Annotated in this window: 49 protein-coding genes and 1 pseudogene (1 of these 50 cut by a window edge); 17 read left to right on the top strand and 33 right to left on the bottom strand. The window is 64.6% G+C overall.

What is annotated here, in order from left to right:
- A protein-coding gene (locus RFM52_RS02665) for a glycosyltransferase family 2 protein (protein WP_320294295.1) crosses the window boundary here: on the bottom strand, window positions 1–486 show its 5' end (the start). The gene continues 525 nt to the left of window position 1, outside the view; 486 of the gene's 1,011 nt are visible here — the first part of the coding sequence; the start codon lies at window positions 484–486; its stop codon lies beyond the left edge, outside the window.
- Between the two features lie 22 nt (window positions 487–508).
- A complete protein-coding gene (locus RFM52_RS02660; protein WP_320294294.1) occupies window positions 509–1,756 on the bottom strand; it encodes a nucleotidyltransferase family protein in 1,248 nt (415 codons plus the stop codon).
- 500 nt (window positions 1,757–2,256) lie between these two features.
- Between RFM52_RS02660 and RFM52_RS02655 the strand changes: the two genes are divergently transcribed.
- The 6 genes from RFM52_RS02655 to RFM52_RS02630 all read left to right on the top strand — a co-directional run bounded on the left by RFM52_RS02655 (window position 2,257) and on the right by RFM52_RS02630 (window position 8,065).
- Entirely contained in the window at window positions 2,257–2,409 is a 153-nt protein-coding gene (locus RFM52_RS02655) for a lasso peptide (protein ID WP_320294293.1), read from the top strand.
- A 158-nt stretch (window positions 2,410–2,567) separates the two neighbouring features.
- A complete protein-coding gene (locus RFM52_RS02650; RefSeq protein WP_320294292.1) occupies window positions 2,568–2,867 on the top strand; it encodes a PqqD family protein in 300 nt (99 codons plus the stop codon).
- Window positions 2,868–2,892: 25 nt separating this feature from the next.
- A complete protein-coding gene (locus tag RFM52_RS02645; protein WP_320294291.1) occupies window positions 2,893–3,267 on the top strand; it encodes a lasso peptide biosynthesis B2 protein in 375 nt (124 codons plus the stop codon).
- A 3-nt stretch (window positions 3,268–3,270) separates the two neighbouring features.
- Window positions 3,271–5,184: a lasso peptide isopeptide bond-forming cyclase gene (locus RFM52_RS02640; RefSeq protein WP_320294290.1), complete on the top strand. Its 1,914-nt coding sequence runs from the start codon at window positions 3,271–3,273 to the stop codon at window positions 5,182–5,184.
- On the top strand, window positions 5,181–6,161 hold the full coding sequence (locus RFM52_RS02635) for a serine kinase (protein WP_320294289.1): 981 nt from the start codon (window positions 5,181–5,183) through the stop codon (window positions 6,159–6,161). The genes RFM52_RS02640 and RFM52_RS02635 overlap by 4 nt, the downstream gene beginning before the upstream one ends.
- Before the next feature lie 8 nt (window positions 6,162–6,169).
- On the top strand, window positions 6,170–8,065 hold the full coding sequence (locus RFM52_RS02630; RefSeq protein WP_320294288.1) for an ABC transporter ATP-binding protein: 1,896 nt from the start codon (window positions 6,170–6,172) through the stop codon (window positions 8,063–8,065).
- Here the strand turns inward: RFM52_RS02630 and RFM52_RS02625 are convergent.
- Window positions 8,039–8,311, bottom strand: coding sequence for an exopolysaccharide production repressor protein (locus RFM52_RS02625; RefSeq protein WP_320294287.1), 273 nt, complete (start codon window positions 8,309–8,311; stop codon window positions 8,039–8,041). The genes RFM52_RS02630 and RFM52_RS02625 overlap by 27 nt on opposite strands.
- Before the next feature lie 607 nt (window positions 8,312–8,918).
- Here RFM52_RS02625 and RFM52_RS02620 point away from each other — a divergent pair.
- The 4 genes from RFM52_RS02620 to RFM52_RS02605 all read left to right on the top strand — a co-directional run bounded on the left by RFM52_RS02620 (window position 8,919) and on the right by RFM52_RS02605 (window position 13,481).
- On the top strand, window positions 8,919–9,596 hold the full coding sequence (locus tag RFM52_RS02620) for a sugar transferase (RefSeq protein ID WP_320294286.1): 678 nt from the start codon (window positions 8,919–8,921) through the stop codon (window positions 9,594–9,596).
- A 188-nt stretch (window positions 9,597–9,784) separates the two neighbouring features.
- Entirely contained in the window at window positions 9,785–10,963 is a 1,179-nt protein-coding gene (locus RFM52_RS02615; RefSeq protein WP_320294285.1) for a polysaccharide biosynthesis/export family protein, read from the top strand.
- A gap of 117 nt (window positions 10,964–11,080) precedes the next feature.
- Window positions 11,081–12,172, top strand: coding sequence for an acyltransferase family protein (locus RFM52_RS02610; protein WP_320294284.1), 1,092 nt, complete (start codon window positions 11,081–11,083; stop codon window positions 12,170–12,172).
- Window positions 12,173–12,197: 25 nt separating this feature from the next.
- Window positions 12,198–13,481, top strand: a complete 1,284-nt coding sequence (locus RFM52_RS02605; RefSeq protein WP_320294283.1) for an O-antigen ligase family protein — start codon at window positions 12,198–12,200, stop codon at window positions 13,479–13,481.
- Here the strand turns inward: RFM52_RS02605 and RFM52_RS02600 are convergent, their stop codons facing one another.
- The 8 genes from RFM52_RS02600 to RFM52_RS02565 all read right to left on the bottom strand — a co-directional run bounded on the left by RFM52_RS02600 (window position 13,482) and on the right by RFM52_RS02565 (window position 24,308).
- Entirely contained in the window at window positions 13,482–15,578 is a 2,097-nt protein-coding gene (locus RFM52_RS02600) for an ABC transporter permease (protein WP_320294282.1), read from the bottom strand.
- A complete protein-coding gene (locus tag RFM52_RS02595) occupies window positions 15,575–16,636 on the bottom strand; it encodes a quaternary amine ABC transporter ATP-binding protein (RefSeq protein WP_320294281.1) in 1,062 nt (353 codons plus the stop codon). Before RFM52_RS02595 ends, RFM52_RS02600 begins: the two co-directional genes overlap by 4 nt.
- An 88-nt stretch (window positions 16,637–16,724) precedes the next feature.
- The gene (locus RFM52_RS02590; protein ID WP_320294280.1) at window positions 16,725–17,663 is read right to left on the bottom strand and encodes an ABC transporter substrate-binding protein; all 939 of its coding nucleotides are present in this window, start codon (window positions 17,661–17,663) and stop codon (window positions 16,725–16,727) included.
- Window positions 17,664–17,738: 75 nt separating this feature from the next.
- On the bottom strand, window positions 17,739–18,566 hold the full coding sequence (locus tag RFM52_RS02585) for an SDR family NAD(P)-dependent oxidoreductase (protein ID WP_320294279.1): 828 nt from the start codon (window positions 18,564–18,566) through the stop codon (window positions 17,739–17,741).
- Window positions 18,567–18,584: 18 nt separating this feature from the next.
- The gene (locus RFM52_RS02580) at window positions 18,585–19,355 is read right to left on the bottom strand and encodes a glucose 1-dehydrogenase (protein WP_320294278.1); all 771 of its coding nucleotides are present in this window, start codon (window positions 19,353–19,355) and stop codon (window positions 18,585–18,587) included.
- A 49-nt stretch (window positions 19,356–19,404) separates the two neighbouring features.
- Window positions 19,405–19,920 carry an acetone carboxylase subunit gamma gene (locus tag RFM52_RS02575; protein ID WP_320294277.1) on the bottom strand — a complete coding sequence of 172 codons (516 nt, stop codon included), beginning with the start codon at window positions 19,918–19,920 and terminating at the stop codon, window positions 19,405–19,407.
- A gap of 6 nt (window positions 19,921–19,926) precedes the next feature.
- A complete protein-coding gene (locus RFM52_RS02570; RefSeq protein WP_320294276.1) occupies window positions 19,927–22,122 on the bottom strand; it encodes a hydantoinase B/oxoprolinase family protein in 2,196 nt (731 codons plus the stop codon).
- A gap of 14 nt (window positions 22,123–22,136) precedes the next feature.
- Entirely contained in the window at window positions 22,137–24,308 is a 2,172-nt protein-coding gene (locus RFM52_RS02565; RefSeq protein ID WP_320294275.1) for a hydantoinase/oxoprolinase family protein, read from the bottom strand.
- Window positions 24,309–24,388: 80 nt separating this feature from the next.
- Between RFM52_RS02565 and RFM52_RS02560 the strand changes: the two genes are divergently transcribed.
- The 4 genes from RFM52_RS02560 to RFM52_RS02545 all read left to right on the top strand — a co-directional run bounded on the left by RFM52_RS02560 (window position 24,389) and on the right by RFM52_RS02545 (window position 29,675).
- Window positions 24,389–25,168, top strand: a complete 780-nt coding sequence (locus RFM52_RS02560; protein ID WP_320294274.1) for a helix-turn-helix domain-containing protein — start codon at window positions 24,389–24,391, stop codon at window positions 25,166–25,168.
- 157 nt (window positions 25,169–25,325) lie between these two features.
- Window positions 25,326–25,976, top strand: coding sequence for a bifunctional DNA primase/polymerase (locus RFM52_RS02555; protein WP_320294273.1), 651 nt, complete (start codon window positions 25,326–25,328; stop codon window positions 25,974–25,976).
- Window positions 25,967–28,087: a glycosyltransferase gene (locus RFM52_RS02550; RefSeq protein ID WP_320294272.1), complete on the top strand. Its 2,121-nt coding sequence runs from the start codon at window positions 25,967–25,969 to the stop codon at window positions 28,085–28,087. The genes RFM52_RS02555 and RFM52_RS02550 overlap by 10 nt, the downstream gene beginning before the upstream one ends.
- A gap of 22 nt (window positions 28,088–28,109) precedes the next feature.
- Window positions 28,110–29,675, top strand: coding sequence for a glycosyltransferase (locus tag RFM52_RS02545; RefSeq protein ID WP_320294271.1), 1,566 nt, complete (start codon window positions 28,110–28,112; stop codon window positions 29,673–29,675).
- Between the two features lie 173 nt (window positions 29,676–29,848).
- Here the strand turns inward: RFM52_RS02545 and RFM52_RS02540 are convergent.
- From RFM52_RS02540 to RFM52_RS02500, 9 genes and pseudogenes are all read right to left on the bottom strand, one after another.
- Window positions 29,849–30,840: pseudogene (locus RFM52_RS02540) on the bottom strand (glycosyltransferase family 10 fucosyltransferase).
- A 78-nt stretch (window positions 30,841–30,918) separates the two neighbouring features.
- Complete coding sequence (locus RFM52_RS02535; RefSeq protein WP_320294269.1) at window positions 30,919–31,494, bottom strand: DUF1349 domain-containing protein; 576 nt, start codon at window positions 31,492–31,494, stop codon at window positions 30,919–30,921.
- A gap of 20 nt (window positions 31,495–31,514) precedes the next feature.
- The gene (locus RFM52_RS02530) at window positions 31,515–32,954 is read right to left on the bottom strand and encodes an aldehyde dehydrogenase family protein (RefSeq protein WP_320294268.1); all 1,440 of its coding nucleotides are present in this window, start codon (window positions 32,952–32,954) and stop codon (window positions 31,515–31,517) included.
- A 120-nt stretch (window positions 32,955–33,074) separates the two neighbouring features.
- Window positions 33,075–33,560, bottom strand: coding sequence for a hypothetical protein (locus RFM52_RS02525; RefSeq protein WP_320294267.1), 486 nt, complete (start codon window positions 33,558–33,560; stop codon window positions 33,075–33,077).
- A gap of 52 nt (window positions 33,561–33,612) precedes the next feature.
- Window positions 33,613–34,500 (bottom strand): ABC transporter permease, encoded by an 888-nt coding sequence (locus RFM52_RS02520; RefSeq protein ID WP_320294266.1) that lies wholly within the window; start codon window positions 34,498–34,500, stop codon window positions 33,613–33,615.
- Window positions 34,497–35,456: an ABC transporter permease gene (locus tag RFM52_RS02515; RefSeq protein WP_320294265.1), complete on the bottom strand. Its 960-nt coding sequence runs from the start codon at window positions 35,454–35,456 to the stop codon at window positions 34,497–34,499. Before RFM52_RS02515 ends, RFM52_RS02520 begins: the two co-directional genes overlap by 4 nt.
- Window positions 35,457–35,487: 31 nt before the next feature.
- A complete protein-coding gene (locus tag RFM52_RS02510) occupies window positions 35,488–37,131 on the bottom strand; it encodes an ABC transporter substrate-binding protein (protein ID WP_320294264.1) in 1,644 nt (547 codons plus the stop codon).
- A gap of 52 nt (window positions 37,132–37,183) precedes the next feature.
- The gene (locus RFM52_RS02505; protein ID WP_320294263.1) at window positions 37,184–37,957 is read right to left on the bottom strand and encodes a DUF427 domain-containing protein; all 774 of its coding nucleotides are present in this window, start codon (window positions 37,955–37,957) and stop codon (window positions 37,184–37,186) included.
- Window positions 37,958–37,969: 12 nt separating this feature from the next.
- Entirely contained in the window at window positions 37,970–39,328 is a 1,359-nt protein-coding gene (locus RFM52_RS02500; RefSeq protein WP_320294262.1) for an LLM class flavin-dependent oxidoreductase, read from the bottom strand.
- 191 nt (window positions 39,329–39,519) lie between these two features.
- On the opposite strand from RFM52_RS02500, the gene RFM52_RS02495 reads away from it, so the two are divergent.
- Window positions 39,520–41,334 carry an ABC transporter ATP-binding protein gene (locus RFM52_RS02495; protein WP_320294261.1) on the top strand — a complete coding sequence of 605 codons (1,815 nt, stop codon included), beginning with the start codon at window positions 39,520–39,522 and terminating at the stop codon, window positions 41,332–41,334.
- On the opposite strand, the gene RFM52_RS02490 is transcribed toward RFM52_RS02495, so the two are convergent.
- From RFM52_RS02490 to RFM52_RS02460, 7 genes are all read right to left on the bottom strand, one after another.
- Entirely contained in the window at window positions 41,331–42,398 is a 1,068-nt protein-coding gene (locus RFM52_RS02490; RefSeq protein ID WP_320294260.1) for an ABC transporter ATP-binding protein, read from the bottom strand. The two genes, RFM52_RS02495 and RFM52_RS02490, sit on opposite strands and share 4 nt — an antisense overlap.
- A 3-nt stretch (window positions 42,399–42,401) precedes the next feature.
- Window positions 42,402–43,250, bottom strand: a complete 849-nt coding sequence (locus RFM52_RS02485; RefSeq protein ID WP_320294259.1) for a carbohydrate ABC transporter permease — start codon at window positions 43,248–43,250, stop codon at window positions 42,402–42,404.
- Window positions 43,250–44,173: a carbohydrate ABC transporter permease gene (locus RFM52_RS02480; RefSeq protein WP_320294258.1), complete on the bottom strand. Its 924-nt coding sequence runs from the start codon at window positions 44,171–44,173 to the stop codon at window positions 43,250–43,252. Before RFM52_RS02480 ends, RFM52_RS02485 begins: the two co-directional genes overlap by 1 nt.
- Window positions 44,174–44,413: 240 nt before the next feature.
- Window positions 44,414–45,691 (bottom strand): ABC transporter substrate-binding protein, encoded by a 1,278-nt coding sequence (locus RFM52_RS02475; protein ID WP_320294257.1) that lies wholly within the window; start codon window positions 45,689–45,691, stop codon window positions 44,414–44,416.
- A 26-nt stretch (window positions 45,692–45,717) separates the two neighbouring features.
- A complete protein-coding gene (locus RFM52_RS02470) occupies window positions 45,718–46,920 on the bottom strand; it encodes a PLP-dependent transferase (RefSeq protein ID WP_320294256.1) in 1,203 nt (400 codons plus the stop codon).
- Window positions 46,917–47,648, bottom strand: coding sequence for a FadR/GntR family transcriptional regulator (locus RFM52_RS02465; protein ID WP_320294255.1), 732 nt, complete (start codon window positions 47,646–47,648; stop codon window positions 46,917–46,919). Before RFM52_RS02465 ends, RFM52_RS02470 begins: the two co-directional genes overlap by 4 nt.
- Before the next feature lie 122 nt (window positions 47,649–47,770).
- Window positions 47,771–48,478: a DJ-1/PfpI family protein gene (locus tag RFM52_RS02460; RefSeq protein WP_320294254.1), complete on the bottom strand. Its 708-nt coding sequence runs from the start codon at window positions 48,476–48,478 to the stop codon at window positions 47,771–47,773.
- Window positions 48,479–48,564: 86 nt separating this feature from the next.
- Between RFM52_RS02460 and RFM52_RS02455 the strand changes: the two genes are divergently transcribed.
- Window positions 48,565–49,512 carry a GlxA family transcriptional regulator gene (locus tag RFM52_RS02455; protein WP_320294253.1) on the top strand — a complete coding sequence of 316 codons (948 nt, stop codon included), beginning with the start codon at window positions 48,565–48,567 and terminating at the stop codon, window positions 49,510–49,512.
- 165 nt (window positions 49,513–49,677) lie between these two features.
- Here the strand turns inward: RFM52_RS02455 and RFM52_RS02450 are convergent, their stop codons facing one another.
- The 6 genes from RFM52_RS02450 to RFM52_RS02425 all read right to left on the bottom strand — a co-directional run bounded on the left by RFM52_RS02450 (window position 49,678) and on the right by RFM52_RS02425 (window position 55,973).
- A complete protein-coding gene (locus RFM52_RS02450) occupies window positions 49,678–49,830 on the bottom strand; it encodes a hypothetical protein (protein ID WP_320294252.1) in 153 nt (50 codons plus the stop codon).
- 11 nt (window positions 49,831–49,841) lie between these two features.
- Window positions 49,842–51,554 carry an L-arabinonate dehydratase gene (gene araD / locus RFM52_RS02445; protein WP_320294251.1) on the bottom strand — a complete coding sequence of 571 codons (1,713 nt, stop codon included), beginning with the start codon at window positions 51,552–51,554 and terminating at the stop codon, window positions 49,842–49,844.
- A gap of 19 nt (window positions 51,555–51,573) precedes the next feature.
- A complete protein-coding gene (locus RFM52_RS02440; protein WP_320294250.1) occupies window positions 51,574–52,353 on the bottom strand; it encodes an SDR family oxidoreductase in 780 nt (259 codons plus the stop codon).
- 70 nt (window positions 52,354–52,423) lie between these two features.
- A complete protein-coding gene (araH, locus tag RFM52_RS02435; RefSeq protein ID WP_201412980.1) occupies window positions 52,424–53,374 on the bottom strand; it encodes an L-arabinose ABC transporter permease AraH in 951 nt (316 codons plus the stop codon).
- Window positions 53,375–53,385: 11 nt separating this feature from the next.
- Complete coding sequence (gene araG, locus RFM52_RS02430; protein WP_320294249.1) at window positions 53,386–54,897, bottom strand: L-arabinose ABC transporter ATP-binding protein AraG; 1,512 nt, start codon at window positions 54,895–54,897, stop codon at window positions 53,386–53,388.
- An 83-nt stretch (window positions 54,898–54,980) separates the two neighbouring features.
- The gene (locus tag RFM52_RS02425; protein WP_320294248.1) at window positions 54,981–55,973 is read right to left on the bottom strand and encodes an arabinose ABC transporter substrate-binding protein; all 993 of its coding nucleotides are present in this window, start codon (window positions 55,971–55,973) and stop codon (window positions 54,981–54,983) included.
- 267 nt (window positions 55,974–56,240) lie between these two features.
- Between RFM52_RS02425 and RFM52_RS02420 the strand changes: the two genes are divergently transcribed.
- Window positions 56,241–56,930, top strand: coding sequence for a FadR/GntR family transcriptional regulator (locus RFM52_RS02420; protein WP_320294468.1), 690 nt, complete (start codon window positions 56,241–56,243; stop codon window positions 56,928–56,930).
- Window positions 56,931–56,943 lie beyond the last annotated feature (13 nt).

Below are 56,943 nucleotides of genomic sequence, written 5' to 3'. Positions count from 1 at the left end.
CTCGCCGCGCAGGACGCGGCGGCGCGAGATGTTGCCGTCGATGAAGCGCTCGAAATCGAGAAATTCCGGATCGGCCGCGAAAGGCGGCGCGGCGACCTTGGCAAAGTCTGTCGCGGCATCGTCGCGGATCAGCATGATGTTGTCGGCGGCGAAATCCCAGTCGGCGCTGGTGAAAAGCCGGCGAAAGCGCCCTTCGAGGAAGAAATCGTCGGCGTCGAGAATGCTGATGAAAGGCGATCTGGAGGCCTGGATAGCGGCATTGCGCGCGGCGGAAGGACCGCGATTGACGTCGAAGCGGATGACGACAAGCCGGCCGCTGCCGTCGTCGGCGGCCAGAGCGACGTCGCGGGTGTCGTCGGTGGAAGCGTCGTCGACCACGACGACTTCGGCGACTTCCCTTTCGCGCAGCGCCGAAGCGATTGCCGCGGGGATCGTGCGCGCCGCATTGCGGGCGGCGATGATGACGCAGACCCCCGGGGTCGTCATGGGTGTCGTCACGGGCATGGGCTCACCTTTCGCCTGCATGATTGGCCGCCCCACGCACGATTTTGATCATTTCGCTCCGCGCCGGCTCGATCGTGGCCGGGCGCTCGAAGATGCGCCGGCTGAGGTCGGCGGAGGCCGCCCAGCCGGCTTCGGCCAGATAACGGACCGGCTCGCGGCCGCAGAGCTCCCACAGCACATGGCGGCGCTGCGGCCAGCGCAGCGACGCGAGCCAGGGCGCGACCACCATGTGGAAGAGATCGGCGTTGTCGATGCGCGCCAGAATGCGGGTGGCGCGATCCGAAAGCATCGTGCCGGCGGCGCCGAGCAGCACGTCGCCGGCGCGCAATCCCAAGAGCAGCGTGTCCGCCAGGCCCTGCTCGGCGGCGTGGTCGAGCACCGTCTGCTGCTCGGCTTCGCTCAGGCGGCTGGCACTGGCCCTGACATCGCAGACATAGCCGGCGCAGGGTTCGCGATTGAAAAAGGCCTTGGCGACGCTGATCGCGGACAAAAGCAAGGTATCGGCCGCAGAGATGATCGGCATGGCGGCGCCGGCCACCATGACCTCGCGCTTGCGGCGAAGGAAGCCGTCGGTGTCGCGGGGGCTGGGCGAGCCCGGCTGCTGCAGCCGGTGGTGGAGGTCGACGGTCGAGGCCCTCGCGCCGTCTTCGCGAACCATGTGCTGCTCGCCAAGGAAACGTACCCACCAGACCGAGCGCGACTTGCCGGCAACCTCATAGCCAATTGCGCGCAACGCATCGCGCGCCCTGGTGAAACCGGCCGGCGAAACCAGTATGTCGACATCGCCGGATGGCTTCATGAAGTGGTCGCCATAGAGCAGATGCTGCTGCAGCGGCCCCTTGAGGAAGACGAAATCGACCCGGCTCTCGCGCAGCACGCGATCGATGGCCATCGAATCGCCGATGCAGGCGGCATTCATCGACATGGTGCGCCGGCGGTAGGTGTCGAGCCAGGCAGGCAATTCTGGAGGCACAGCACCAATGGGCGCACTCTTAAGCGCCTTGAGAAGAAACACGGCGACCTTGTTCAGCCTGGCGATGTCGGCGACATTGGCTGCTGAGATTGTTGGGGCTCCTGAGATTGTCGGGGCTGCCGGGATCGCCGAGATCGTCGGAGCGGGCGTATCGGCCTGGATGTCGATGGCGTTGACGCCGGGCGCGAAAAACAGCCTCAGGCAAGCCTGCACATAGGCCACTTCATCGGCGCAGCCGGCGGCACGCAGCCTTTCATAGGAGCCATCCTGCACCGCCATGCCCGATGTCGTTCTCCGCAAAATGCCACCCGGGCGGTTTATACCGCACCTGCGAAGAAAAGCACCGAAAAAATTGACGAGGCCGCTCAGGATCGGGCTGGGGTCAGCTTACAGCTGCAACCCCAGCGTTTAAAACCGCCGCCCGCTCAATCACTTTTGAAGACGCTCCCGTGGCCCTCCCGCGAGTCGGAAAAATGGCGATTTTTCGCAGCAATTTCTTCGCATCCGCGAAAGGCATTTCCCATCCAAAAAATTATCATAGATAAATCAAATGCTTATTTAAACGGCAAAGACCAGCGGTTGAATTCGCGGATCGTTGAGGTTTACGATGAGGGCATCCACGGCTTGATCACCAAGGAAGGCGAGCGCAACCGAGAATTGATCAATGCTTGGTAAATCAAGCTTGACTCATGGATGTTGCCATGCAGCAATTGCGCTGCAGCATAGTAATATGCTGGCGGTATTCTGCAGCCGCTTCCAGTCCTTAATTGGAGAGTACAATGGAACAGAATGTTGAAAAGCATGAGTATGAAACCCCCAGCTTGACGGTTCACGGTTCGATTGAAACCATCACGCAGGGCGGTGCGGGCACGACGGCTACTGACGTCGCTTTCCCGGCACACACGCCGACCGGCGAGCTTACTTTCTCTTAAAGCTTACAGGCATCCCGGGCGTCTAAGTTGGGGCTCCGGATGCTCTCCAACAGGTGGGCCGGGGGGCTTTTTGTCCCCCGGCTTCCTGCCGAGGATCGCAGGCAACCGATCTCCGGCGGAAGCTCACTGGCGCGGCGGGCCAGCAACGAGGTTTTAGGATGCACTGGAACCCTTCGGACCATGACCGCGTGGTCGCGACCAACGAGGCGGTGGCTTGCGAATTCGGCGCCGGACTGGCGCTGCTCCACCTCAAATCCAATGTCTATTACAGCCTGAACGGCGTCGGCGCCTTCATCTGGGAACAGATCCAGGAGCCGCGATCGATTGCCGATATCCGCGCCGCCGTGCTTGCGCGCTACAATGTCGATGCCGAACGCTGCAAGGCCGATGTCGAGGGCTTGCTCAGGGGGTTGAGCGAAGCAGGGCTTGCGAGGCTCCACAGTGAGGAACTGGTCTAGGCTCCGCTCGCTGAGCGGCCAGGAAATGCTGTTTCTGGCACACTGCCTGACCGTCGTGAGCGCGGTGCGGCTTGCGCTGACGCTGTCCTCCTATAACCGTGTCCGCAGCCTGGTGACGCGACTGGATGCCAGACGCGACGCCAGCATCGCCGACCTGCGGCGTGTCGCATGGGGTGTTGCCGCCGCGGCGCGGCTCGTGCCGGGCGCCAGCTGCCTCACCCAGGCGCTGGCTGGACAATATCTGCTCGCCCGCCAGGGCAGCGCATCGAAAATCAGCATCGGCATCGAAAAAGGGACGGGCAACGAGCTCAAGGCGCACGCCTGGCTGATGAGCGGCAACCACATCGTACTCGGCGGCTCGATCAAAGGGTTTGCCCATCTGGTCGACCATGGGTCGTGAGCGATGAGCGGCGTCGCTGGAATCGTGCTCAGTGACAACGGCCGGCCCGCCGCGACCGGCGATATCCAAGAGATGCTTTCGCGCATGCGCCACCGCGCCCGCGACGGCAGTTCATGGTGGGCGGACGGCAGCGTGGCGCTTGGCCACGCCTGGCTCGACACGACCGGCGAGGGCGGCCCCGGCCCGTTAACGACGGCCGGCGGCAAGCTTGCCGTCACAGCCGATTGCCGGCTGGACAACCGCGATGAATTGCTGGCGCGGCTCGGCCTGCGCGACCGCTCGGTCGCCGACGCGATGCTGATGATGCGCGCCTATCTCAAATGGGGCGAAGCCTGTCCGACCTATCTGCAGGGCGATTTTGCCTTCGCGATATGGGACGGCGAGCGGCGGGCGCTGTTTTGCGCGCGCGACCATTTTGGCGTCAAACCATTCTACTACCATTCGAGCGACAAGCGCTTTGCGTTCGCCTCGGAAATCAGCCCCATTCTCGCCCTCGACGGCGTCGGCAGGCGCATCAGCGAGCATCAGATTTCGGGCTTCCTCGCCGGATTGCCTGACGATCCGCAGGCCACGCCCTACAGCGAAATCTTTCGCCTGCCGGCGCGTCACAGCCTGACCGTGACGGGCGACCACGTGGTGCTACGCCGTTACTGGCAGATCGAGCCCTCGCAACGGCCGCTGCGCTCTGATGCGGCGGAGGAATTCCGGCATCTCTTTTCGCAATCGGTGCAAAACCGGATGCGCGGCACGCCTGCTGTCGGCGCGATGCTGAGCGGCGGCCTCGATTCCTCCTCGATCGCCTGCGTCGCCGGCCTGCGCAATGCGGCGGAGCGAAAGCCCAGGCTCAAGACCTTCTCGCTGGTCTTCGAGAAAGGCTCGTCGATGGACGAAAAGCCCTTCATCGACGCGGTGCTCGATCAGCGCCCGGTCGATGGCACGCTGATTGCGGTAGGCAACTACGCCCCGTTCGCCGAATTCGAGCGCATCCTGGAGGAGCAGGAAGGCACGTTCCTGGCCCCCGGCCTGTCGCTGAGCCGCAACATCTACCGCACAGCAGGCGCCAAAGGCGTAAGAGTGCTTCTCGACGGCCATGGCGGCGACGAGGTCGTGTCGCAAGGCCATGGGTATCTGCACGAGCTCGCCAATGCCGGCAAATGGCTCGATCTGTGGCGCGAACTGCACGGCGCCGCCAATACCTATGGCGATGGCATGCTGGGCCTTTATTTCAAATTCCTGGCCATCTATGGACCGGCCTGGCGGATCGTCAGACTGAGACGTGAGATGAACCGCGTGCTCGCCCGGCTGCAGCGCAAGCCGCGCCAAGCGCCACGCGCGGCCTGGGGAGGCCTGGTCAACCCGGAGCTTGCCAGGCGCACCGACCTTCCCGAGCGCTTCCGTCGCGCCGGCCACATGCCCCCAAGTGTCCGCGCCAGCGAGGCGCTGACGCATCGCTGGCTGCTGTCGAACGGGCTGGTGCCGCACGCTTTCGAGGTTCTCGACAAGGCCGCTGCCAATTTCGGCGTCGAGCCGCGCTATCCGTTCTGGGACAAGCCGCTCGTCGAATTCTGCCTTTCGCTTCCCGGCAAAGAAAAGCTGCAAAACGGTTTTGGCCGCCATGTGCTGCGCCAGGCCATGCAAGACATCTTGCCGCCGACGGTACAGTGGCGGCGCGACAAGATCGATTTCACCGCCAACCTGGTCAAGGGCATGCTCGGCAACCACCGCGAGCTTCTGGACAGGCTGCTGATATCGGACAGCGAGCGGATCGCACCCTATGTCAACCTGCCGGAAGTGAACGCGGTCTATGAGCGCATGCTGCGCCAGCCCGAGCAGGCGACGCTGCCCGACGTCCAGCATGTCTGGCGCTCGGTGTCGCTGTCGCTGTGGCTGCGGCAAGTTCAAGGAAGCCCGGCATGAATCTCCCGATCGTTTCCCTTGCACGGCCGGAGCCGGCCACCGAGACGACGGCGCCGGGCGGACGCGCCCGCCAATTCTACAGAGCCTACGGGTTGCTCGTCAGCTCGGACGTGGCATTGCCGGAGCTGGAGCCGGCAGCGCCGGCGATACCGGACCTGGAGATCGCGGTCGGGCCGGTCGACTTTCCCGACGGTGCATCGCAGGGCGCCACGGCCTTTCGGCTCGGGACGACGCGCCAATATCTTTCCTGGCAGGCGGTCGGCACCTTCATGATCAGCGGCGCCAACCGGATCGATGTCGATCCGGCGCCGGGGGTCGACGACCCGCTGCTCGCCTTTCCGCTGCTCGGGCCGGTGATGGCACTGGCCTTGCATCGGCGCGGGCTGTTCGTGCTGCATGCCAGCGCCATTGCCGTCGGCGGCAAGAGCGTGATCTTCATGGGCGACAAGGGCGCCGGCAAGTCGACGACGGCGGGCGCGATGATCCGCGCCGGCCACCGCCTGCTCACCGACGACGTCGTGGCGCTGGATTTGTCCGACCCGGAACGGCCAATGATCCTTCCCGGATTTCCGCAGCTCAAGCTCGCCGCGGACGCGGCCGGCGCCATTCGCCTCAAGCAGGCGCAAATACGCCCGCAGGTCCATCCGCAGATCGACAAGGCGCAGCATCGGCTGCATGACGGATTTGCCGCCGATGCGGTGCCGGTATCGCGCGTCTATGTGCTCGAGCGCGGCGTGCGGGCGGCGATCTCGCCGCTGACCGGCGCCGCCGCGCTGCCGGCGATCATCAAATTCTCCTATGTCACGCGGTTCGGCCGGCAGGCGCTGCCCGGCAATCTTGCCGCCGCGCATCTCAGCCAATGCGCACAGGTCGCCGGACGGGTCGGCGTCAGCCGCCTCGAAGTGCCGGCCGGGCTCGCCCGGATCGACGAAGCAGTCGCCGCGATCGAAACCGACCTGGCGTCCGGGACAAGGTAAGCCAGGGCATGGGCTGGTCCTCGAAGTTTCGCCTGTCGCTTTTCCGGGACATCGCCGGTTTCGGCGCCATGATGGCGCATGTCGGCGGACGGCGCACGGCGACGGCGCTTGCCTTCCTGATCCTGGGCAGCCTCACCGAAGGCATCTCGATCCTGCTGCTCGTGCCGCTGCTGCGGCTGATCGGCAAGCCTGACCAGGACTACGCGGTGCGAGTGCCGGAGGCCTTGCACTGGCTGGTGCCCGGCGGAACGCTGTCGCTCGCGACCGTGCTCTGCCTGCTCGTCGCGCTGGTCGCGCTGCAAGCGACGTTCAACCGCTTCAAGTCGGTTTACATGGCGCGGCTGCTCTACGACTTCGTCAACCGCTTGCGCATGAACCTGTTCGAGAGCGTCGGCAAGGCCCGCTGGGGCGTTTTCACCCGCATCCGCAGCTCCGATCTCGACCATGCGCTCAACGGCGATGTCGACCGGGTGCAGGTGGCGGCCTTCTCGCTGCTGATGCTGACCCAGGCGACGCTGCTGCTGGCCGGCTATCTCGTGGTTTCGCTGTTCATTTCGCCGGTGATGACGTCCTTCGCCATCCTTGTCGGCCTGGTGCTGCTGGTTGCGCTGCAGCCGTTCCGGGCGCGCGCCAGCGCCTATGGCCGCACGCTGACCGGCAATCGCCAAGACCAGTACCGGACCGTCTCCGAGTTCCTCGGCGGCATCAAGGTCGCCAAGAGCCTGAATGTCGAGGCAAGCTACTTTGCCGAGCTCGGCGCGACGTTGGACAGGATGAAGACCGACAACATCGCCTTTGTCCGCAACAGCTCGCTCGGCACCGCCCTGTTCCAGGTGACGAGCGTGATCGGGCTCAGCCTCTTCATCTACATCGCTTTGGTCCGCTTCCACCTGTCGCTGGCCGAGATCGTCGTGCTGCTTCTGGTCTTCATGCGGGTCGCGCCGCGCTTCATGGACATGCAGCTTCAGACCCAGCAGGTGCTGATCAACCTGCCGGCCTACGCTTCGATGAAAAGCCTCCAGGCCCGCTTCGATGCCGAGCGCGAGCCGGACGGGAGCATGGCCGAGCAAGGGGTAAAACTGTCGCTCGAGACCGGCCTCAACATCCGCGATGTGGCGTTCGCCTATGGCGAGGGCGACGGCAAGCCGGTGGTCAGCGATATCACCTTCGGCCTGCCCGCCGGCAAGGTGACGGCGCTGATCGGCCCTTCCGGTTCCGGCAAGAGCACGATCGCCGACATGCTGCTTGGCCTGCTCGAACCGACCGAAGGACGCATCCTGGCCGACGGCGTGGAGATCACGGCGCAGAATCGCCGGGCCTGGCGCGATCAGGTCGCCTATGTGCCGCAGGACGTGTTCCTGCTGCACGACACGATCGCCGCCAATCTGCGCCTTGCCGCACCTCAAGCCAGCGACGACGAGCTATGGGAGGCGTTGCGCAACGCCCATGCGGCCGATTTCGTGGAGCGCCTGGCATTGCGGCTCGATACGGTGGTGGGCGACCGCGGCGTCCGGCTTTCCGGCGGCGAGCGGCAGCGCATCGCCTTGGCGCGGGCGCTGCTGCGCAAGCCCTCGCTGCTCATCCTCGACGAGGCGACGAGCGCGCTCGACTGGCAGAACCAGTCGCTGATCGCCCAATCGATCGAGGCGCTGCGCGGCCGAATGACGATTTTGACCATCGCGCACCGGCCATCGATGATCGCCTTCGCCGACTGGGTCGTGGCCATCGAGAATGGACGCATCGTAGAGGTCGGACAATACCGGCGGCTGAAGGCAAAAGCCGGCAGCCGCCTTGCCAGGATGCTGTCCGGCGAGCAGGCCGAGCGCGAAGGCGCGCCATCGGTCGAGACGGGGCTGGTCCCGGCGCCGGCCGAACGTTCAGTGGAGGCTGCGTCTGGCGCTTAGCTCTTCGCCGTCGGCGACCTTGTTCAGGATCGTGCCGCGGTCGGCCTCGCGGGCCTTGTCGGCCGATGTCGGCGTGGTCCCGCCAACCATGGCAAAGACCAGAAGGAAATAGCCGGCCTGGATAATCACGGCGCAAACGACGGCGCGAAGGAGGATGGTTCCCAGCGAAGCGCCATCGAAATAGGACCAACCGATGACGATCGCGAGCGCGAAGATCATGCCTATAATGAATTTTGGCAGAGACATGTTCGCCGGCCTCTCAACCGAGACGAGCATGCAGAAGCTGCGACTTACCCACCCGCGTAACTCCCCGTTGCGCCAAAGAGCTTTTTCTGGCTGCCCTATACGGCCGGTTGCTTCCGGCCTTCCTTACCCATGCAGACTATGACAGGAACAATTTGCGACTCTATTAAGGCAGATCGGCCGGAGCAAGGCCGTGCAGATATGGTTTCCAACGATTTTACGAGATCGACTCTGCCATGCTGCGTCGCACACTCTGGCTCCGGCAGCGATTCGATGAGCGATCTGCCGCTTCAGTAAAACCCGCCACTTTAATTAGTATTTTACCTGAATAACTTACCCTGGCGAGTGCTTCCATGGGCCTGCAACCGCGTTTCTTCTGCAGCAAAGAATGCACTGTCCAAAAATCGCCCAAAAGGCGGACTACATTTTCCTGGTTTGCTCTCACCTTGTCATAAACATGCCACAAAGGTGAAAATTTGGGCAAGGCAGGTTTATTATTTAATCAATTCATGACATGAACATTTCAGCGCGATGGGAAATTGTGTGTTGCGCTGCAGCATTTTTTTGATATCTTGCCGTAAACCATCCGTTCAACGTATGGAGCTTCTGCATGAGGGACGTCGCCAAGTCGGCTAATGCGGGTTTTGCGCAGGTCGGCGTTGATTTTCCACCCCCCATCGGCGGTCTGCTCAAACGCAGTTTCGATATCGTCGGTTCCCTGGCTGGGCTGGTCCTGCTCAGCCCGCTTTTCCTTATGGTCGCGCTGCTGGTCAAGCTTTCGGACAATGGTCCGATCTTCTATGGCCACAAGCGTATCGGCCGTGGAGGCAGGATCTTCTCCTGCCTCAAATTCCGCACCATGGTGCCTGATGGCGAGCGCGTGCTCAACGCTTATCTGGCGGCCAATCCGGAAGCCAACGCCGAGTGGATCGCGACGCGCAAGTTGAAGAACGATCCGCGCGTCACTCGCGTCGGCCAGGTGCTTCGCAAGCTCAGCCTCGACGAGTTGCCGCAGATCCTCAACATCCTGCAGGGCGACATGAGCCTTGTCGGTCCGCGCCCGGTCGTGCGCGATGAGTTGGAGATCTATGGCAGTGCCGCGGTCTATTACCTGAAGTCGCGCCCGGGTCTCACCGGGCTGTGGCAGGTGAGCGGCCGCAACGACGTGTCCTACGACACGCGCGTCGCCTTCGATCGCCACTATGTCGAGAACTGGTCGATGTTCCAGGACATCCGAATCATCTTCAAGACCGTTCCTGCCGTGTGGATGTCGCGCGGCAGCTATTGACCGACGGACCTGCCTCGCCCAACGCGGGGCAGGTATCCGGCAGTGATCTCATCGGGCGGATGGGGCCAAAGCGAATCGGAAACGTTCATTTGAAAAAAGACCCCTTCGGACTGTCTTACGCCGTCAGTCTCATACCCAGGACGACCGCCCGCCTCGCGGGCGCGTTGCTTGTTGCGGGATCGCTGGCCATGCCGCAGCTTGCAGCCGCCGGCGATTATCAGCTCGGCCCACTGGACAAGCTCAATATCCGTGTTGCCGAATGGCAGACCGTCGACGGCACGTTCCGCGACTGGGCGGCCATCAATGGCGAGTATTCGGTCGGCCCGGCAGGGACGCTGTCGGTGCCGTTCGTCGGCGACATGCAGGCTGCCGGCAAGACGACGGCGGAAGTCGCCTCGGCGATCGGGCTCGCCCTGCAGCGTAAGCTGGCGCTGCCGGACAAGCCGGAAGCGTCGGTCGAGATGGCGCAGTTCCGGCCGTTCTACATTTCGGGCGAAGTCCAGAACCCCGGCCAGTTTCCCTTCGTGCCCGATCTGACCGTGCTCAAGGCAATCAGCATCGCCGGCGGTATCCGGCGCAATGCCGACTATGGTCCGCAGATCGAAAAGGATCTGATCACCGCCAAGGGCAGCTATGAAATCTATGACGACCAGCGCTTGCGGCTGATGGTCAAGCGAGCCCGCATCGACGCCGACCTCGCCGGGAAAACGACTTTCGAGGTGCCTCAGGAAATTCAGGGCGATTCCAGATTGCCGACCATCGTCGCCGACGAAACTGCGATCCTGGTCTCCGACCAGAAGTCGCTCAAGCTGAAGCTCGATGCGCTCGATGATTTGAAGGGTGTTCTGCAGTCGGAAATCGAATCGCTGCAGAAGAAGATCGCCAACCAGCAGAAGCAGGTCGATCTGGCGACGCAGCAGGCCGACAGCATAGGTCCGCTGGCACAGAAGGGCCTGGTTGCCAATGCGCGTCTGCTTTCCTCGCAGCAGACGGTCACCGACCTGCAAGGCAAGATCCTGGACTATGAGACGGCTATCCTCACAGCCAAGCAGTCGATCAGCAAGGCAGAGCAAGATGCCATCGATGCCCGCAACACATTGGGTTCGAGCCTCACCGCCGATCGGCAGCAAACGGAGGCGAACCTGAATGAGGCAGCCTTGAGGGTCGGTATGCAGAAGGGTCTGATCGCACAGGCATCGGATCCGGCAACGACTGCCGCCCTCACCGGCAGTCAAGAACCGGCCCTGCTCTATTCACTGGTGCGGGTTGCCGACGGCAAGACGAGCGAGATCGAAGCCAAGGAAGACACGCCTGTCCTGCCGGGCGACGTGATCAAGGTGAAGCTGGCGCCGACGGCCAGCCAGTAGCGTCGCCGGCCCGGCTTGCTCGACTCGAGCCGAGGGACGGAGACGGGAGGGACAAGTCAGGCTCGTTCGCGTCACGGCGCGGGCGGGCGATCTGTTTGGACCGCTTGAAGGCATAACATGCAGCCCGCAGCCCCGCGTCACGTGTATCTGAACCTCGACGCCATCCGCGGCGTGGCGGCGATCAGCGTCATGCTCTACCACTTCTCGCCGTTCCTGGCAGACGGCAAGGTGCTGCCGTCGAGCTATCTGGCGGTCGATCTGTTCTTCCTGCTCAGCGGTTTCGTCATCGCGCATGCCTATGACCGCAAGATCGAGAACGGCATGGGCTTCGGCACTTTCGTTGCGATCCGCCTGATACGCCTCTATCCGCTCTACCTTGCCGGAACGCTGCTCGGTTTCTTCTATCTGCTGGTCAAGAACAGGTTGATGCCGGCCGAGTACATGCCGCTGTCCGAGATCGGCATGCAACTGACCACGGGCATGCTCTTCATCCCGCTGGTCAGCGATACCTACCATACGATCTTTCCGCTCAACCCCGCTTCGTGGTCGCTGTTCTTCGAGCTCATCGTCAACATCGCCTATGTCGCGGTCTTCGTGCTTTTGTCACGGCGCGTGCTGACGGGGATCGTCGCCGTCAGCCTCGTCTTGCTCGTCGTCGCCTCGATCCTCGCCGGCACGCTGGACTTCGGCATGACCGGCAACACGATCCTCAGCGGGCTGCCGCGCGTCACCTTCTCGTTCTTCCTCGGCGTGCTGCTCTGCCGATCGATGGTGCGCTGGCAAGGCAGCCTCGGCTTCCTGCAACGCGGCCTGTGGGTCGAAGGCGCGATCCTGCTGACGCTTGCCGTCTTCGCCATCGCACCTAGCGGCGGCGCGCGCGTCGCCTACGACCTCGCCGCCATCGTCATCGTCTTCCCGATGATGGTGATGACCGGCGCGGTGGCGCCGACCGCGCCAATTCTGTCGGGCTTCTATGGCTGGCTCGGGCGGATTTCCTACCCAATCTACATCATCCACACGCCGATGCTGATGATCATCGCCGGGGCTGGCAAGGCCTTCTCGATCGATCCTTTCGCGCATCATCCCTGGTTCGGCCTCGTGATGGCGGCCTCGGTCATCGTCATCGCCGACATCGCCACGCGCGTCTATGACGAGCCTGTCCGACGCTTCCTGCAGCGGCAGATGCAGCGCGCCCGGGCCGTGGCTTAAGAAGGGTCAACGGGCAAAATCCGTTATGAAGATTCCTAAATCCATTCTGATCGATCCCGACCGCAACGAGAGCTACGGCGCCTTCGCCGTCGCGGTTTCCATGGTCGCTTTCGCCTATTCGCCCAATTTCGGCCAGATCCTGATCCTCGCTTACTACGCCGTCTGGCTGCCGCTGCTCTTCGTCGACTACCGGCGCTTCACCTGGAGACTTTCCACCGCCTGGCTGCCCATACTGCTTGCGGCCTATGTCTGCTTCTCGGTGTTCTGGTCCCAGGCGGCGGGCATCAGCGCGCGCGCGGCGGTGCAATATTCCTCGCATATCGTCTGCGCCTATGTCGCGGCGCGCACCATCAGCGTGCGCACGCTGATGGTGGGCTCGCTGATCGGTATCTTCGTCGTTCTGCTCTATTCGCTGAGAGTCGGCGCTTACGCGCTCGACATCATGGACGGCACGGTCAATTTCGTCGGCGCCTTTGGTTCCAAGAACCAGGTCGGCTTCTTCTCCTCGCTCGGCATCTTCTTCTGCCTTGCGTTCCTGGTCTTCTACCGGCGCAACTGGCTGGGCTTCGTCTGGACCGCGCCGATCATGCTTTTGTCGGTCTATATGCTGGCAATCGCCCATTCGGCGACGTCGGTGGCCTCGCTCCCGGCCGTGATCGGCATCGTGTCGCTGCTTACCATGACCAAGGTGCTATCGCTGCGCTATCGCCGCGTGCTGTTCATCATAGGCGCCGGCGCGCTGGTGATGGCTGTCGTGGCGGCCCTCAACCTGGGCCTGCTGGATCTCGTGCTCGGCCTCTTCGGCAAGGATTCGACGCTCACCGGCCGCACCTATCTCTGGGAGCAGGGCTGGGAGGCGGCGCAGCAGCATCCGCTGCTCGGTTACGGCTATGCCGCCTACTGGGTGCAGGGCTTTGCCGATCCGGAGCGGCTGTGGGCGGAGTTCTACATCTCGACCCGCTCCGGCTTCCATTTCCACAACACCTATGTCGAGACGCTGGTTGAGATCGGCTTCATCGGCGTCACCTTGCTGGCACTGGTCATCCTGCGCGCTTTCTACGGCCATGTCTCGAAAGTGGTGTTCGGGGAGTGGAGCGCCGATTCGGTGGTGCTTGCCGGCGCGATCGGGCTGATGCTGATCCGCTCGTTCTTCGAGGTCGAGATGCTCGGCCCCTACTTCATGGCGTCCTTCATCGTCTATTACGGCCTGTTCAGGCTAACCCCGTTGCCGGCTTACCGGCGCCGCCGGGTAGCCATTCCCGCCGAGGACGAGAGGCATGCCGGTGGCCGCATGCCGGCCCCTATCTGATCAGTGGGAAGCAACGGCCGAACGCGCGACCGCTGCCTGGATCAGCCGGTCGGCCAGGATCGCCAGGAAGGCGATCGACAGGCCGGCAATCAGGCCCATGCCGGCATCGGCCTTGCCGAGCGCGACATAGACCGCCTGGCCGAGATCGCGCGTGCCGACAAGGGCGGCGATGGCCAGCATCGACAGCGCGGCCATGATGGTCTGGTTGAGGCCGAGCATGACGACCGGCAGAGCGAGCGGCAGCTTGGCCTGCAACAAGGTCTGCATCGGCTTGGCGCCCATCTGTTCGACCGCCTCGACGACGTCGGCGCGAACATGCCGCAATCCGTGCTCGACATAGCGGATCGGCGGCACGATGGCGTAGAGCATGATGGCGATCAGCGCAGTGAACTCGCCGACCTTGAAGAACATCAGCGCCGGAATGAGGAAGACGAATTGCGGCATGGTCTGCAGCGCGTCGCAGATCGGCTTCAGGATGCGCGAGACGCGGTCGCTATGCGCCGCCCATGTGCCGAGCGCGCCGCCGACCAGGAGGCAAAGCAGGACCGCCAGCGTGCAGAGATAGAGCGACTGCACCAGTTGCGGCCATAGGCCGTTGACGAGGATCAGCCCGAAGCCTGCCACCGCGAAGAGCCCAAGCCGCCGCCCGCCCACCTGGGCTGCGAGCAAGGCGACCGCAAGGATGAAGACAGGCCAGGGCAGATCGAGAAAGCCGGTGTAGAGAACGAGGCCGGCCGCGAGCACGGCGACCGCCGCCCGCCAACCGAAGCGGCGCGCAGCCAGCCCGGCCAAGGCCAGCACCACAACAACATAGATTGCCAGCGCCGATGGCGGCAGCGAGAAGCCCCACATGGCCGGCGTCGCCGAGCCCGAAATGCCGACGCGCATCGGTAAAAGCAGGCAATAGAGCACGGAATTGCGCACACCGTTGAAGAACCAGGCATAGTCGCGCACAAGCCCCAGCAGCCATTGGTTGACGGCGCCCATCTGCATGCGCAGCCCGGTTTCCGGCAGTAGCGTCGCATCGGGCGCGGCCAGCCGGATGACGACGGCGAGGGCCAGCGCGATTACCAGAGACAGGGCCAGCCGGCGTGGCGTCATCCATCGCATGGCGCGCGTCGGCCCGGTCTCCGGCGCCTTGGCGAAACCGATGGTCAGGCGGTCGATGAGGATGGCGAGCAGGGCGATGACGAGGCCGGAGAGGATGCTCTGGCCGAACTCGGCCTTGCGCATGGAGGACAGGACCTCCCAGCCGATATCCTCGAAGCCGCCGATGATGGCGGCGACGATCACCATCGACAGCGCCGCCATCGTCGTCTGGTTGAAGCCGACGAGAAGCTGCGGCAGCGCCGTCGGCACCTCGACCTGCCAGAATTGCTGGCGGCGCGTGCAGCCGCTCATCAGGCCGGCCTCGCTGATCGCCGCCGGCACGCGGTCGAGCCCGAGCATGGTGTTGCGCACCATCGGCGGCGTCGCGTAGATCGCCGAGGCGATCAGCCCGACCACCGGACCGAAGCCGAACAGAAGCAAGAGCGGGATAAGATAGGCGAAGGCCGGCACCGTCTGCATCAGGTCGAGCGCTCCGAGCAGCACCGGACGCCAGCGCGGGCGAGCGTAGCCGAGAACGCCAAGCAGGAAGCCGAGCACGGTCGAGATCGGCACGGCCAGCAGCACCAGCGCCAGCGTGTTCATGCTTTGCGGCCAATAGCCGGCCAGCAGGATATAGGCGAGCGTGGCGAGCGCGAAGATCGCCAGCCGCTCGCCGCTCGACTTCAGCGCCAGGGCGGCGACTGCCAGCATCACCGCCGGCCAGGGCAGCCAGGCGAACACCAGCCGCGCGCCGCGCATCGGCGCATCGAGCAGGGCGGACAGCGCGCGGAACCCGGGCTGGATGACGGCGACCACCACGTCGGTCACGGCGTTGATGTACGTGGCCAGCGGCAGCGTCCATTCCTTGGGGAAATTGACCAGCCAGGGAAGCTCGGTTTTCAGCAGCAGGCAAAGCACCGTCAGCACCGCCAGGCCGCACCAGGGAACAAGGGTCGGCGCGATGGCGAACCTTTGCGGGGATGGCGCGATCGCGGCCGGCGCCGTCATGGGCGCGTGCGCCTCGCCTGCTCGCGCTCCAGCACGGCGAGCACCGCGCCGGCGCTGAGCACCGCCGGCGGGCTGCCGCCGGCGCCCGGCACAGCGAACGCCGCCACGCCGGAGGCGAGCTGCGGGATAAGCGCCTCGAGACTGGTGTCGGCGGCGACGCTCCGTTCGGGCAGCGCCGCGCCATTGGCGGGCGTGGCGATGTCACCGGCCGTGATGACGTGCAGCAGCGGCATGTCCTCGGTGAACTGCGCGACATAGTCGTCGGCCGGGTTGAGCACAATGTCGGCCGGGCGGCCGATCTGCACGATCTTGCCGTCCCGCATGATCGCCAGCCGATCGGCCAGGCGGAAGGCCTCGGCGATATCGTGGGTGATGAAGATGATGGTCTTCTTCAGCATGCGCTGCAGGCGCAGGAACTCATCCTGCATCTGCTTGCGGATCAGCGGATCGAGCGCCGAGAACGGCTCGTCGAGGAACCAGAGCTCCGGCCCCACCGCGAGCGAGCGGGCGATGCCGACGCGCTGCTGCTGGCCGCCGGAAAGCTGGTGCGGGAAGGACGCCTCGCGGCCTTCGAGCCCGACCAGCGCGATCATCTCGCGGGCGCGGGCTTCGCGCTCCTTCGCCGGCTTGCCCTGGATCTTCAGCGGGAAGGCGACGTTGCCCAACACGCTCAGATGCGGCAGCAGGCCGAAATTCTGGAACACCATGCCCATGGCGTGGCGGCGCAGTTCAATGAGCTCCTTGCCGCTGGCGGCGAGCAGGTTCCTGCCGTCGAGCAGGATCTCGCCGGCACTCGGCTCGACCAGGCGCGACAGGCAGCGCACCAGGGTCGACTTGCCGGATCCGGACAGGCCCATGATGACGAAGATCTCGCCGGTCGCCACCTCGAAGCTGGCATCGACCACGGCCGGCAGATGCGCTTCCGCGCGCAGGCGTTCGGCCAGCGCGTCGGGATCGATCACATAGCCGCGCGAGTCGAAGTAATAGCCGGGACGCCGGCCATAGACTTTCCAGACATTGCGGCAGGCAAGCTTTACCGGGCGCGCGGCGGCGTTCATCGGCAACCGCCCGTGCCCTGCCCGGCCCCGCGCGTCGCGGGAGCCGGACCCTGGTGGCCTTCAGCCCTTGTCAGGCACATCGGCGGAATTATCCCTTGGCGCCGTCGACCCAAGGTTTCCACACCGCCTCGTTCTTGTCGATCCATTCCTTGACGACGGCGTCGAGATCCTTGCCCTGCTTGTCGACCGCCAGCATCAGCTTCTGCTGCTCGGTCGCATCCATCTTGAAGGCCTTGAGGAAGGCATAGGCCGCCGGCCATTTGGCGCCGAAGCCCGACCAGACGATCTTGTCGACGTCAGGCGGCGTGATGCAGTGGTCGTTGGTCTGCTGCTTGCAGGGCGGCATCGTCACCCAGCCGACATCATTCTCGGCCAGCGCGTAATGCGGACCCCAGAACATCATGATCAGCGGTGTCTTGGCGGCTTCCGCTGCTTCCAGCTCGGCGACCAGCGCGCCTTCGGAGCCGGACGGCACGGCGGTATAGGGCATGTTGTTGTCGGCAAGGATGGTCGCTGCGCGCGAGCCCCAGTCGGACGGGTAATCGAGGAAGCGGCCGTTGGGCGCGGTCTCGGGCGTTGCCAGCGCCTGCACGCATTCAGGCTTGTTCAGCGCAGTCCAATCCGGCAGGCCGGGGCAGACCTTCTCCATGAATTTTGGATAGATCCAGCCTTCCTGTGTCTTCAGATCGAGCTTGCCGATGTCCTCGATCTGCTTGGCCGCCAGCACCTTCGGATAGATGTCGCCGACATTGTTGAGCCAGATCTCGACCGAGGCGCTGAGCGAGCCGTCGGCCAATCCTGAGAATTGCGGAAAATTGCCGGCGGTGACGTATTCGACCTTGTAGCCGAGCTTTTGCAGCAGTTGCCCGGCGATGTGGGTGGAGACATGCGCGCCGGTCCATTCCAGCATGGCGAGCTTGATCGGCTCGTCCTTGGCGCCGAGATCGGCGCTTTGCCCAGCCGTCGTTGCGGCAAGCATCAGCGCGAGGCCAATTCCGGCCCCTTGCAAGGCACTTTTCGTTTTCATGTCAGTTCCCCTGTTGTTGATGGCCTTTCTTCCAAGCCGGTCTCCTCCCACGAGACCGGTCACCCCCAACCGACGCTACCACAAGGCGCCGCCGGTGATCTGGATATTCTCCATGGTGATCCCCTTGGCGAGGTCCGAGCAGAGGAAAACGGCGAGCGCCGCGATCTCCTCCGGCTGCATCATGCGACCCTGGGGATTGCCTTTCCTGAATTCGTCCATCAGTTCCTCGGCGCTGCGGCCCTTGCCTTCGCGCTCGACGACCTGCGCCACATTGCGCCGCATCAGCTCGGTCTCGACCCAGGTCGGGCTGATCATGACGCAGGTGACGCCATGCGGCGCACCTTCCAGCGCCACGCAGCGGGTGAGGCCGAGCAGGCCGGCCTTGGAGGCGCAATAGGCTGGGTTGTCCTTCCAGCCGACCGAGGCCGCCGTCGAGCCGATGTTGACGATGCGGCCCCAGCCGCGCCCGATCATGCCGGGCAGCACGGCGCGCGTGGTGCGGAACGCGCCGGTGAGGTTGGTGTCGACGATCTTGTCCCACAACTCGTCGGAATGGCCGCAGACCGGCTGCTCAGCCGTGGTGCCGGCGGCGTTGACCAGGATGTCTGCCTGGCCGACAGCCGCCTGGGCTTCCGCGAAGAACAGGTTGGTGAGCGCGCTGTCGCGGACGTCGAGATGGGCGGCATGCACCTTGGTGCCGTGGGCGGCCAGCGCCGACCTCACGCGCTCGATCTCGTCGGCGCCGGGATAATAGGCGGCATCGGCCCTGCCCGGCTGCGGTGTCGCCACATAGGAGCCGACGGCAACGTTGGCGCCTGCCTTGGCGAGCGCCGTGGCGATGGCAAAACCCATGCCCGAGAATCCGCCGGTGACGATGGCGCTGCGGCCGGTGAGGTTGGTCATCGCAAGCGGTCTCCATATTCACACTGCAAGATAGCCTCCGTCGACGACCATTTCGGAGCCGGTGACGAATTTGGATTCGTCCGAGGCGAGGTAGAGGACCATGTAGGCGATGTCGTTCGGCTCACCGAGGAAGCCGATCGGATGGCGCGACAGCGCCTTGGCTTTCTCCTGCTCGAGCTTTCCCAGATCGCGCAAATAGTTCTCGGTCTGCGGCGTCCAGATATAGCCCGGGTGGATGGAGTTGCAGCGGATGCCGTAGCGCCGTTCGGCGCAATGGACGGCGACCGCCTTGGTCAAGGTGCGGACGCCACCCTTGGAGGCGCAGTAGGCGGCAAGCTCCGCCTCGCCGATGATGCCGTCGATGGAGGAGAGGTTGATGATCGATCCGCCGCCGGATTTCTTCATCAGCTTGATGCCTTCCTGGCAGCCAAGGAAGACGCCGTCGAGATTGACCGCCATGGTGCGCCGCCATTCGGCCAAGGAGGTGTCTTCTATCGTCTTGGCAATCGCGATGCCGGCATTGTTGACCAGCACGTCGAGCCGCCCGAAGCGCTGCTCGACCGCCGCCATGACCGACGGCCAGTCCTCGGGCTTCGATACGTCATGGCGCAGCGCCAATGCCTCGCCGCCGGCCTTGACGATCTCCGCCGCCGTATTGCCCGCGAGGCCTTCATCGATGTCGCTGACGACCAGCCTGGCGCCTTCCGCCGCCAGCAGAAGCGAAGACGCCCGTCCGAGGCCGAGACCGGCCCCGGTAACGAGCGCCACCTTGCCTGCGACGCGACCCATCAGCGGCATCAACCTCCTCTGTTGACGCAATTCCGGACGGAAAACCGTTTCACACTTTTCCTGGAATTGCTCTGTTCTGCTCCAGCGGCTTGCCCAGCCAATCGCGATAAAACCCTTCGAGATCGGGCTCGAAGTCATGCACGATCGGGTAGCCTGGCGCGGCCGCCTCGACCTCGTGAAGCGTGCCGCATTCAGGGCAGATGAATTCGCGGATTTCCATCCAGTCCGGATCCGGCAGATCGCTGTTGGGATAAATCTCGCGCAGCGATTCCTCGCTGTCGCGCACGATGATCGAGGCCTTCAGCTTCCAGTTCTTGCGGTAGTCGCCGAAGGAATGGCCGCATTCGCATTTCGTCACCCGCTCGTCGCCGCTCTGGCAGATGAAGAGATGGTCGCCGACGGGGAGCAGGATCGGGTCCTTCCAGCCGACGCGGTCCTGCAGCACCGCGACATATTTGAAGAAACGGTCGTCGTCCTTGTAGGCGCTCATGATGCGGCGCGTCTGCGGCCAGGGCAGCGTGCCGGCAACCAGATCGGCGATGACTTCCTTGCTGTATGAGGTCATGGTCCCTTACTCCACGCCGAAGGTCGATTTGGCATCGACATCCCAAAAGGTCGAAAAGTCCTTGGTGAAGCGCGGCGAGAGCTTGATCGCGCTGGCGTACATCTTCTTCACCTCGGGCGCGAAACCGGCCGCCTTCACCCGTTCGCGCTCCTTGGCGATCCATTCCGAAACCGGCCTTGCGCGGGCCAGGCGCTTTGCCCGCATCTCGGCGCGATGGCGTTTGGTGGCTTCGAGATTGGCGACCGGAAAGCCTTCCTCGTCTTCGTCGAGCACGATGCCGAAGATGCCTTCAGCCGCTTGCCTGGTGAGGAAGCCGTTCTCGACGTCCCAGGCGGTTTTCACCGGGTCGCGCTCCAGCACGTCGCCGTAACCGCCGCCGCCATTATAGGAATGGCTGAAGACGTCGCCCGTCTTGTGCGGCGCGGTGATATAGGGCCCTTCCATTGTCACGTGCTCGCCTTCGAGGCGCATTTCCAGCTCCGAGCGGTACGGATTGGTGCCGGTGTGGTGCGCCAGCGGCGCGCCGTTCTCGGCCAGCTCGAAGATGTTCGAGTTGCGCACCGCGCGATGCTTCTGGCAGGTCGGCGCCGGATAGCCGCCGCACAGGCCGCCATTGTCGAAGACGCGCGACGAGTGCTCGGACGTAACCAGCCGCAGATGATCGGTCTTGCTCACGAGCCAGGTCGACAGGAAGGAGCAGCCGCCGCGATATTTGCCGGCGCCGCCGGAATTGGGAACGATGGACCGGCCTATATAGAGCATCGGCATGTTCTGTTCCCAGATCTCGATATTGCCCATGTCGGATTCCGGGTTCCAGCCGACATAGGCGGTGTCCAGCCCGTCCTTGATGGCCAGCGCGCCGGAGCCGGCGGCGGCGCATTCGAAATGCGCCATGCCGAACGGCGTGCCATATTGGCTGGTGCCGCCCATCTCGATCATCGGGCTGTTGACCTGGCCGACAAAGGCCTCCTCGACGAAGCCACGGGCGATGAAGGAGCGCGACAGGAGCCGCTGGAACACGCCATAGGCCGGCAGCAGCAGCGCCCAGGAGGTGGCGGTCGCCACCATTTCGTTGTCCGGGTTGGTCCAGGTGCCGTGCGGCAGTTTCAGCTCGGTCGCCATCCAGGCGCCGTCATTGACCAGGCCTTCGAAGTTCATGTGCTGGGTCAGCGTCACGAACATGCCGCCATCCATGCCGGCCGGCGTGCAGTTCATCGAATGATAGCCCCAGGGCTGCGTGCCCTCGAAGTCCATCTTGATCTTGCCGTCGCTGGTGATCTCCATCTCGATCGGGATGTTGTAGAGCCAGTCGGGATCGCCGAGCGGCTGGTAGCCCGGCTTGCCGGCGGTGACGTGGCCGTAGAAGGTGTGGCCGCGATAGATGCCGGGTACGGTGAGCTGGCGGGTGCGCGCGAGCTGGGCGCGGCGGCCCTCCTCGATGAATTCCTTCGACACCTGCATCCAGTAGTCGAGGCCGATCTCGTCGATCAGCGCCTTGACGCTTTCGCGCATGTCGATGCAGGAGGCGACCTTGGCCTTCTCGTCCAGCACCCAGTAGATCGGCATGCGCAGATTGCGCTCGCAGCGGATAACGTAGTCGCGCCGCAACTCGTCATTCTGGCCGACCTTTTCGGCGCAGACGAACAGGCCTTCGGTGAAGCGCTCCTGGGCGAGCGCCACGTCGCCGCCGGGCGTGATACCACCGGCTTCGAGCTCGTGGCAGACGGCACCAGCCCAGCCGACAAGCTTGCCGGAATGGAAGATCGGCACGACGTCCATCACGTCCGGCACCTGCACGGTGCCGATGAAGGCGTCGTTGTTGGCGAAGATGTCGCCGTCATTGATCTTCGGGTTCTCTTCGTAGCCGTTGCGGATCATCCATTTGATGAAGCGGCTCATCGTGTGCACATGCACCATGATGCCGTTGGAGAGCGCGATCGCGTCGCCCTCCGGCGTGTAGATGGCGACGACCATCTCGCCGACCTCGCGCACGCCGGGCGAGGCGGAAATGCGCCGGGCCATCTCGCGGGCCGAGACGCAATAGGCGCGCAGCTTGGTGTGCAGCGTCTCGAACTTCAGCGGATCCTGGTTGCGCAGATGGAGCTCGGTGATGCCGTCATAGCAGCCGGTCGCTTCCATCAGCCGTTCGGATTCGAGCAGCCGTTCGCGGATGCGCAGCGCAGAGGCGGGTTTGTCCAGCATGGCGTTCGCCCTTCTCAAGCGTGGGTGTAGTGCAGCAGCGTCCATTCATCGACATGGACGCGGTCCTGCGGGTGGACGACGAGCGTCGTCGCCGGATGTTCGATGATGGCCGGACCGATCACCTCGTGGCCGGGCTGCAGCAAATCCATCTCGTAAAGATTGGCCTTGTGCCAGCGGCCGCCGATATAGGCCTCGCGGACGCCCTTGTGGGCCGACGCGGGGTCGGACTTGCCGAGCAGCCGCTTGACCAGCATCGGCTTGACCTTGTCGGCGGTGGCGATCAGCCCCAGCTCGGTGATCGAGAAGCCGGCCTCGCCGTAGCGCGACACGCGGTGGTTGACCTTGGCGTAGACCGCCTCGAATTCGGCGATGACCTTGCGCATATCGTCGGCTGATTTGATCGCTGACAGCGGCGCCACCACCTCGACGTCCTCGAGCTGGCCGGTGTAGCGCATCATCAGGAACGGCACGGTCTTGATCTTATCCAGCGCATGGCCGTCGGCGACCATCTCGTCGACCGCGGCCCTGGTGAGATCGTCCCAGACATTGGTGACCTTCTTGCCGAACGCGACCAGCTCGTCATCGCTGGCGCGTGCGCCGATATCGATCTGCGTCGAGACCGAATGTCGGCGCATGAAGTCGGCGGTGGTGCAGCCGAACGCCGAGAAGGCGGCGGCGAACTGGAAGGTGATGATGTCCTTGAAGCCGATGCCCCTCGAGCAGCCGGCGAGATGCAGCGGGCCGGAGCCGCCATAGGAGAGCAGCGTGAATTCGGACGGGTGGATGCCTTGTCCGGAGATGACGCGGCGCAGCGCGTTGTTGGCGTCGGCCTCCAGCATGTCGATCATGCCCTCGGCGGCTTCCTCGACACCGACGCCGATCACTCGGGCGCATTTCTCCTCGAAGGCCTTGCGCGCCTTCTCGACTTGCAGCACGACCTTGCCGCCGAGGAAGTAGTGCGGATTCAACCTGCCGAGGATGGCGTCGCAATCGGCGATGGTCGGTTCGGTGCCGCCCTTGGCGAAGCAGATCGGGCCGGGGTCGGAACCGGCGCTTTCGGGCCCGAGCGAAACTTTCCTGGTCAGCGGGTCGACCTTCAGGATCATGCCGGCGCCGGCGCCGATCGTGTCCAGATGCAGCGTCGGCACGTTGAGCTTGAAGCGGTCCATCAACGGCTCGTTCTCGATCCGCGTCTGGCCGCGCGTGATGACGCCCATGTCGAAGGACGTGCCGCCCATATCCGAGCAGATCAGCGAGTCGTTGCCGATCAGCTTGCCGACATAGGCCGCGCCGAGGATGCCGCCGATCGGGCCGGAGATCATCGTCTCGTGCAGGCGCGGATGGTTGATGGAGGTCAGGCCGCCGAAGGAGAGCAGCGTCTGCACGCCATATTTGAAGCCGTATTTCTTCGAGACGTCCTCGATGCCCTTCAACTGCTTGCGGCCGCGCGAGGTGGCGTAGGCCTCGATCAGCACCGAATTCAGCCGCGACTGCTCGCGGATGACCGGGCGCACCTCGTGGCTGGTGTAGACGAGGATGTCGGCGCCGGCAGCGGCGATCTCCTCGCGGCAGATCTCGGCGATGCGCTTCTCATGCGCCGGATTGACGTGCGAGAAGACGGTCATGATGCAGATCGCCTCGACCTTGTCGGCGATCAGCTTCTTCGCCGCGGCATGCACCTCGTGCTCGTAGAGCGGCAGGATGATGTCGCCGAATTGATCGATGCGCTCCGTGACGCCATGCGTGCGGCGGCGCGGCACCAGCGGATCGGGATGGTGGTGGGTGACCGCATGCAGGCGGTCGGCATAGGAATAGTCCGCCCAGGCCTGCAGGCCGCGGCCCATCAGGATCATGTCCTCGAGGCCCTTGGTGGTGATCAGCCCGAGCTTGCGGCCGGTGCGCGACAGAAGCGTGTTGAGCATGCCGGTGCCGGAATAGAGCACCACGTTGACGCCCGAGAACAGGTCCTGCAGCGAGATGCCCCAGGCCTCGGCCGCGTCCTCGGCCGAAGCGAGGAAGCCTTCCGCCTCGTTCTTCGGCGTGGTCGCCGACTTGCCGATCTTGAAGTGGCCGTCCTGATCGACAAGGATCGTGTCGGTCATGGTGCCGCCGGCGTCGATGCCGATGACGATGGGGTTGGTGGTGATCTGGTCCACGTGTCGCCTTCCCTTATCGAGAACGACCATAGGCTAGATTCCCGGAGCCGGATCGCGCCATATGCCTAAAGACACAATGACCGCGCGACGCGGTTCGCCGAGAAAAGGGCATGCGCATGGGCAATATCTGGGCGCCGCTGGCCAAGGCGATCGCCGCCACCGGCACCGACCGGCATGTCGACTGCCTGATCGACCTGATCGGCGCCGACATCGCGCACGACCTGGTAACGGTGACGCGCTACTCAGCGACCAGGACGCCCGAATTCGTCAAGCACCGGCGCTTTTCGGACGAGATGGTGCGGCGCTACCTCGACAATTACTACGTCTTCGATCCCTTCTATGCGTCGTGGCGGCGCCAGCGCCGGCTCGGCATCGTGCCGCTGAAAGGGTTGGCCGACGAGGAGGCCAAGCGCGGCCAGTATATAGCCGGCTTCCTGGCGCAGTCGGAGATATGCGACGAGGTCGGCATCCTGCTCGCCGACGGCGGCGACTGGTGCCTCGGCATCTTCCTCGACCGCTCGACCGTGTCGTTCAAGGACAGCGAGATCGCGCTGCTCAGCGAGCGGCTGCCGGTGTTCGAGGCGCTGCATGCGCTGGACATCAAGGCGCGCGGCTCAGATTTTTCGCGCACCTCGGCACCGAGCGGTCCCGGCGCGTCGCCGCAGCAGAAACCGAGCATTCCGGAAAGCCTGTGGCCGGAGCTATCGCTGCGCGAGCGTGAACTGGTACAACTGATCCTCGCCGGACACCCGACCGCCAACATCGCCGAGCGGCTCGGCATCACCGTCGGCACGGTGAAGAACCACCGTCGCCGCATCTATGAGAAACTCGACATCACCACCGAGCGCGAATTGTTCCTGCAGTTTTTCCAGCACCGGTTGGACACGTGACCGGCAGCGGTGTTTTGGCAATGCGATCGGGGCCCGTATTCCGCCGGCAGAGGTCGCAGTAACGTGATGAAGAACCAAGGGGTTGCCCATCCGGTGCTTGACGAGGACGGCGCCGGCAAAAAAGATCGAGCAAGGAATTTCGTGGGGGTACTGGCGAATGCAGCCCGGAGAGCTGACCGAATACGCCATAAGCCTGCTCGAGCGCGGCTATATATGCCTGCCGCTTCGTGCGGGCGGCAAGCATCTTGACCTTGCAGCGATGGAGTACGACCCGCTGCACCTGAGGACGTTGCGCAAGGATCTGAAGGAACTGGCCTTCACCTCTGTCGCCTTCCAACTGGCGCAGAAGCCGCCAGGCAGCGGCGACATCGCGCGCTGGTTCCGCGACTTTGCCGGCAATATCGGCATATTGGGAGGATTTTCCAACCTGATGATCCTCGATTTCGATGACGCCGCCGGCTACCGTGCCTGGCTGGCCGATCACAAGACGATCGCGAACGCTACGCCGACAGCAAAGTCGCCAAGCGGGTTTCACGTCTATCTGAGGACACGCGAGCCGATGGTCTCCTCCAGCCTCCACTTCGGCTTGCGCCGCGTCGGCCATGTCAAGGCGCTCGGCGGCTATGTGGTGGGTTCTCCCTCCGTGCTCGGGGACGGTTCCTCCTACAGCTGGATCAAAAGCCAGTCACCCTTCGACATCGAGCCGCAAGTGGTCGATGATCTTGGCAGTCTTTCGCTGCGCCCGGTGTCGATGCTCAAACATCACTATAACCGCGTGCTGAAGCGTGGCTTCTTCGAATGGCAATGAGCCACATGGCGGCCGACATAACCGTCGTCATCCCGGCAAGGAATGCGGCTGCCACGCTGGACACCGTGCTCGGCAGCCTGGTTGCCGACCGTCCGGTCATCCGCGAGATCCTGGTGATCGACGACGGCTCGGACGACCGGACGGCTGCCGTGGCTAAGGAGAGCGCGCAAAGCCGCGGCTTGCCGCTTGATGTGGTGAGCGTGCGCCTGGGCAGCGCGGGCGCCGCGCGCAATGTCGGAATCGAGCGGGCAAGCGGCACATCCATCTTCTTTCTCGATGCCGACGACGAGGTGATGCCCGGCAGCCTGTCGCTGCTGGGTTCGGCGCTCGCTGGCCAGCCTCGCGCCGGCCTTGCTGTCGGGGCCAGCATACGGCGCGCGAAGGGCCGGCCGGACAAGCTCAAGACGCCGCATGGCTATGGCCCCGACAGGCAGCAGAACACGCGCCGATACCTGCGCAACGAACTATGGCCGATCGCCATGGGAAGCGCGCTGGTTGCCGGCTGGGCTACAGCCGGCATTCGCTTTCCCGAGACGATCGGCCTCGACGAGGACACCTGCTACTGGGCGTCGTTGCTGGCGCGCGCCGATATTGTCGCGATCGAGACGCCGGTGCTCCTCTACCACCATGACGAGGCCCGGATGGCGCGGCGCTTCATCACGGCGCCGCGCAAGACCTTTCTGGCCATAGCGCGCGAGCTCAACGGCCTTGCGGCCGCCGGCGTCGAGCAGGGGCCTCTGCAATGGCGAAAGGCCTGGATAGCGCAGCGCATCGCGCGCCAGCTCATCAAGCACAGGATGTTCGCCGACGCGGCCGGCATGATGCGCGCGGTCAAGGCGCATCGGGAACTTGGCCGGAGCTGGAAGGCGGCACAATACCTGGCCAGGATCCGGTTCGGGCGGCTGGCAGGCAACAGGCCGGATATATCTGTCGATCCGGCGGCGCCCCGACGCACGCTGATCGTCAGCTTCGACCCTGCCTATCCGCCTGTCTCCGGCGCCGATCTCAGGACCTTCGGCAATGCCGGCGCGGCGGCCGAGTTCGGGCCCGTCCGCCTTGCCTCGGTAAAGCCGGCCGGCTCGATGCAGCCACCCGACCGCGACATCCGCGTGGTGTCGCTGGCCACGGAAGCCGACAAGCGATCGCATTCGCTCGGCTGGCGACGCCTCAAAGGAGAAAACCGCATTCCACGTCCGGCGCTCGCTCGCCTCAAGGCCCTGGTGCGCGAGTTCCGTCCGGACACGATCGTCGTCGAGAGCATTCCACTGTTCAAGCTGCTGCACCCTTTGCGGCCGCTGACCAGGCAGCTCGTTCTCGACATGCACAATGTCGAGTCTGATCTCGCCGCCCAAGCGCCCGGCAATGCCCCGTCGGCCGTGTCGCCCGACATAAGGCGGTTGGAGCGGAGAGCGGTGGCCATCGTCGACCGTATCTGGGTGTGTTCGAAGCGGGACCGCGAGCGGCTCAACGCTATTGTGGCGCACAGAACACCGATCGATATCGTACCGAACGGCATCCCGCGCGCCCAAGGGTCGTTTGGGACGCTGCCGCCACCGCCCGGCACATCCGACGGATTTCCGGTGATCCTCTTTGTCGGCCATCTCGGCTACAGTCCCAACATCGATGCCGCTGAGCGCCTGGCCAGCATCATCCTGCCGCGGGTCCGGCAGGCGTTGCCAGGCGCGCGGCTCGTCCTTGCCGGCCGTTCGCCCGATCCAGCCGTCCGGACCCTGTCAGAACCCGACGGAGTCGTCCTGATCGAAAACCCCGACGATGTCGCCCCCCTGCTATCGGCAGCGCATCTTTGCATCGTTCCGCTCAGGACGGGGGGCGGTACGCGCATCAAGATCCTGGAAGCGATGGCCGCGGGTGTTCCGGTGATCGCGACGCCGCTCGCGGCGGAAGGGCTCGACCTCACCGGAGGCGAGGACCTGCTCCTGTCCGACACGGACGAAGAACTTGCCGACCTGACGGTCGCGCTCTGTTTTGACCCTGCCCGCATGGCCCGGCTGCGCTCCCGGGCCCATGATACCGCTTGGTCTCGTTTCGGACCCCGGGCAATCCGCGACGCCGTTCGCCATGGCTTGGGACTGGACGGCGCCAGCCGATGAACCGCTGCACAACGAGCCTTCGATGATCCCCAAGATCCTGCACCAGACCTGGAAGACCGACGAAATCCCCGCCCGGTTCCGGGCCTATGTCGAGAGCTGGAAGCGGCACCATCCGGACTGGACGATGATGTTCTGGAACGACCGGCGGCTGCTCGAGTTCGTCGCCCAGCATTATCCCGACTTCCTGCCGACCTTTTGCAGTTACGAACGCGGCGTGCTGAGAGCGGATGCCGGACGGTATATGCTTCTGCACCATTTCGGCGGCGTCTACGCCGATATCGACTGCGAATGCGTGGCCTCGTTCGATCCGCTGGCCGGCGAAGACCGGATCGTGGTCTGCAAGGAACCGGACACGCATGCACGGGTGCAAGCCGATTTCCGCCGGCTGCCCTATCTTCTGTTCAACGGCACCATGGCCAGCCCGCCTGGCCATCCCTTCTGGCTTCATCTCCTGTCCTTCCTGCCGGGGCTGACTCACGCCAAGGAAGCCATCGACGCGACAGGCCCCTGCGTGATGACTTCGGCCCAGCTCAGCTATGGCGATCAATCCGCCTTCGCCATCCACCCTTCGGCGTTGTTCGCACCGGTGGACTCGGCCGGACGCAATGGCGACAACGGGACGCCGACCCTTTCCATCCACCATTGGGCCGGCACATGGTGGACACGCGCCTCGGCCCCGGGGTGGCGAGACAAGATCCGCACGCAGGTCTACCGGTCCTGGCACCACCTCACGCGCGGCGCCTATCTGAGCGAAGCAGCCGCCAGGCAGGGCGTGAGCCCAGCGGCCATCGCGGCGCCGATCCCGTCAGGCCGCAACGTCGCCATTCTGGTGCCGCTGCGCGACGCGGCGGATCATATCCAGCCTTTCCTCGATGCCGTCGGCGCGCTCGACTACCCGAAGGACAGGATCAAGCTGGTCTTCTGCGAGGGTGACAGCCTGGACGCAAGCTGGGAGCGATTGCAGCGGGCCGTGGCACCGCTGGCCGGCGTCTATCGCGACGTGGTCCTGCTGCAGAGACAGACCGGCGTACAGCTCGACCGAACGAAGCGCGCCAGGCGACGCTTGCAGCGCGTGAGGCGCGGCGCCATCGCGAAGGTGCGCAACCACCTGATCGACCACGGCCTTGGCCCGGTCGACGATTGGGCGTTGTGGATAGACATCGACGTGTGGCGGTTTCCCTGCGACATCTTGAGCCGGCTTATCGAAAGCGGCCATCGCATCGTGGTTCCCAACTGCGTCAAGATCGCCGGCGGTGACAGTTTCGACCTCAACAGCTTCGTCAGCGTGCGCAAAGAAAAGGACTATCGCTACTATCGCCAGATACGCGGCGGCATCCATCAACCGCCGATACACTCCTACAACCGCCTGCATCTCAGCGACGTCAGGCATCTCGACAGCATCGGGCTCGACGGCGTCGGCGGCACCATGCTTCTCGTCGACGCGGCCCTGCATCGCGGCGGGCTTCGCTTCCCGGAGATTCCCTATCGCGATTTGATCGAGACGGAGGGGTTCGGCGTTTTGGCCAACGATCTGGGAATCAGACCAATCGGGCTGCCCAGGCTGGAGATAGAGCACGTGCCGTGGTGATTAGTGCGTTTCACCGTTTCACGGAAACGGCGAAACGCACTATCTCCTTGTTTTTATGCAATTCCGGACGGAAGGCTACGGCGAAGCCGCCGAGCCTAACCGATCACACTTTTCCTGGAATTGCTCTAGCGCCACGGGTGGCTGCGCGGTGGCCGGGTCAACCGACGGCGCGATCAGCCGGCGCGAAATTTTCCACGCCAACGCGACAGGCGCGCCGATAGGAACGCTGCATGCCCGAATGGGCTGTGAGGCCGGCCCGACGGCGGGGCGGTCCGTGCCGCAAGACGTTCGTGGACGAGTGCGGCCAGACGGACTTTCGGCGGCATGGCAGCCCGCTCCAACTGTACTCTCAGGCGCTCCGGCAGCGGTTTCGTCCGCCAGGCGAAATAAGCCTGATATGCTTGAGGCGTCTCGATCAGATGACGGAGATAGGCGGCGAGCTCCGCCGGCGAGCCGAAGGATGCAGCATCGATATAGCAGCCGTCGGAACGAAAACTGCGGCATTGGGCGCGCCGAGATAAACGGGCACCGTGCCGGCGGCGAGCGGATCGAACATCTTCTCGGTGACGTAATCGGGCGCGATCGAATTCTCCAGCGCCAGGCAGAAAGGATACCGGCCTATGGTTTCGAGCTTCGTCTGCGGACCGAGATCGGGGCCTGCGATTTGACGGTTGGGTTGATATCGGCCGTAACAATCGACAGCGATATGCTGTGACAGTTCGGCGATGAATTTGTCGCGACCGCTCTTGTTGAAGCTCGACGACTGGAAATGCACCGCCGGCGCGCGCTCGACCTTGGGCGGTATGGGCTTATGTCGCACGACGTCCCACCAGCCCGCCCCCGGCAGATAAGGCGACCAGACGTCCGACCCGGTTTCATAGGTCATGACGATGTCGAAGTGGCGCATGAAAGCCGGATCGGCCAAGACGGGATAATTGACGATGCTCTCCATCGACCAGGCGACCCATAGCTGGCCGGGGTATTTGCGGGCATCGGCGATCTCTTCGAAATTCGGCACGTGAAAGATGACGGCTACCGCTTCCGCCAGCCGGCTGCGGTCGTTCGTCCACTCGACGGGAAAATCGCATCGAGGAATGGCGTCGAGGTCGACGGCCTTTTTGAACCAGCGCGTCCAGAAGAGGATGAGCGGACGATTCGGCGGCATCAGGCCCTGTGGATCAAGCGATGCGCTGTCTTTACGCCCTCGCTTGCAGCCGCGAAAGGATGGCCGCCGTTGCGACGGTCAGTCATGGAGGTCCCTTGAAATCGCCGGCCCTATGATGAAGTCGGAAAATGTCGCTTCAAACCCTTCGCGCTGCGGCGAGCAGCACATCATGCCGACATCGACCGATTTCGAGATCGGGAAGTAGGCCAGCCGCACCGGCTTCCACTGGCCATCCGAAGCATCCAGATATTGGATGCGGATCGCCTCGGCGTGGCGGGTCAGGCGGATCCTGACGCCATCCTTGCCGGCGGCGATGGCAACCAGCGACCAGTCGGAGGTGTCGTTGGTGACGACGACGGAGAAGTAGGCGAGCCCGTCGGTGTATTCGATGCCAGCCTTGATCCAGTGCGTTTCGCTGAGCCGCAGCATCAGCCCGGCCTGATCGTAGAGCACCTTGTAGTCGCCCTTGACGGTGACTTCGGCGCTGAAATCGCCCTCGACGGGGCGGTAGAGGAAATGGCCGTTGTCGCGCCAGAAACCATAGAAGGTCTCGCGCCAGAAGTCGGTATCTTTTCCTGTTCGAACGGTAAGCGTGCCGTCGCCGACCGTATGGTGCGGCGGCGGGTTGAGCCATGTCATGCCGGCCACGCTCATCGATTTCCTCCCAGGCTGGATTAGCCGGCGAATGTATAGGCCGTCTTCACCGTGGTGTAGAACTCCATGGCGTAGCGGCCCTGCTCGCGCGGGCCGTAGCTCGAGCCCTTGCGGCCGCCGAACGGTACATGGAAGTCGACGCCCGCCGTCGGCAGGTTGACCATGACCATGCCGGCTTCGGAATTGCGCTTGAAATGCGTCGCGTGCTTCAGGCTGGTCGTGCAGATGCCGGAGGTGAGGCCGAACGGCGTGTCGTTGGCGACGCTGAGCGCCTCGTCATAGTCCTTGACGCGGATGACGTTGGCGACCGGGCCGAAAATCTCCTCGCGCGAAATGCGCATGGCATTGGTCGAACCGGTAAACAGCGTCGGCTGCAGATAGAAACCCGGCGTCTTGCGATCGAGCCGCTCGCCACCAAAGGCAATCGTTGCGCCTTCCCTGACACCGATGGCGATGTAGTCTTCATCCTGCTTCAGCTGGGTTGCGTCGACGACGGGACCGATCTGGGTCTGCGCATCGAGCGCGTCGCCGATGACGAGCTTGTCCAGCCGCTCCTTCATGGCGTCGACGAAACGGTCGTGGATGCCGTCGGTGACGATCAGGCGCGAGGACGCCGTGCAGCGCTGACCGGTCGAGAAATAGGCGCCGTTGACGGCGCAATCGACGGCGACGGCCAGATCGGCGTCGTCGAGCACGACGAACGGGTTCTTGCCGCCCATTTCCAGCTGGAACTTGCGCATGTGCTCGACGCTTGCGGCGGCGACGCGCTTGCCCGTGCCGACTGAGCCGGTGAAGGAGATGGCGTTGACGTCGGGGCTGTCGAGCATCGCCTGGCCAACCACGGAACCCTTGCCCATGACGAGGTTGAGCACGCCCTTGGGCAGGCCGGCGCGGTGCAGGATATCGACGATGGTCCAGGCGCTTTCAGGCACCAGTTCGGCCGGCTTGAAGACGATCGTGTTGCCATAGGTGAGCGCCGGCGCGATCTTCCAGGCGGGAATGGCGATCGGGAAGTTCCACGGCGTGATGATGCCGACGACGCCGACACCCTCGCGGGTCATCTCGACGCCGACTCCCGGGCGCACGCTCGGCACCGTCTCGCCCGACAGGCGCAGCGTCTCGCCGGCGAAGAAATCGAAGATCTGCGCCGCCCGGATGGTCTCGCCGATGCCCTCGGCCAGCGTCTTGCCTTCCTCGCGGGCAAGCGAGCGGCCGATCTCGTCCTTGCGCGCCATGATCTCGTCCGACGTCTTCTTCAGCACGGCGTGGCGGGCCAGCGGGCCGGAGCGCGACCAGGCCGGAAAGGCCGCCTTGGCGGCGGCGATGGCCTGCTTGGCTTGCTCGGGCCCGGCCGACGCATATTCGCCGACGACGTCGTCGGTGTTCGAGGGGTTGATGTTGCGCGAGCCGGGCTCGCCGAGCCACTCGCCGTCGATCAGGTTCTTACGCAGCACGGTCATCTTGCTTTTCCTTGGGTTTTGGGAGCGACAGCCATCGGCCGGGTCAATTGTCAGACAAATGATATAGTCATTGCCCGGGAGGAGGTCTACCCGCCATCTTAAACCTAGAGCCGGCTCGCGTCAGGTCGAGAACGACCAGAACAGGCAGGCGAGCGTGACCGCGCCGAAGACGACGAAGAACAGGCTTCTGAGCAGGACGTTGCGTCGAAGCTCGTTCATGAAAAGATGCGCCGCCACGATCGCCGCGACGAACAGGAAGCGCCAGTTGAAAAGCGCCCAAAGCACCTCATGCTGGCCGAAGGCCCATCTGGCGAGCAGCGAGCCGACGATCGTCGCGAAGAGCACGATCGTCGCCCAGAAGATCGCGTCGGCGGCATGGGTCAGGACCACGCCGGCGGCGCGGATCGGCAGGATCATCATCAGCATGGCGCCGAAGAAATAGATGGCGGCGATCGCCAGGAACGAGCCGGCATCGGCAATGCCGTCGAGGCGCTTCACGCCGAAGGCGCCGTAGGGATAGCCATGCCTCGCCACCGCCAGGGAAAGCGCCATCAGCAAGGCGCTGAAAAGAGTGACCAGTGCGAATGTGCCGAGGGCCTTGCTCATGTCGTTTCCTGTCGAGACGAATCAACAGGAGTCTAGCAATCAAAAGCCGCAATCACCTCTCGATATTCTCGAAGGCACCTACCCCTTGCGCAATCAGATTCGTCGCCATGACCAGCGAGACGATTGCGCCTGAGTTGAAGACAACGACCCACCATTTGCCGCCGGTGAGGAAACCATAGCCGTCTGCAACGGCCAGGCCCCAGTCGGCCGAAGGCGGCTGGATGCCGAGGCCGAGAAAGCTCAGCGTGGCGATGGAGAAGAAGGCATAGCCCAGCCGCGTGACGAGCTCGATCAGGATCGTTTCCCTGATGTTGGGCAGTATCTCCAGAACCATGATGGCAAGTGAGTTCTCGCCGCCGAGGCGGGCGGCGCTGACATATTCGCGTTCCTTCTGCTCGCGCACCGCGGCGCGCACGGTCCTGGCCACCAGCGGCGCATAGGCAATGGCGATCACCAGGATGACGGTGAGGTTCGAGGGCCCCAGCGCCACCAGCGTCATGGTGACGAGGACGATGAAGGGAAAGGCCATCAGCGTGTCGAGCAGCCGCGCGCCGATCGCGTCGACCAGGCCATCGAAATAGCCGAGCGCCAGGCCGATGATGGTGCCGGCGGCAACGCCGCCCAATGTCGCGAGCGGCGCGACCAGCAGGATGTCGCGCGACCCGACGATGATGCGGGACAGCACATCGCGACCGAGATGATCGGTGCCGAACCAGTGCGCGGCGTCCGGCGGCGTCAGCGTGGCGAGGAAATCCTCGGCATAGGGATCATAGGGAACCAGCCGGTCGCCGAACAAAGCGCAGGCGACCCAGAAGGCGAGGATGAGCGATCCGATAATGACGGATGGAGGAAGGCCGCGAACGGCGCGGCCCAGCCTGCCGGCGCTCCGCAGGAAACCGGGTGCGCGCGAAGGTGCCGGGAATTCCAAAAGGTCCATCATAGCGACGCCCGCCGCCGCTGCCGCGGGTCGAGCAGCGCTTGAACGAGATCGCCCGCCGCGGCTGACAGGACGAAGATCGTCGCCATGACAAGCACGCCTGCTTCCAGCATCGGGAAATCGCGCGACTTGGCGGCGTTCAAAACGAGATTGCCGAGGCCCTGGATGCCGAACAGCGCCTCGATCACCACCAGCCCGCCGAGCATGTAGCCGCTCTGCGTCGCCAGCACCGCGATCGTCGGCGTCAGCGCGTTGGGCAGCACGTGGCGGAGAATGACCTGCCGGCGATCGAGCCCTTTGAGGGTGGCGGTGCGCGTATAGTCGGCGGCCAGCGCCTCGATGACGCCGGCCCGCGTCATGCGCGCCAGATAGCCGGCAAGGTTGAGCACCAGCGGCAGCGCCGGCAGGATCAGGTAGTAGCTGCTCGTCCAGAAGCCGGCGCCATCGGGGGCAGCACCGGTGATCGGCAGCCAGTTCAGCCACAGGCCGAAGACCAGCAGCAGGAGCAGCCCCGATACGAAATCCGGGACGATGCCGAAGGAGACGCCGGCGAGCACGATCAGCCGGTCGACAAGCCGACCCCGGTTGAGGCCGGCGACGATGCCCGCGCCGACGCCGAGCGGCACAAGAAACAAAAGGATGATGCCGGCAAGCGCCGCCGAACGGCCGAGACTTGCCAGCACGAAGGGCGCGACCGGCGCGCGCATCGACAGCGACGTGCCGAAGTCGCCGGTGAGCGCCGCGCTGAACCATCGCCAGTATTGAACGAGCACGGGCTGGTCGGCGCCGAGCTCTCTGTTCAGCGCCGCGACGGCCTGCGCGTCGGCGAAGGGACCCAGCATGACGCGTGCGACATCGCCGGGCAGGACCTGCCCGGCGAGGAAGACCAGCGCGCTGACCAGCCACAGGGTGAGCAGCAGCGAGACCCCGCGCGCCGACAAGGCGCGGCCGGTCAGCATCCGGCGTCCCACGCGGCTTGGCGTTTGCGCATCATGCCTGGACGAAGGAAACGCGGTCGAGCAGAAGATGCGAGATCGCCGTGAAGCGCACCCCCTCGACCTTGTTGCTGGTTATGCGGCTGTATTGCGAGAAGTAGCTGATGATCTCCGGGGTCTCGTCGAGCAGCAGGGTCTGGATCTTGCCGGCTACGACGCGCTGCGCCTGAAGGTCGCGGGCCTTGCCGTAGTCGACCAGCAAGGCGTCATAGTCCGCATTCTTGAAATGCGCGGCGTTCCACGCGCCGTCGCTCTTCAGCGTCGCGTTGAGGAAGATGTCGGGCGTGCCGCGATGCCCGAAATCGGTGATGCCGAGATTGGAATCCAGCCAGGGCGAGCTGCCGAAGGTCGCCGAGCCGTAATAGGCATCCTGCGGGAGGACGTTGAGCTTGATGTCGATGCCGGCCTTCCTGGCGAAGTTCTGGATGATGACGGCGTAGTCGGGGATGTCATAGGCGCGTTCGGTGGTCAGCGTCACCTCGAAGCCGTTGGGCACGCCGGCTTCGGCGAGTAGACGCTTCGCCTCGGCAATGTCCTGCTTTCGCTGCGGCACCGACAGATCGGCCGAAGGGAAGATCGGCGCGAACGGCGTGTCGTTGCCGGCGATGGCGCGCCCCTTGAGCAGGCCCTTCACGATGGCCTCGCGGTCGAGGGTGAGCGCCAATGCGCGGCGGACGCGCTTGTCGGTGAACGGCGCCTGGTCGGTCCTGAGATGCACGGCATCATGCGAGCTTGCCTGGACGCTCAGCAGCTTGAAGTTGGCATTGCCCTCGATCGCCAGCTCGAGGCGCGTGGTGCTCGGGATGACATCGAGCTGGCCGGCCTGCAGCGCCACGACCTGCGCCTGCTCGTCGTCGAAGAACTTTATTTCGACCCGGTCGGGCAGCGCCTTGTCGCCCCAGTAATCGGGATTGCGCACGAAGCTGGCGCCCTGCTTGGGGCGGAAGGATTCGAGCTTGAACGGGCCGGTGCCGTTGAAGTTCTTCTCGAAATCGCCGGCATAGTCGGACGGCAGGATCACGGCGTTGTAGACGTCGGAGGAGACATAGAACGGGAAATTCGAGTTCGACTGGTCGAGATCGAAGGCTACCGTCTCGTCGTCGACGATCTTGGCGCCGCCCTTGGACAGGACGCCCCTATAGGCCGACAGGGCCGACGAGCCGCTGTTCGGATCGACCAGACGCTCGAAGCTCGCCACGACGTCCTTGGCGGTCACGGTGCGGCCGTCATGGAATTTCACGCCGGGCCGCAGCTTGAACGTCCAGCGCTTGGCCGTCTCGTCGGCTTCCCAGGACAAAGCGAGCTTTGGCTGCAGCCCGTCCTTGGGATCGTCGAGGATCAGGTATTCCCCGACCTGGCTGAGCACGCCGATGCTGGCCGGATCGGTGACCGTGACCGGATCGATCGCCTTGGTCGGCTGGCCGAGGCCGACGCGGACGGTGCCGCCGGCGGCAGCGGCGCGCGCCGTGCCGGAAAAGCCCAAGCCTTGCGAGGCGGCGAAGCCGGTCAGGCCGATCAGTGCGGCGTATTTCAGGAGATCGCGGCGTTTCAGGTAGCCGGCGGCGTATTCGTCGACGGCGACGTTCCAGATGTCGCCGGAGAGATTGCGAAGGGCGTCGATTTCGTTGCGCTTGGTCATTTTTGCCTCTGTGAAAATTGTGGTTTGAAATGAGGTGGAGACGACGGGCCGGTCAGACCGGCTGGCCGTCGAGATGGATGCGGTCGACTGCTTGCGGATAGAAGGCGATCAGCCCCTTGATCTTCGGCATCTCGGCGATCGGATCGCGGTAGCTCCAGGCGATGTCCTCGCGCAGAGAGCCGTCCTTGAGCACGACGGACCAATAGGAGGCGATGCCCTTGTAGGGACATCGGGTCCTCGTCAGCGAAGCTCTCAGCCGGTCGAGCCGGACATCCTCCGCCGGCAGATAGAAACGTGTCGGCAGGTGCGTTTCGAACAGCAGCACGGGGCGGCGGCTGTCGGCGATCAATTCGCCGTCGAACCAGATCGCGACATGGCTGGAGCTCTGCAGCACGTCGATGCGCGCATAGGGGTCGCGGGCATGGACGAAGACCTCTTCGTCCTCCTCGAACCACTGGTCGACGAGGTTCCAGGTGAAGGCGATGCGGCCGGCGAGCGGCGCGAGGTTCTCGTCGGGCGGCGCCGTGAACGACCAGGCGGCATCGGCGGCGCGCCTGTCGCCGGCTTCGATATCCCAGTATTTTGTCTCGCCGCCGACCGGGTGCTGCTGGCCCTGCTTCGACGGTTTCAGCACCGACTGGTCGACCGCCGCCAGCGGGAAGAAATAGATCGGCAGGAAATGATTGGAGCGCAGCACCAGCACGTTGCGGCTGTCGGCGATGACGCGCCCGCCGAATTTGACGCGGATGCGCTTGGGACTGTGCAGGACGTTGATCAGTTGCGGCGCGGTCGCTTCGCGCGGCTGGAGTCTTGGCGCGGCGGTCATGACGGCTCTCCTTCAGGATACGGCGCGCGCGTTGGCGCGCTGTTCGGCGAAGCGGTTGGCGGGACGGGCAAGGCCGAAGCGGTCGCGCAGCGTTCCGGGCGCGTATTCGGTCGGGAAGACGCCGCGGCGCTGCAGCTCCGGCACGACCTGCTCGGCGAAGTTGACCCAGTCCTCCGGCAGCAGCGGGAACATCAGGTTGAAGCCGTCGGCGGCGCCCGCCTCGAACCAGTCCTGCAGCTGGTCGGCGATCTGCTTTGGCGTGCCGGCGACGGTCGGCACCGAGCCGCTGTTGGCGAGTTTGCGGGCGATTTCGCGCAGGGTCAGGTTCTGCGTCGCCCACTGCCTGACCCGGTTGAGCGAGGTTCGCCCGCCATTGAAGGTGCTTTCGTCGGGAAGCTGCGGCAGCGGGCCGTCCGGCGGATAGGCCGAGAGGTCGATACCGCTCCAGCTCGACAGGAGATCGATGCCGACGCGGTCGGGGAGCAGCGTCTGCAGGTAGTCCTGCCTGTCGCGCGCCTCGGCCTCGGAGGCGGCGACGATCGGCAGGATGCCCGGCAGGATCTTGAAACTCTCCGGCCGCCGGCCGTGACGCGCCAACCGCTCGTTGATGTCCTCACGATATCTGATGCCGTCTTCCCTGGTGCTGTAGATGGCGAAATGCGCATCGGCATGGGCGGTGGCGAAATTCTTGCCGTCCTCGGACGAGCCTGCCTGCACGATCAGCGGATGGCCCTGCGGCGGCCGCGACACGTTGAGCGGCCCGCGCACCTTGAAATGCGCGCCGCGATGGTCGAGCACATGGACCTTGTCCGGGTCGGCGAAATAACCGGTTTGCTTGTCGAACAGCAGGGCTTCGTCTTCCCAGCTGTCCCACAATCCCTTGACGATATCGAGGAATTCGGCCGCGCGCTGATAGCGGAAGGCGTGCTCGATATTGCCGTCGCGGCCGAAATTGCGCGCCTCCTCGTCCATGGCCGAGGTGACGACATTCCAGGACGCCCTGCCCCCACTGATATGGTCGAGCGAGGCGAACAGGCGCGCCACATTGTAGGGCTCGCTGTAGGAGCTCGACGCGGTGGTGATGAGGCCGATATGCTTCGTCACGGCAGCCAACGCCGACAAAAGCGTCAGCGGCTCGAGGCGGGCATTGGCGTAATGCGCGACGCCGCTCTTCACCGAATCCCAGATCGACACGTGGTCGGCGACGAAGATCGTGTCGATCCTGGCGCGCTCGGCAGCCTGGACCAGCTCGCGATAGTAATCGAAGCCAAGCACTTCGTGGCCGGGCGCGCGCGGGTGCCGCCACGACATGCGATGGTCGCCCTGCGGGTTGAAGAAGAATGCGCTTAAGATCAACTGGTTTCGCGCCATGCCGGCCTCCTTGCAGATCCGCGAGAGACCGGGGCGCCGCATCCGTCGGCGCTGTCGAAATCTCTCGATCAGGTGAAAGGCTAGATTGCGCTTGCCGTTAATTCGAGTAATTTTATAGAGATAATGTACTAAATGAGTGGAAGCGATTGCCCTTGATTAGGGCACCAACAGAAAGCGATTTCGAGGTCTCAATGTCCCCTTCGGTGCTGAACGTGGAGAAACTTTCCATCGCCTATGGCGGGAAAAGAGGATGGCAATCCGCCGTCAATGGCGTTTCGCTAAGCGTGGGCCAGGGCGAAGCACTGGGGCTGGTCGGCGAGTCAGGTTCGGGCAAGAGCTCGGTGGCTTTGGCCATATTGCGCTACCTGCCGGGCAATGCGCGTGTGGCGGCCTCGGCGCTGGAGTTCCAGGGCAGGGAAATCCGCGGGCTGTCCGGCGAAGATCTGCGCGGCCTGAGAGGGAACCGTATCGCGGCCGTCTACCAGCATCCGGGCGCCGCGCTCAGCCCGGCCATGACGATCGGCCGGCAGATCGGCGAGACGATCATGCGCCATCGCCGGGTCCGTCACGAGGAAGCCCGCTGGCGATCGGCCGAATTGCTCAGGCGCGTGCGGGTCGCCAATCCGGAGCGGGTGCTCGATCTTTATCCGCATGAGCTGTCCGGCGGCATGCAGCAGCGCGCCAACATCGCCATCGCCATCGCGCTCGACCCGGCGCTGCTGGTGCTGGACGAACCGACGACGGCGCTCGACGCCAGCGTGCAGTCGGAGATGATCGCGATCCTCGACGATCTGCGCCGCGACCACAAAACCAGCATCCTCCTGATCAGCCACGACATTAACCTGATCCGCCGCTCCTGCGACCGCGTCGCGGTCATGCAGTCGGGCGCCGTGGTCGAGAGCGGCGGCGCCGAGGATGTCTTCGAAAACCCCGCCCATGCCTATACCAGGGCGCTGATCGCCTCGATCCCGGCGCTGAATTTCACCAAGCATGACGGGCGGCTCGCCGAGACCGGCACGGCAGGCCGGATCCGGTCGGCCGCTCGCCGAACCGGCCCTGACGCGGAACGCCAGACCGCCATTGCCTGCAAGGGCATCAGCCATTCGTTCGGTTCGCAGGCCGTATTGCACGATGTCGAGCTTCGCGTCGGGCAAGGCGAAACCTTCGGCCTGATCGGCGAATCCGGCTCTGGCAAGTCGACGCTGGCACGGATCGTCACCGGGCTGCAGACACCCAGCCAGGGGTCGGTCGAGCTGTTCGGCAGGAAAGTCGCGCCGCGCGCCGAGAAACGGGCGCCGGGCGAACGGCGCGACATGCAGATGGTTTTCCAGTCGCCCGACCGCACGCTCAATCCGCGCCACCGGATCGGGCGGATCATCAGCCGGCCGCTACGGCGGCTTGCCGGCCTTGGCCGGAGCGATGCGAAGAACCGCGTCGCCGATCTGCTGCGCTCCGTCAGGCTGGCCGATACGACCGCGGAACAGAAGCCACGCTCATTGTCCGGCGGCCAGCGGCAGAGGGCGGCAATCGCGCGCGCCTTTGCCGGCGCGCCGAAAGTGGTGGTGCTGGACGAGCCGACCTCGGCGCTCGACGTCTCGGTCCAGGCGACGGTGCTCAACCTGCTCAACGACCTGCAGCGCGACAAGGATACGACCTACCTGTTCATCAGCCACGACCTCAAGGTCGTGCGCTACATGGCCGACAGGATCGGCGTGCTCTATCGCGGCCGGCTGGTCGAGACCGGCTCATCGGAACAGGTCTTTCGCGGCCCCAACCATCCCTACACGAAGCTGCTGCTGGCGGCGTCCGCCGATGCTGCCCAGACCGCCTCCATCCAGGGCGGGACCGTGGCGGAGCTTCAGTCGGCCAAGGGATGCTGCTTTGCCGACCGCTGCCCGCTCGCCTCGCCGGACTGCCGTGAAGCCGAACCGGCCTCCGCCGATGTCGGCGACGGCCACCTGATCGCCTGCTGGCGAACAAACCATCTTCTAAGTGAGACGCCCTAACCTATCCGGTTGCCGCTCGCCGGATCGAACAGATGCAGCGCCGCCGGATCGGCTGACAGCCGAACGATATCGCCCGGCTTCACGTCGCTGCGGCCCATGACGAAGACGCAGATTTGCTGGTTGGCCAGCCGGACATAGAACTGCGTCGACAGGCCGAGCGGCTCGACCACCTCGACCTCGGCCTTCAGCGCGCCGTCGTCGACCAGCCTGATGTGCTCGGGCCGCAGTCCAATTGTGAGAGCGTCGCCATCTTTCAGCGGCAGGCCATCGGGCAGCCGCAGCTTCTGGCCATCGGCGAGCACGGCATCGGCCTTGCCGCCCTTGGCGAATTTCGCCGGCAAAAAGTTCATGCCCGGCGAGCCGATGAACCCGGCGACGAAGGTGTTGGCCGGCCGGTCGTAAAGCTCGAGCGGATGGCCGACCTGTTGCACGTAGCCGTCATGCATGACGACGATGCGGTCGGCCATGGTCATCGCCTCAACCTGGTCGTGGGTGACATAGACCGACGTCGTCTTGAGCTGCTGGTGCAGCGCCTTGATCTCGGCGCGCATGTGGACGCGCAGCTTGGCATCGAGGTTCGACAGCGGTTCGTCGAACAGGAAGACTTTCGGGTCGCGCACGATGGCGCGCCCCATGGCGACGCGCTGGCGCTGGCCACCGGAAAGCTGGCGCGGCAAACGGCCGAGATAGCTGTCGAGGCCAAGCCGCTTGGCGGCGGCACCCACGCGGCCGTCGATCGTCGTCTTCTCGGCCTTCTTCAGCATCAGGCTGAAGCCCATGTTGGAAGAGACGTCCATATGAGGGTAGAGCGCGTAGGACTGGAACACCATGGCGATGTCGCGGTCCTTGGGCGCGACGTCGTTGACGAGGCGCTCGCCGATATGGATCTCGCCGCCGGTGACCTCTTCGAGGCCGGCGATCATGCGCAACAGCGTGGACTTGCCGCAGCCGGACGGACCTACCAGGACGACGAACTCGCCATCGGCGATCTCGAGATCGACGCCGTGCAGGATGCGCAGCGAGCCATAATCCTTCTCGACGTTTTGCAGCGTGACGGAGGCCATCTTTTATCCTTTGACCGCGCCGGCGGTGAGGCCGGTGACGAGATAGCGTTGCAGGAAGGCGAAGAAGACGCAGACCGGGATCAGCGCCAGGATCGAGGCCGCCATCATCTGCCCCCAGTCGACGGCGAACTTGCCGATGAAGGTGAGCAGCCCAACCGCAAAAGTCTTCTGCTCGTCGCTGGAGATCAACATCAGCGCGAACAGCAATTCGCTCCAGGCGGCGGTGAAGACGAAGCCGAGCGTGGCGCCCATGCCGGGCAAGGTCAGCGGCACGATCACCCGGCGCATCGCCTGGGCGCGGGTGCAGCCATCGATCATCGCCGCCTCCTCGAGATCCCTCGGGATGCCATCGAAGAAGGACTGCATCAGGAAGGTGGCGAAGGCGGTGTTGAAGGCGGTGTAGATGATGATCAGTCCGATCAGGCTGTTGGTCAGGCCGATATCGCCCATGATGCGGTAGATCGGCGGGATGACCATGACCAGAGGGAAGGTCTGGGTGAGAAGCAACAGGATCGCCAGCGTCGCCTTGCCGCGGAAGGTGAAGCGCGACATGGCGTAGCCGGCAAGCGTGGCGATGACGGTGACAAATGCCGCCGTCGACACCGAGACGATGACGCTGTTCAGAAAATAGCGCGGAAAGTCGGAGGCCTCGAGCACGGTGACGAAATTCTGAAAAGTCGTCTGCGACGGCCAGAAGGTGATGCCTTCCGAATAGAGCAGGCGCTCGGGCGTCACCGAGATCTTCAGCGTCCAGAAGATCGGGAACAGCGCGAAGATCACAAATGCCGCAATGGCCAGGTAAAGCCCGATGCCGCCGACGATGCGCGATGATGTGGAGCGACCGGCGATCATCAGACGTGCCTCACCAGCGTGCGGCGGATGGCGATCAGCCCGATCGCATAGGCAATGAGCAGCACCAGAAGCAGCACCGCGACCGCCGAAGCGTAGCCCTTGTCGAGCGACTTGAAGGCGCTGACATAGATGTAGACCGGCACCGTGCTGGTCGAGCCGGCCGGGCCGCCCTCGGTCATGACAAAGATCAGGTCGGCGAAGGTGGCGATCCAGATGGTGCGCAGCATGACGGTGATGACGATGGTCGGCGCCAGGAAGGGCAGCGTCACCTTGGTGAAGCGCTGCCAGGGCGAGGCGCCGTCGATGGCCGCCGCCTCATGCAATTCGGACGGGATCGACTTCAGCGCGGCCAGCAGCGTGATGGCGAAGAAGGGAATGCCGAACCAGATGTTGGCGACGATCGGCCCCCACATGGCGGTGGCGGGATCGGACAACACGTTGGTCGGCTCGGCCTTCAGGCCAAGCGCGAAGAGCCAGTGCGGCAGCGGCCCGATGATCGGGTTGAACAGCCACGCCCAGGTGAGGCCCGAGAGGAAGGAGGGTACGGCCCAGGGCAGGAACACCACCGCCTGCACGACCTTGCGGCCGTAGAAGGGCTTGTCGAGAAGCAACGCCAGGCCGAGGCCAAGAAAAAACTGGAAGAACAGGCTGGCGACCGTCCACCACAGTGTGTTGATCAGCGCCTGGCCGAGCACCTGGTCGGAGAGCATCGCCTGGTACTGGCCGAGGCCGACATATTCGGACTTGAAGGCCGAGAATTTGCGGAAGGAATAGCTGATGCCGATGATCAGCGGGACCAGCAGCACCACGACCAAGAGGACAATAGCCGGCGAAAGATAGAGCCATGGCTCGATCGCGGCCTCGCTCAGCCGTTGCTTTCGCGGCGGGGCAGCGGATCGGATTTCGGACACTGCGTAGGTCATTACGTGGCTCTACGGTGGAGGTTGAATTCTGGCGATGGCGACAGCGTCCTTCTCCCCGTTCAACGGGGAGAAGATGCCGGCAGGCAGATGAGGGGCGGCGCGAACCTTTCAGAAGTCAGCGCGGCCCCTCATCCGTCACTTATCTGTGCATGTCGTTGTCCCAAAACCGCTAAGCACTTTTGGGCGACATGCATCGGGTGACACCTTCTCCCCGTAAAACGGGGAGAAGGAAGAAGGGCGTCACTTCTTGTTCTTGGCCAGCCAGGCCTGCTGCTCCTTGGTCAGGAACGCGGCCCATTCGTCGGCCACCTGCTTGGCCGGCTTCTGGCCGAGCAGCACTTCCTGAAAATTCTTGATCGCCACCTGGTCGACGAAGTTGCCAAGGTTCTCCAGATGGGTCGGCGGCGTCACCATTTCGTACTTGGAGCTGTCGCTGAGCTCGGTGAACCAGCCCTTGAACTGCTCGGTCTTGAAATGAGCGTCCTGGTCGGCGCCGTTGTGGATCGGCACGACGCCCACCTCCTTGGCCCATTCCAGATTGTCCTTGGGCGACAGAAGTGTGGCCATCAGCTTCCAGGCCTCATCCTTGTGCTGGGAATTGGCGAACATCGCCCAACCGGCATAGCCCAGCGTCGGATAGGACTTGCCGCTCGGGCCGACGGGAAGCGGAGCCACGGCGAAGTCGTCGGCGCTCATCTTGTCGGCGATGCCGAGCAAGGCGTCCGGATCCTGGTTCAGCATGGCGCAGGTGCCGGAATAGAAGCCCGTCACCGTTTCGTTGAAGCCCCAGCTCACGGCGTCCTTCGGCGCCAGGCCGTTCTTGTACATGTCGGCCAGCATCTGCAGGCCCTTGACCGAACCTTCATCGTTGATGGTCGAGGTGCCGTCCTCGTTGAAGTAGCCGCCCTTGCCGTCGGCGATGTTCATGAACATGTGCATGCCGTTGAAGGCGCCCGGTCCGCCGCGCAGGCAGTAGCCGTATTTGCCGGGGATGGCCGAGATCTTCTTGGAATCCGCGACGAAATCGTCGAGCGTCGCCGGCGGGCCGTCGAGGCCGGCTTCCTTGAACAGCTTCTTGTTCCAGAACAGCGCATTCACATAATAGCCGTAGGGGATCATGAACTGGGTGTTGTTGACGGTCGAGCCGAACTGCTTGGCGCGGTCGCCGAGCGTCTTGGCGTCGTCCCATTTGGCCATATAGGGGCCGAGATCCTCGAGCTGAGCGTTGTTGGCGTAGAGGCCCATCCAGCGTTCCGGCATCTCGACGACATCAGGCGTGTCGCCGGCCTGCACCATGGTGAGGAACTTTTCGAAAGCCTGGCCCCAAGGCAGCGAGACCACCTCCACCTTGATGCCTGGATTGGCGCTTTCGAATTCGGCGATCTGCTTCTTCAGGAATTCGGTGCGCGGCGGGCTGGTGATGACCTCGACCAGCTTGATGGTGGTGTCGGCCATCGCGCCGCTGGCGGAAATCGCCAGGCCGGCCGCTGCGGCAAGCATGAAGGTCAGTCTTTTCATCTTCAGGACTCCCATTTTCGATCCGTTTATTTTTTTGACTTGTCGAAGGCCTGGACGATGTCCGCCCAGAGATCCTCGACATTTTCCAATCCGACATTGAAGCGGATGGTTCGGGGGCTGACGCCGAAGCGCGCCATCGAATTGATGCCCGGCGTCTGCTCGAGCGAGGCCTTTGCCGGCACGACCAGGCTTTCATGGCCACCCCAGCTGACGCCGATGCGGAAGAATTTCAGCGCATCGACGAAGGCCGGGATATCGACATCCTCGGTGACCTCGAAGGAGAACAGGCCGGCATAGCCGGCAAGCGTCTTCTTGCCGGGCTGGTTGGAATAAGCGGGGTGATTGACCCGCTCGACCTTGCCATGCGCCTTGAGCCGCTCGGCAATGGTGAGCCCGCTCTTCATGTGATGTGGCAGGCGCAGCGGCAAGGTGCGCAGCCCGCGCAACAAGAGCCAGCCTTCGAAGGGCGACAGCTTGCCGCCAAGCTGGGAATAGGTCTGCTCGTTGATGTGCTTGATGTGGGCGGCAGAACCCGCCACCACGCCGGCGACGGTATCGCTGTGGCCGCTCAGATATTTGGAGGCCGAGTGCAGCACCAGGTCGACGCCATGCGAGATCGGCTTCTGGAAGACGGGCGTCGCCCAGGAATTGTCGATGGTGGTGACGATGCCCTGCTCCTTCGCCAGCCGCGTCAGGTGCTCCAGGTCCTGCAGCTCGAACATCATCGAGGTCGGGCTTTCGAGATAGAGCAGCTTGGCGCCGGGAAGGGCTGCGGCGACCGCATCGGGATCGGCGCCGTCGACATAGTCGACCTTGATATGCAAGCGCGGGAACAGCCGCTCGAACAGCCGGTAGGCGTCGCCATAGCAGTTGCGTACGGCGACCATGCGCTCGCCGGCGCCGACGAAGGCGAGCACCGTGGCGCTGATGGCCGCCATGCCGCTCGAGAAGCCGCGCGCGGCCTCGGCGCCTTCGAGCGCCGCGACCCGCGCCTCGAACTCCATCACGGTCGGGTTGTCGCCGCGCGAGTAGATCGGCTGCTTTCTTCGACCAGCAAAGGTGTCGGCCATGTCGGCGTAATTGGCGAAGGTAAACAGCGACGTCTGGTAGATCGGCGGCACCACCGCGCCGCCGGGAAACGGATCGTCATGCGCCAGAAGCGTCGCCGCCTCGCCGAGATAATCGCTGGCCATCAAGGCCGGATCGAAGGTGTTGGGCTGCTCGTTCATCTGCGGTCCGAAAGTTTGAGGTTGGCGGCACCGCGTTTCAGATCGTCCTCGACGGTGGCGATGAGCTTCAGCGCCTCGGCGCGGGCGCCGTCGGGATCATGCGCGGCGATGCGGACGAAGATGGTGCGGTGATAGGGGAAGCTGGCATGGCCGAAGTCGCGCACACCGAGCGGATGTTCCCAGAAGCGGTGGAACATCTCGTACATGGCGGCGATGATCTGCTCGAACAGCGGGTTGCCGGAGGCGCGGAAGACCGCCTGGTGGAATTCCCAGTCCTCGTCCGAGGACATGCCGGCGCGGGTGCGGAAGGCCTCCTCCATGAGGTCGAGCTTGCGCTCGATCTCGGCAAGCTCGGCCTTGCCCGCGCGAACGGCGCAAAGTGCCGCCGCCTCCGCCTCCAGCGCGCGACGGATTTCCAGCGTCGCCATCAGGCCGGCGAAATCATTGCCGCCGGCCAATGTCAGCGGCATGTGCAGCATGTCAGGCGAGACGGCGGCCTTGAGATAGGTGCCCGAGCCCTGCCGCCGTTCGACGAGGCCTAGCCCCTCCCAGCGGGTCAGGGCCTCGCGCACCGTGTTGCGACTGACCTTGAGCCGTTCCGCCAGGATGCGCTCCGTCGGCAGTTTCTCGCCCGGGCCAAGAGCCTCCTGGCGCACGAACCCCGCCAACGCCTTCAGCACCGCGTCATCGCGGGCCGTGGTCTGGATGGGGGGCAGGAAATCGGTCACGCCGGCTGAGCCTAAAGTGGTTCAATGGTCCAACCAATTTCTGCACAGACAGAAAGGGGAGTCAACAGCCGAAATGAGGCTGGCCGAAAGGCGCGGATCGTGCGCCATTCGGCCTTGTTGTTTCAGGCGCGGATGCGCGCCGGCGTGGCCTCCGCGCGCTCTTCGCGCCAGCGCGCGAACATTTCCTCGCGGACCCGCCGCGAACCCGAGAGCCGCTCCTTTGCTTCCGCCAGGACAGAGGGCGAAGCCTCGGCGGGCGTGCCGGAGCGGAAGGGAGGCGCCGGCGCGTATTCGAGCGAGAGCTGCACGATTTCCGCTTCCGCCTGTCCAAGCAGCCTTGCGACCAGCGCCAGGCCGAAATCGATACCGGACGTGACACCGCCGGCGGTGATCAGCTTGCCGTCCTCGACGATCCGCGCATCGACGGGGATCGCGCCGAACTCTTCAAGGAAATCATGCGCATACCAGTGCGTTGTGGCCCGTTTGCCCTTGAGCAATCCGGCCGCTCCGAGCACCAGCGCGCCGCTGCACACCGAGGTGATGTAGCGCGCCTGCGCCGCGCGCTCCCAGACGAAGTCGAGAACCGCCTTGTCCTCGAGCAGCGCGTTGACGCCGCCGCCGCCCGGAATGCACAGCACGTCAAGAGGCGGGCAGTCGTCGAAGGTCGCCGTCGGCGTGAGCGACAGACGCGTCGACGACATCACCGGATTGCGATCCTTCCAGATCAGTTCCACCTCAGCGCCCTTGACCGTTGCCATAACCTCATAAGGCCCGGTGAGGTCGAGCTGCTGGACATTGGGAAATACGAGGATGCCGAAACGAAGGGACATGGGAATCTCCGTGGATTGACTTCGGGCAACCTACGGCATCATGCTTTGGCACGATTGCCATTTACCCCTCGTTTCAGGCCATTCCCATGCGCCGCATCGAAATCCTCGCCTATCCCGACATCCAGCTCCTCGATGTCAGCGGACCGCTTCAGGTTTTTGCCAGCGCCAACGACTTCAGGACGCAGGCCGGCGAGCCGGCCGCCTATGAGCCCGTCGTCGTCGCCGCCTCGCCGCGGATCAGGACATCGTCCGGTCTGGCGCTTGAGGCGGCGGCGCTGCCGGCGCAGGGGCTCGCGGTCGACACGCTGATCGTGCCTGGCGGCTGGGGCGTCAACGCGGCCTGCGAGGATCCTCAGCTGGTGGAGTGGATCGTCGGCCGCTCGCGCGATGCTGTGCGGACGGTTTCGGTCTGCAGCGGCGCGATGCTTTTGGCTCAGGCAGGCCTGCTCGACGGCCGCCGCGCGGTTACCCATTGGGGCCGCTGCGCGGAGTTCGCCAAGCGCTTTCCGGCGGTCCGGCTCGAACCCGACCCGATCTTCATTCGCGACGGCAATGTCTGGACCTCGGCCGGGGTGACGGCCGGCATCGATCTCGCGCTGTCCTTCGTCGAGGCCGACCTCGGCCGGCGCATGGCACTCGCCGTGGCACGCGAGCTGGTCGTTTTCCTAAAACGACCCGGCGGTCAGGCGCAGTTCAGCCAGACCCTCAAGCTGCAAGAGGGGGACGGGCGCTTCGACCGGCTGCATGGCTGGATCCTCGACAATCTGAGCGGCGACCTGTCGCTGGAGCAGCTGGCCGAACGCGCGAATATGAGCCGGCGCAGTTTCTCGCGGCACTATCAGGAGGCAACGGGGCGCACACCCGCCCGCGCGATCGAAGAAATCCGGATTGAGGCGGCGCGGCGGATGCTGGAGCGGGGGCAAACGGTCAGCCAAACGGCGCGGCGCTGCGGTTTCGGCTCCGAGGAAACGATGCGGCGCGGCTTTCTACGCGTCCTCGGCACCAACCCGCGCGACTATCGGGAGCGTTTCTGATCCACCGACAGGTCGCTGATCGGGCGATCCTGCGCCGCCCGGCATGTGATCGTTTGGATTCATGCGCCAGGGTATTGGCGTCAGGGCGGATAACTGCCCAGACGGGACGCGAAGCGCTCCACCATCGCCAGGCCGGCCGCGCACGGCCGCATCGCCGGCGCGCGGTCAAATATCGGGACGCCGGCACGGGCGCCGAACAAGGCGCTTGCCGTAGCAGATCAGGTTCTCGATGCCCTGCATGACGAAGACCTGGCTGTCGAACAGCGCGTAGAGAATGGCGTGGATGCCATGGATCTGATCCGGCGCGAATTGGGCCATCGCGCTCGCCCTCAATGGCTTTCGCGCGGAACGGCGTGACCGCGGCTGCCGACGAGGAAATCGAGGTCGGCGCCACGGTCCGCCTGCAGGACATGATCGACATAGAGGCCCTGATAGCCGCCGCGCATCGCCGGTTCGGGCGGCCGCCAGGATTGCCGACGTCGAGCCAATTCTTCTTCCGAAACCTCGAGATGCAGCCTTCTTGCCTCGACATCGAGCTCGACGATGTCACCGCTTCTGACCAGTGCCAGCGGGCCACCGACGGCGGCCTCGGGGGCCGCATGCAGCACCACCGTGCCGAAAGCGGTGCCGGACATGCGGGCGTCGGAAATGCGGACCATGTCGCGCACGCCCTTTTGCAAGAGCTTCCGCGGCAGCGCCATGTTGCCGACCTCGGCCATGCCGGGATAGCCCTTGGGGCCGCAATTCTTCAGCACCATGACCGACGTCTCGTCGATATCGAGCCCTGGGTCGTCGATGCGCGCCCGGTAGTCGTCGATGTCTTCGAAAACGACGGCGCGGCCGCGATGCCTCATCAAGGCGGGCGATGCGGCCGACGGTTTGATGATGGCGCCCGCCGGCGCCAAATTGCCGCGCAGCACCGCGATGCCGCCATGCGGCGTGAGCGCCTTGTCGCGTGGGCGGATCACTTCCGGATTGTAATTCCGGGCATCGGCGATGTTGTTCCGCACGCTTTTGCCGGTGACCGTCAGCGCGTCGAGGTCGAGCAGGTCGGCGATCTCCTTCATCACAGCCGGGATGCCGCCGGCATAGCAGAAATCCTCCATGAGGAAGCGGCCCGACGGCATCAGGTCGAGGATGGTCGGCACATCGCGGCCGTATCTGTCCCAATCGTCGAGGCTGAGTTCGGCGCCGACCCGGCCGGCGATGGCGAGCAGATGCACGACGGCGTTGGTCGAGCCGCCAATCGCGCCGTTGACGCGTATGGCATTGGCGAAGGCCTGCTTGTCGAGGATCGCCGACGGCCGCAAATCCTCGTTGACCATCTCGACGATGCGCCGCCCGGTCATGCGGGCAATGCGGCTGCGGCGCGCGTCGACCGCCGGATAGGCCGCGTTGCCGGGCAGCGCCAGGCCAAGCGCCTCGACCATCGAGGCCATGGTCGCGGCCGTGCCCATGGTCATGCAATGGCCGGGCGAGCGCGACATGGCGCTCTCGGCGCTGGCGAAATCCTGCGCGCTCATCACGCCGGCCCGCACATCCTCTGAAAATTTCCACACGTCGGTGCCGGAGCCGATCTCACGGCCCTGGAACCGGCCGTTGAGCATCGGCCCGCCGGAAATCACGATGGCGGGCAGGTCGCAGGAGGCCGCGCCCATCACCAGAGACGGTGTGGTCTTGTCGCAGCCCGCCATCAGCACGACGCCGTCCATCGGATTGCCGCGAATCGCCTCCTCGACATCCATCGAGGCAAGATTGCGGAACAGCATGGCCGTCGGCCGCAGATTGGATTCGCCGCAGGAGAACACCGGAAACTCCAGCGGCAGGCCGCCGGCTTCCAGCACGCCGGCCTTGATGTGCTCGACCAGGCCGCGGAAATGCACGTGGCAGGGCGTGAATTCGGAGAAGGTGTTGCAGATGCCGATCACCGGCCGGCCGTCGAAAGCATCGTCCGGCAGGCCGTTGTTCTTCATCCAGCTGCGATGGATGAAGGCGTCCTTGCCGAGCCCGCCGAACCAGTGCTGCGATCGTCTCTTGGTCATGGTCGGTCCTCGGCGATGTTCAGGCCGGATGCTGGAGCTGGCTCAGCCCGCCATCGACGACGAGGCAGGCCGCGTTCATGAACGGGCACTCGTCGGAAATCATGAACACCGCGGCGAGCGCGATCTCGCGCGCAGTGGCGATGCGGCCGCCGGGGTGCAGCGCTATGGTGTTGGCGCGCGCGGCGACAGGGTCCGGAAAGCTGTTCCAGTAGTCGAGGGCCTTCTGCGTCTCGACATAACCCGGCGCCAGCGCGTTCACGCGCACGCCCTGGCCGGCATATTCGAGCGCCAGCGATCTGGTCAGGCCGAGCAGCGCGTGCTTGGCGACGGGATAGGGGAAGGTATGCGGGATGATGGTGAAGGCGTGCGTCGAGGCGATGTTGAGGATCGCCCCGCCGCCGCTTGCCAGCATGCCCGGTAGCACCGCCTTGCTGCAATTCCAGGCGCCTTTGACGTTGACGTCGAAATTGCGGTTCCACTCCTCTTCGCTCGCCTCGAGCGGCGTCGAGAAGACATTCATCCCCGCGTTGTTGATCAGCGCGTTGACCAGCCCGATTTCCTTGCCCGCGCGGCCGACGGCCGACGCGATCGCCGCGGCATCGGTTATATCGGCCCGGCAGTGCCGGAGACGACCGCGCGGCGCCGACAGGCCGGAGGCGGCCCTGTCCAGGAGCTCGCCGTCGCGATCGATCATGAACAGGCTCGCCCCCTCGGCCAGGCAGGCTTCGGCGATGGCGAGCCCGATGCCCTGGGCGGCGCCGGTCAGAAAGACGCGTTTGCCTGCAAGGCGCTCAGTCATCGTCGTCACTCCAGTCGAAGACAGCCACGGCGATCCTTCAGCCGCATCGGCCCGACATCGACATGCCGGCTCAGCGCCGGCCCAATGCCGACGACCGCAGATTGTCGAGCAGGACCGCCAGAAGCAGGATCACACCCCTGACGATATATTGGTAGAAGGCCGGGATGTTGAGCAGGTTCATCGCGTTCTCGGCGATGCCCATGATCAAAACGCCGACGATGACGCCCGACATCGTGGCGCGGCCGCCAGCCAGCGAGACGCCGCCGAGCACGCAGGCCGAGATCACCGACAGCTCGAGGCCGACCGCGGCGTTGGGCTGGCCAGAGGTGATGCGCGAAGCGAGCAGGATGCCGGCGATGCCGCAGACCACGCCCTGCAGCGTGAAGATCCAGATGCGCGTCCTGTCGACATTGACGCCGGCGAGGCGCGAGGCTTCCGGATTGCCACCGATGGCCAGCGTGTTCTTGCCGAAGACGGTGCTGTTGAGCACGAAGCCGAAAATGGCGAAGAGCACCGCAAGCACCCAGATCGGCGTCGGGATGCCGAGTAGCTTCGACAGGGCCAACTGATAGAAGTCAGGGCTGTTGATGCCGACGGCGCGGCCGTCCGACGAGATCAGCGCGAAGCCGCGCACGATCTGCATGGTGGCCAGGGTGGTGATGAGGGCGTTGATGCGGAATTTGGCGATGACGACGCCATTGACCCAGCCGACGACGGCGCCGCAGGCGATGGCCGCGATGAGGCCGAGCAGGATCGAGCCGGTGTAGTTCGAGGCCATCACCGCGACCATGCCGGCAAAGGCGACGATGGAGCCGACCGACAGGTCGAAGTCGCGCGCGGCGAGGCAGAACATCATCGTGCAGGCAACGATGCCGACGGTGACCACCGATTGCAGCAGGCCCAGCATGTTGCGGTCGGTGAGGAAGTTCGGCACCAGCAGCGACACCAGCGCGAAGGCGACGATGAAGATGACGACGAGGCCCTGCTCGCCGAGCAGTATCTTCTTCAACCGGTCGGTCATGGCGGGTGTCCTCAGGATGCAATCGCGTCGGGGGTTTTCTTGTCGGGAAGGGCCGCGGCCAGGATCGCCTTTTCGGCGAACTGGTCGCGCGTGAGTTCGGCGCTGATGCGTCCGCCGCACATCACCAGGATGCGGTCGCAAATGCCCATCACTTCCGGCAGCTCCGAGGAGACGACGACGATCGCCATGCCGTCCTCGGCGAGCTGGTAGAGCAGCTCGTAGATTTCCGACTTGGCGCCGACATCGATGCCGCGCGTCGGCTCGTCGACGATCAAAACGCCTATGCCCTGCTCGGACAGCCATCGGCCGAGGATCACCTTCTGCTGGTTGCCGCCGGACAGGTTGACGATGTCCTGCCTGCGGGACGGCGTGCGCACCTTGAGCTTCTTGATGAAGGTCTCGGCCGTCGCGATCTCGCTGGCGCGGCTCAGCACGCCAAAGCGCGTGTGATGGCGCCTGGACGAGATGTTGATGTTCTCCTCGATCGAGCGGCCCTGGATGATGCCGTCATGCTTGCGGTCCTCGGAGCAGAGCACGATGCCCGCCCTGATCGCGTCATGCGGGCTGGCGGCGGCAATCGCCTTGCCGTCGACGGCGATCGCGCCGCCCGAGCGCGGATCGGCGCCGAAGACCAGCCGCATCAGCTCCGAGCGCCCGGCGCCGATCAGGCCGAAGAAGCCGACGATCTCGCCCGCGCGGGCTTCGAAGCTGGCCGGCGTCGGCAATCTGGCGCCGCTCAGACTGTCGACCTTGAGGCGGATCTCTCCTGCCCTTCGCGGCCGAAAACCCCATATGTCGGAAATCTCGCGGCCGACCATTTCGGCAACGACCTGATCGCGCGTCACACCTTCGAGCGATGCGTGGTGCGCGGCGAGCTTGCCGTCGCGCAGCACCGTCAGGCTGTCGCAGAGCCGGAACACCTCGTCGAGCCGGTGCGAGACATAGATGATGACCTTGCCCTCGCCGCGCAGCCGGTCGATCAGGGCGAACAGGATCTCGCTTTCGCGCGAGGACAGCGACGAGGTCGGCTCGTCGAGCGCGATGACGCGGGCGTCCAGCATCACCGCCTTGGCGATCTCGACCATCTGGCGTTCGCCGATCGAGAGCGTCTTGACCTTGCGGCGCATGTCGATGTCGATGCCGGCCGATTTCAGCTTGGCGCCGACATCGTCGAGCATGCGGCGGCGGGCGATGACGCCTGCGCTCGCCGGAAACCGGCCAAGGCTGAGATTTTCGGCGACGGTCAGCTCGGGCACCAACTGCAATTCCTGATGGATGACGATGACGCCGTTGTCGAAGGCGTTCCTGGTCGAGGCATAGGCCTGAACCTTGCCGTCGATGCTTATTGCGCCGGCATGGGCATGCTGGTCGCCGGACAGAATCTTGATGAGGGTGGATTTGCCGGCGCCATTCTCGCCCATCAATCCGTGCACGGCGCCCTTTTCGACACCGAACGACACGTCGGACAGAGCCCTGACGCCCGGATAGGTCTTGGTGATGTTGGAGAATTCGAGAAAGGACACCGCTCAGATCCTTGTGCGCTACCCTTGCCGGGTCGGACCAAACAGGCGGCGACGCGGGCCGCCGCCTGTTTGTACAGGGAGGACTATTCGATGCCGAGGTCCTTGCGCACCTTCTGGTAGTCGTCGCGCTTGGCCAGCGCGCCGGCGGTCAGCGTCAGCTTCGCCGGCTCCTTGTTGTTGGCGATCCAGTCATACATGTTCAGCGCCGTCTCGTAGCCATGGCGCTTGGGCGAGATGATCACCGTGCCGACGAAACCGGTGGCGGTGGGCTTCTTGAACTCGTTGATCGCCGATTCCGCGCCGCCGATGCCGACGCCGATCATGCCGTCGGCCGGGATGCCGACGCTTTCGGACGCGCGGACGGCGCCGAGCACCGCCTCGTCATTGAGGCCGAAGGCGATCCACTTCTTGATGTCGGCATGGGCATTGAGCACCACGGTCGCGGCGTTGAGCGCGGCTTCGGTGTCGGTCTTGGCCTGCGGCGCGTCGAAGATGTTCTCGGCCTTGAAGCCGGCGGCCTTCAGCACCGAAATCGCGCCTTCGACGCGGTCGACGGCGGTCGGCAACTGGTCGTAGGAGACGCGGATCGCGCCGACCTCGTCCATCTTCCAGCCGCGCGCCTTCATCTGGTCGATGATGGCCTGACCAACGGCCTCGCCGATCTTGGTGGCGGAGATGCCCATATGCGGCACGTCTTCCAGCGGCTTGCCGTCGGCGCCGACGAGGCGGTCGTCCACCGTCATCAGCTTCAGATTGTTGGCGGCCGCCTTGGCGACGATGCCCGGGCCGAGCTTCACATCCGGGGTGCAGACGACGAAACCTTGCGCGCCCTGGGCGCCGAGATTGTCGATCGCCGACATCAGCTTCTCGCCGTCCTCGGCGCCGATCTTGACGAGGGTGAAGCCCTTTTCCTTGGCAGCCTGGTCCGCGAATTTCCATTCGTCCTGGAACCAGGGTTCCTCGGGCTGTTTGACGATGAAGCCGATCTTGGTGTCCTGCGCATAGGCAGACGCGATTGTCGTGGCCGACAAGACGGCGAGAGCGCCCGCGACGAGCGCGGTTTTCAAAAGTCGCATGTTTACCTCCCAGTGAACGGCCGGGCGCCGAGCCCGGGTTTCCCGTCTCTAATCAATTTCATCATACACGTCAATTGATCTGGTATGATAAATGATTTAAATAGTCAGATCAGTAGCGCTGGCGCAAATGATCGGTATCCGCTAAGGCCGGGCCGGGCGCGCGCAACCAGGGTTCGCTGCCTTGGAGGAGGGGCTGAGGTGAACGAGACACCGAAGAAGGCTGACGAGGCGACGGATGCGCGCGAGACGGCGCGCCGCCCGCGCGTCATGCCGGATGTGACGAAGGCGCTGGCCTCCGACATCTTCTCGGGCCGCTATCCGGCCGGTTCGTCACTGCCGACCGAGAACGACCTCGGCGTCGAATACGGCGTCAGCCGCACCGTGATCCGCGAAGCGCTGAAAGTGCTGGCGGCCAAGGGCCTCGTGCTTTCCAGGCCGCGCATCGGCACGGTGGTCTGCGACCAGGACAACTGGAACATCATCGATCCGCAAGTGCTTGCCTGGCATGCGCCGCACGCCCTGGACGACAAGCTGTTCGACGCGATCCTCGAAACCCGCCGCGCCATCGAGCCGCTGGTCGCCGAGCTCGCCGCCGCGCGCGCGACGCTGCAGGAGATCGCCGACCTGGAGGCGGCCTGGCGCGGCATGGCCGGCGCCGGCGAGGACCCCGTCGCCTTCTCGCGCAGCGACATCGCCTTCCACCAGATCCTCTATGCCGCCAGCCACAACCCGATCTTCCGGCAGATCGGCAACCTGATCGACACCGGGCTGAAATTCTCGCTGGAAGCGACGGCGACCATTTCGCTCGACCGGCGCATGGAAGCGGTGGCGGCGCACCGCGAAGTGGTGGAGGCGCTGCGCATGCGCGACGCCGAAGCAGCTCGCGGCGCGGCAAACAGAATTCTCGACCTGGCGGCGCGCGACCTCGTCAGCGCCAAGAAACTCAAGAACAACTGAGACAAGTTTTGCC

This window comes from Mesorhizobium humile, assembly GCF_033977215.1.
GTDB lineage: Bacteria > Pseudomonadota > Alphaproteobacteria > Rhizobiales > Rhizobiaceae > Mesorhizobium > Mesorhizobium humile.
This window is presented reverse-complemented; position numbering and strand designations above follow the sequence as displayed.

Bases quoted from the DNA above. Each gene is read 5' to 3' on its own strand.
- RFM52_RS02640 (WP_320294290.1), top strand. From the start codon at position 3,271: ATGAGCGGCGTCGCTGGAATCGTGCTCAGTGACAACGGCCGGCCCGCC.
- RFM52_RS02515 (WP_320294265.1), bottom strand. From the start codon at position 35,456: ATGCTGACCGGCCGCGCCTTGTCGGCGCGCGGGGTCTCGCTGCTGCTC.
- RFM52_RS02520 (WP_320294266.1), bottom strand. From the start codon at position 34,500: ATGATGGACCTTTTGGAATTCCCGGCACCTTCGCGCGCACCCGGTTTC.
- RFM52_RS02510 (WP_320294264.1), bottom strand. From the start codon at position 37,131: ATGACCAAGCGCAACGAAATCGACGCCCTTCGCAATCTCTCCGGCGAC.
- RFM52_RS02595 (WP_320294281.1), bottom strand. From the start codon at position 16,636: ATGAACGCCGCCGCGCGCCCGGTAAAGCTTGCCTGCCGCAATGTCTGG.
- RFM52_RS02525 (WP_320294267.1), bottom strand. From the start codon at position 33,560: ATGAGCAAGGCCCTCGGCACATTCGCACTGGTCACTCTTTTCAGCGCC.
- RFM52_RS02580 (WP_320294278.1), bottom strand. From the start codon at position 19,355: ATGGGTCGCGTCGCAGGCAAGGTGGCGCTCGTTACCGGGGCCGGTCTC.
- RFM52_RS02550 (WP_320294272.1), top strand. From the start codon at position 25,967: ATGGCAATGAGCCACATGGCGGCCGACATAACCGTCGTCATCCCGGCA.
- RFM52_RS02560 (WP_320294274.1), top strand. From the start codon at position 24,389: ATGCGCATGGGCAATATCTGGGCGCCGCTGGCCAAGGCGATCGCCGCC.
- RFM52_RS02480 (WP_320294258.1), bottom strand. From the start codon at position 44,173: ATGACCTACGCAGTGTCCGAAATCCGATCCGCTGCCCCGCCGCGAAAG.
- RFM52_RS02600 (WP_320294282.1), bottom strand. From the start codon at position 15,578: ATGACGGCGCCGGCCGCGATCGCGCCATCCCCGCAAAGGTTCGCCATC.
- RFM52_RS02485 (WP_320294259.1), bottom strand. From the start codon at position 43,250: ATGATCGCCGGTCGCTCCACATCATCGCGCATCGTCGGCGGCATCGGG.
- RFM52_RS02545 (WP_320294271.1), top strand. From the start codon at position 28,110: ATGATCCCCAAGATCCTGCACCAGACCTGGAAGACCGACGAAATCCCC.
- RFM52_RS02455 (WP_320294253.1), top strand. From the start codon at position 48,565: ATGCGCCGCATCGAAATCCTCGCCTATCCCGACATCCAGCTCCTCGAT.
- RFM52_RS02470 (WP_320294256.1), bottom strand. From the start codon at position 46,920: ATGAACGAGCAGCCCAACACCTTCGATCCGGCCTTGATGGCCAGCGAT.
- RFM52_RS02500 (WP_320294262.1), bottom strand. From the start codon at position 39,328: ATGGCGCGAAACCAGTTGATCTTAAGCGCATTCTTCTTCAACCCGCAG.
- RFM52_RS02625 (WP_320294287.1), bottom strand. From the start codon at position 8,311: ATGTCTCTGCCAAAATTCATTATAGGCATGATCTTCGCGCTCGCGATC.
- RFM52_RS02575 (WP_320294277.1), bottom strand. From the start codon at position 19,920: ATGACCTCATACAGCAAGGAAGTCATCGCCGATCTGGTTGCCGGCACG.
- RFM52_RS02630 (WP_320294288.1), top strand. From the start codon at position 6,170: ATGGGCTGGTCCTCGAAGTTTCGCCTGTCGCTTTTCCGGGACATCGCC.
- RFM52_RS02655 (WP_320294293.1), top strand. From the start codon at position 2,257: ATGGAACAGAATGTTGAAAAGCATGAGTATGAAACCCCCAGCTTGACG.
- RFM52_RS02585 (WP_320294279.1), bottom strand. From the start codon at position 18,566: ATGACCAACCTCACCGGCCGCAGCGCCATCGTCACCGGCGGATTCTCG.
- RFM52_RS02420 (WP_320294468.1), top strand. From the start codon at position 56,241: ATGCCGGATGTGACGAAGGCGCTGGCCTCCGACATCTTCTCGGGCCGC.
- RFM52_RS02620 (WP_320294286.1), top strand. From the start codon at position 8,919: ATGAGGGACGTCGCCAAGTCGGCTAATGCGGGTTTTGCGCAGGTCGGC.
- RFM52_RS02495 (WP_320294261.1), top strand. From the start codon at position 39,520: ATGTCCCCTTCGGTGCTGAACGTGGAGAAACTTTCCATCGCCTATGGC.
- RFM52_RS02530 (WP_320294268.1), bottom strand. From the start codon at position 32,954: ATGACCGTGCTGCGTAAGAACCTGATCGACGGCGAGTGGCTCGGCGAG.
- RFM52_RS02590 (WP_320294280.1), bottom strand. From the start codon at position 17,663: ATGAAAACGAAAAGTGCCTTGCAAGGGGCCGGAATTGGCCTCGCGCTG.
- RFM52_RS02565 (WP_320294275.1), bottom strand. From the start codon at position 24,308: ATGGTCGTTCTCGATAAGGGAAGGCGACACGTGGACCAGATCACCACC.
- RFM52_RS02490 (WP_320294260.1), bottom strand. From the start codon at position 42,398: ATGGCCTCCGTCACGCTGCAAAACGTCGAGAAGGATTATGGCTCGCTG.
- araD (WP_320294251.1), bottom strand. From the start codon at position 51,554: ATGACCAAGAGACGATCGCAGCACTGGTTCGGCGGGCTCGGCAAGGAC.
- RFM52_RS02505 (WP_320294263.1), bottom strand. From the start codon at position 37,957: ATGACCGCCGCGCCAAGACTCCAGCCGCGCGAAGCGACCGCGCCGCAA.
- RFM52_RS02615 (WP_320294285.1), top strand. From the start codon at position 9,785: ATGCCGCAGCTTGCAGCCGCCGGCGATTATCAGCTCGGCCCACTGGAC.
- RFM52_RS02425 (WP_320294248.1), bottom strand. From the start codon at position 55,973: ATGCGACTTTTGAAAACCGCGCTCGTCGCGGGCGCTCTCGCCGTCTTG.
- RFM52_RS02475 (WP_320294257.1), bottom strand. From the start codon at position 45,691: ATGAAAAGACTGACCTTCATGCTTGCCGCAGCGGCCGGCCTGGCGATT.
- RFM52_RS02570 (WP_320294276.1), bottom strand. From the start codon at position 22,122: ATGCTGGACAAACCCGCCTCTGCGCTGCGCATCCGCGAACGGCTGCTC.
- RFM52_RS02610 (WP_320294284.1), top strand. From the start codon at position 11,081: ATGCAGCCCGCAGCCCCGCGTCACGTGTATCTGAACCTCGACGCCATC.
- RFM52_RS02660 (WP_320294294.1), bottom strand. From the start codon at position 1,756: ATGGCGGTGCAGGATGGCTCCTATGAAAGGCTGCGTGCCGCCGGCTGC.
- RFM52_RS02645 (WP_320294291.1), top strand. From the start codon at position 2,893: ATGCTGTTTCTGGCACACTGCCTGACCGTCGTGAGCGCGGTGCGGCTT.
- RFM52_RS02535 (WP_320294269.1), bottom strand. From the start codon at position 31,494: ATGAGCGTGGCCGGCATGACATGGCTCAACCCGCCGCCGCACCATACG.
- araH (WP_201412980.1), bottom strand. From the start codon at position 53,374: ATGACCGACCGGTTGAAGAAGATACTGCTCGGCGAGCAGGGCCTCGTC.
- RFM52_RS02650 (WP_320294292.1), top strand. From the start codon at position 2,568: ATGCACTGGAACCCTTCGGACCATGACCGCGTGGTCGCGACCAACGAG.
- RFM52_RS02440 (WP_320294250.1), bottom strand. From the start codon at position 52,353: ATGACTGAGCGCCTTGCAGGCAAACGCGTCTTTCTGACCGGCGCCGCC.
- RFM52_RS02605 (WP_320294283.1), top strand. From the start codon at position 12,198: ATGAAGATTCCTAAATCCATTCTGATCGATCCCGACCGCAACGAGAGC.
- RFM52_RS02450 (WP_320294252.1), bottom strand. From the start codon at position 49,830: ATGGCCCAATTCGCGCCGGATCAGATCCATGGCATCCACGCCATTCTC.
- RFM52_RS02555 (WP_320294273.1), top strand. From the start codon at position 25,326: ATGCAGCCCGGAGAGCTGACCGAATACGCCATAAGCCTGCTCGAGCGC.
- RFM52_RS02635 (WP_320294289.1), top strand. From the start codon at position 5,181: ATGAATCTCCCGATCGTTTCCCTTGCACGGCCGGAGCCGGCCACCGAG.
- RFM52_RS02460 (WP_320294254.1), bottom strand. From the start codon at position 48,478: ATGTCCCTTCGTTTCGGCATCCTCGTATTTCCCAATGTCCAGCAGCTC.